This is a genomic window from Chelativorans salis (genome assembly GCF_025336525.1).
Taxonomy (GTDB): Bacteria; Pseudomonadota; Alphaproteobacteria; order Rhizobiales; family Rhizobiaceae; genus Chelativorans; species Chelativorans salis.
The window spans coordinates 1,019,068-1,076,738 of record NZ_JAOCZP010000001.1; the positions used below are offsets into that span (position 1 = coordinate 1,019,068).

General features: G+C 63.8%; 43 protein-coding genes (1 of these 43 running past the window's edge). 19 read left to right on the plus strand and 24 right to left on the minus strand.

Translation table 11 applies throughout. The features are described from left to right. Window positions 1-163: 163 nt before the first annotated feature. Genes N5A92_RS04845 through N5A92_RS04860 form a run of 4 tightly spaced genes read left to right on the plus strand, consistent with a single transcriptional unit; the run spans window position 164 to window position 3,690 of the window. Window positions 164-676 carry an A24 family peptidase gene (locus N5A92_RS04845; RefSeq protein ID WP_260900739.1) on the plus strand — a complete coding sequence of 171 codons (513 nt, stop codon included), beginning with the start codon at window positions 164-166 and terminating at the stop codon, window positions 674-676. A 32-nt stretch (window positions 677-708) separates the two neighbouring features. Next, on the plus strand, window positions 709-1,512 hold the full coding sequence (gene cpaB, locus N5A92_RS04850) for a Flp pilus assembly protein CpaB (RefSeq protein ID WP_260900740.1): 804 nt from the start codon (window positions 709-711) through the stop codon (window positions 1,510-1,512). Window positions 1,513-1,540: 28 nt separating this feature from the next. Beyond that, a complete protein-coding gene (locus N5A92_RS04855) occupies window positions 1,541-3,277 on the plus strand; it encodes a TadE/TadG family type IV pilus assembly protein (protein ID WP_260900742.1) in 1,737 nt (578 codons plus the stop codon). Continuing rightward, complete coding sequence (locus N5A92_RS04860) at window positions 3,274-3,690, plus strand: TadE/TadG family type IV pilus assembly protein (RefSeq protein ID WP_260900744.1); 417 nt, start codon at window positions 3,274-3,276, stop codon at window positions 3,688-3,690. Before N5A92_RS04855 ends, N5A92_RS04860 begins: the two co-directional genes overlap by 4 nt. A 15-nt stretch (window positions 3,691-3,705) precedes the next feature. Here the strand turns inward: N5A92_RS04860 and N5A92_RS04865 are convergent, their stop codons facing one another. Further along, a complete protein-coding gene (locus N5A92_RS04865) occupies window positions 3,706-4,224 on the minus strand; it encodes a pilus assembly protein N-terminal domain-containing protein (protein ID WP_260900746.1) in 519 nt (172 codons plus the stop codon). A 295-nt stretch (window positions 4,225-4,519) separates the two neighbouring features. Here N5A92_RS04865 and N5A92_RS04870 point away from each other — a divergent pair, with 295 nt between their 5' ends. The 4 genes from N5A92_RS04870 to N5A92_RS04885 all read left to right on the plus strand — a co-directional run bounded on the left by N5A92_RS04870 (window position 4,520) and on the right by N5A92_RS04885 (window position 8,255). After that, window positions 4,520-4,696 (plus strand): Flp family type IVb pilin, encoded by a 177-nt coding sequence (locus N5A92_RS04870; RefSeq protein ID WP_260900747.1) that lies wholly within the window; start codon window positions 4,520-4,522, stop codon window positions 4,694-4,696. A 104-nt stretch (window positions 4,697-4,800) separates the two neighbouring features. Then, entirely contained in the window at window positions 4,801-6,237 is a 1,437-nt protein-coding gene (locus tag N5A92_RS04875) for a TadA family conjugal transfer-associated ATPase (protein WP_260900748.1), read from the plus strand. Window positions 6,238-6,271: 34 nt separating this feature from the next. Beyond that, the gene (locus N5A92_RS04880) at window positions 6,272-7,273 is read left to right on the plus strand and encodes a type II secretion system F family protein (protein ID WP_260900749.1); all 1,002 of its coding nucleotides are present in this window, start codon (window positions 6,272-6,274) and stop codon (window positions 7,271-7,273) included. Between the two features lie 10 nt (window positions 7,274-7,283). Beyond that, window positions 7,284-8,255: a type II secretion system F family protein gene (locus tag N5A92_RS04885; RefSeq protein ID WP_260900751.1), complete on the plus strand. Its 972-nt coding sequence runs from the start codon at window positions 7,284-7,286 to the stop codon at window positions 8,253-8,255. Here the strand turns inward: N5A92_RS04885 and N5A92_RS04890 are convergent. From N5A92_RS04890 to N5A92_RS04930, 9 genes are all read right to left on the minus strand, one after another. Further along, window positions 8,249-9,310 carry a chemotaxis protein CheB gene (locus tag N5A92_RS04890; protein ID WP_260900752.1) on the minus strand — a complete coding sequence of 354 codons (1,062 nt, stop codon included), beginning with the start codon at window positions 9,308-9,310 and terminating at the stop codon, window positions 8,249-8,251. The genes N5A92_RS04885 and N5A92_RS04890 overlap by 7 nt on opposite strands. A gap of 3 nt (window positions 9,311-9,313) precedes the next feature. Next, window positions 9,314-11,425, minus strand: coding sequence for a hybrid sensor histidine kinase/response regulator (locus N5A92_RS04895; RefSeq protein ID WP_260900753.1), 2,112 nt, complete (start codon window positions 11,423-11,425; stop codon window positions 9,314-9,316). Next, window positions 11,422-13,050 (minus strand): methyl-accepting chemotaxis protein, encoded by a 1,629-nt coding sequence (locus N5A92_RS04900; protein ID WP_260900754.1) that lies wholly within the window; start codon window positions 13,048-13,050, stop codon window positions 11,422-11,424. The genes N5A92_RS04895 and N5A92_RS04900 overlap by 4 nt, the downstream gene beginning before the upstream one ends. Next, a complete protein-coding gene (locus tag N5A92_RS04905; RefSeq protein ID WP_260900756.1) occupies window positions 13,047-13,679 on the minus strand; it encodes a chemotaxis protein CheW in 633 nt (210 codons plus the stop codon). The genes N5A92_RS04900 and N5A92_RS04905 overlap by 4 nt, the downstream gene beginning before the upstream one ends. Then, on the minus strand, window positions 13,679-14,557 hold the full coding sequence (locus N5A92_RS04910) for a CheR family methyltransferase (protein WP_260900757.1): 879 nt from the start codon (window positions 14,555-14,557) through the stop codon (window positions 13,679-13,681). Before N5A92_RS04910 ends, N5A92_RS04905 begins: the two co-directional genes overlap by 1 nt. Before the next feature lie 244 nt (window positions 14,558-14,801). Then, entirely contained in the window at window positions 14,802-15,497 is a 696-nt protein-coding gene (locus N5A92_RS04915) for a response regulator (protein WP_260900758.1), read from the minus strand. Window positions 15,498-15,846: 349 nt separating this feature from the next. Further along, complete coding sequence (locus tag N5A92_RS04920) at window positions 15,847-18,039, minus strand: putative bifunctional diguanylate cyclase/phosphodiesterase (RefSeq protein ID WP_260900760.1); 2,193 nt, start codon at window positions 18,037-18,039, stop codon at window positions 15,847-15,849. Window positions 18,040-18,206: 167 nt separating this feature from the next. Continuing rightward, on the minus strand, window positions 18,207-19,751 hold the full coding sequence (locus N5A92_RS04925; protein ID WP_341850067.1) for a saccharopine dehydrogenase family protein: 1,545 nt from the start codon (window positions 19,749-19,751) through the stop codon (window positions 18,207-18,209). Window positions 19,752-19,834: 83 nt separating this feature from the next. After that, window positions 19,835-20,239 carry a thiol-disulfide oxidoreductase DCC family protein gene (locus N5A92_RS04930; protein ID WP_260900761.1) on the minus strand — a complete coding sequence of 135 codons (405 nt, stop codon included), beginning with the start codon at window positions 20,237-20,239 and terminating at the stop codon, window positions 19,835-19,837. Between the two features lie 246 nt (window positions 20,240-20,485). Here N5A92_RS04930 and N5A92_RS04935 point away from each other — a divergent pair, with 246 nt between their 5' ends. From N5A92_RS04935 to N5A92_RS04960, 6 genes are all read left to right on the plus strand, one after another. After that, window positions 20,486-21,568: a LacI family DNA-binding transcriptional regulator gene (locus N5A92_RS04935; protein WP_260900762.1), complete on the plus strand. Its 1,083-nt coding sequence runs from the start codon at window positions 20,486-20,488 to the stop codon at window positions 21,566-21,568. Beyond that, entirely contained in the window at window positions 21,565-22,824 is a 1,260-nt protein-coding gene (locus N5A92_RS04940) for an ABC transporter substrate-binding protein (RefSeq protein ID WP_260900763.1), read from the plus strand. Before N5A92_RS04935 ends, N5A92_RS04940 begins: the two co-directional genes overlap by 4 nt. Window positions 22,825-22,888: 64 nt before the next feature. Continuing rightward, entirely contained in the window at window positions 22,889-23,953 is a 1,065-nt protein-coding gene (locus tag N5A92_RS04945) for a carbohydrate ABC transporter permease (protein ID WP_260900764.1), read from the plus strand. A gap of 1 nt (window position 23,954) precedes the next feature. Beyond that, window positions 23,955-24,833 carry a carbohydrate ABC transporter permease gene (locus N5A92_RS04950; RefSeq protein ID WP_260900765.1) on the plus strand — a complete coding sequence of 293 codons (879 nt, stop codon included), beginning with the start codon at window positions 23,955-23,957 and terminating at the stop codon, window positions 24,831-24,833. A gap of 18 nt (window positions 24,834-24,851) precedes the next feature. Further along, on the plus strand, window positions 24,852-25,850 hold the full coding sequence (locus N5A92_RS04955) for a glycoside hydrolase family protein (protein WP_260900766.1): 999 nt from the start codon (window positions 24,852-24,854) through the stop codon (window positions 25,848-25,850). Then, a complete protein-coding gene (locus tag N5A92_RS04960; protein ID WP_260900768.1) occupies window positions 25,843-26,913 on the plus strand; it encodes an ABC transporter ATP-binding protein in 1,071 nt (356 codons plus the stop codon). The genes N5A92_RS04955 and N5A92_RS04960 overlap by 8 nt, the downstream gene beginning before the upstream one ends. Window positions 26,914-27,050: 137 nt before the next feature. On the opposite strand, the gene N5A92_RS04965 is transcribed toward N5A92_RS04960, so the two are convergent. From N5A92_RS04965 to N5A92_RS04980, 4 genes are all read right to left on the minus strand, one after another. Then, a complete protein-coding gene (locus tag N5A92_RS04965) occupies window positions 27,051-27,275 on the minus strand; it encodes an Lrp/AsnC ligand binding domain-containing protein (protein ID WP_260900770.1) in 225 nt (74 codons plus the stop codon). Between the two features lie 24 nt (window positions 27,276-27,299). After that, window positions 27,300-29,219 (minus strand): PhoX family protein, encoded by a 1,920-nt coding sequence (locus N5A92_RS04970; RefSeq protein ID WP_260900772.1) that lies wholly within the window; start codon window positions 29,217-29,219, stop codon window positions 27,300-27,302. A 198-nt stretch (window positions 29,220-29,417) separates the two neighbouring features. Continuing rightward, complete coding sequence (gene pbpC, locus N5A92_RS04975; RefSeq protein ID WP_260901008.1) at window positions 29,418-31,490, minus strand: penicillin-binding protein 1C; 2,073 nt, start codon at window positions 31,488-31,490, stop codon at window positions 29,418-29,420. Between the two features lie 32 nt (window positions 31,491-31,522). Further along, window positions 31,523-36,985: an MG2 domain-containing protein gene (locus N5A92_RS04980; protein ID WP_260900773.1), complete on the minus strand. Its 5,463-nt coding sequence runs from the start codon at window positions 36,983-36,985 to the stop codon at window positions 31,523-31,525. A gap of 189 nt (window positions 36,986-37,174) precedes the next feature. Here N5A92_RS04980 and N5A92_RS04985 point away from each other — a divergent pair, with 189 nt between their 5' ends. The 4 genes from N5A92_RS04985 (at window position 37,175) to N5A92_RS05000 (ending at window position 44,111) form a co-directional block, all read left to right on the plus strand. Further along, entirely contained in the window at window positions 37,175-39,598 is a 2,424-nt protein-coding gene (locus N5A92_RS04985) for a S8 family serine peptidase (protein WP_260900774.1), read from the plus strand. Window positions 39,599-39,737: 139 nt separating this feature from the next. Further along, window positions 39,738-42,086, plus strand: coding sequence for a S8 family peptidase (locus tag N5A92_RS04990; protein ID WP_260900775.1), 2,349 nt, complete (start codon window positions 39,738-39,740; stop codon window positions 42,084-42,086). A 109-nt stretch (window positions 42,087-42,195) separates the two neighbouring features. Further along, window positions 42,196-42,882 carry a LysE family translocator gene (locus N5A92_RS04995; protein ID WP_260900776.1) on the plus strand — a complete coding sequence of 229 codons (687 nt, stop codon included), beginning with the start codon at window positions 42,196-42,198 and terminating at the stop codon, window positions 42,880-42,882. Between the two features lie 77 nt (window positions 42,883-42,959). Continuing rightward, window positions 42,960-44,111, plus strand: coding sequence for an Mrp/NBP35 family ATP-binding protein (locus N5A92_RS05000; protein WP_260900777.1), 1,152 nt, complete (start codon window positions 42,960-42,962; stop codon window positions 44,109-44,111). A gap of 34 nt (window positions 44,112-44,145) precedes the next feature. Here N5A92_RS05000 and N5A92_RS05005 read toward each other — a convergent pair whose 3' ends face one another. Further along, window positions 44,146-44,619 (minus strand): SRPBCC family protein, encoded by a 474-nt coding sequence (locus N5A92_RS05005; RefSeq protein ID WP_260900779.1) that lies wholly within the window; start codon window positions 44,617-44,619, stop codon window positions 44,146-44,148. 127 nt (window positions 44,620-44,746) lie between these two features. On the opposite strand from N5A92_RS05005, the gene N5A92_RS05010 reads away from it, so the two are divergent. Further along, a complete protein-coding gene (locus tag N5A92_RS05010) occupies window positions 44,747-46,549 on the plus strand; it encodes an IlvD/Edd family dehydratase (protein WP_260900780.1) in 1,803 nt (600 codons plus the stop codon). Between the two features lie 27 nt (window positions 46,550-46,576). On the opposite strand, the gene N5A92_RS05015 is transcribed toward N5A92_RS05010, so the two are convergent. From N5A92_RS05015 to N5A92_RS05055, 9 genes are all read right to left on the minus strand, one after another. Continuing rightward, on the minus strand, window positions 46,577-47,302 hold the full coding sequence (locus N5A92_RS05015; protein WP_260900781.1) for a copper homeostasis protein CutC: 726 nt from the start codon (window positions 47,300-47,302) through the stop codon (window positions 46,577-46,579). Continuing rightward, window positions 47,283-48,209, minus strand: a complete 927-nt coding sequence (locus tag N5A92_RS05020; protein WP_260900783.1) for an ROK family protein — start codon at window positions 48,207-48,209, stop codon at window positions 47,283-47,285. Before N5A92_RS05020 ends, N5A92_RS05015 begins: the two co-directional genes overlap by 20 nt. A gap of 110 nt (window positions 48,210-48,319) precedes the next feature. Then, on the minus strand, window positions 48,320-49,234 hold the full coding sequence (locus N5A92_RS05025; RefSeq protein ID WP_260901009.1) for a 2-hydroxyacid dehydrogenase: 915 nt from the start codon (window positions 49,232-49,234) through the stop codon (window positions 48,320-48,322). Between the two features lie 52 nt (window positions 49,235-49,286). Next, a complete protein-coding gene (locus N5A92_RS05030; protein ID WP_260900784.1) occupies window positions 49,287-50,915 on the minus strand; it encodes an ABC transporter ATP-binding protein in 1,629 nt (542 codons plus the stop codon). Next, window positions 50,912-52,063, minus strand: a complete 1,152-nt coding sequence (locus N5A92_RS05035; protein ID WP_260900785.1) for an ABC transporter permease — start codon at window positions 52,061-52,063, stop codon at window positions 50,912-50,914. The genes N5A92_RS05030 and N5A92_RS05035 overlap by 4 nt, the downstream gene beginning before the upstream one ends. Continuing rightward, on the minus strand, window positions 52,064-53,170 hold the full coding sequence (locus tag N5A92_RS05040) for a microcin C ABC transporter permease YejB (protein ID WP_260900786.1): 1,107 nt from the start codon (window positions 53,168-53,170) through the stop codon (window positions 52,064-52,066). It lies immediately after the preceding gene. Window positions 53,171-53,224: 54 nt separating this feature from the next. After that, complete coding sequence (locus N5A92_RS05045; RefSeq protein ID WP_260900787.1) at window positions 53,225-55,099, minus strand: extracellular solute-binding protein; 1,875 nt, start codon at window positions 55,097-55,099, stop codon at window positions 53,225-53,227. A gap of 5 nt (window positions 55,100-55,104) precedes the next feature. Next, window positions 55,105-57,003 carry an extracellular solute-binding protein gene (locus N5A92_RS05050; protein WP_260900788.1) on the minus strand — a complete coding sequence of 633 codons (1,899 nt, stop codon included), beginning with the start codon at window positions 57,001-57,003 and terminating at the stop codon, window positions 55,105-55,107. A 140-nt stretch (window positions 57,004-57,143) separates the two neighbouring features. Beyond that, window positions 57,144-57,671, minus strand: partial view of a c-type cytochrome gene (locus N5A92_RS05055; protein WP_260900790.1) — the 3' portion only. It continues 240 nt past the right edge of the window; the window shows 528 of its 768 coding nt (coding positions 241-768); its start codon lies off the right edge, out of view; the stop codon is at window positions 57,144-57,146.

Below are 57,671 nucleotides of genomic sequence, written 5' to 3' on the forward strand. Positions count from 1 at the left end.
ACTTAGCCTAGTCCCGGCGGCGGTTCTCTTGGGCACAGCTAGACCATCAGGCTGAATGGCAGTTTTTCGCGCCAGGCATCACATTGCGTACCGATAGCAGCGGCCGGGGATGTCCCGGAGACGCGGACAGAGCCTTCGAGCTCAAGCCCTGCCGGGAGCCGATATGATCTCGACCTTCGCAGCCTGGATGGCACTCCTTCTGTTTGCCGGAAGCATGATCTTTGCCGGCCTGAAGGACGTGACGACGATGACGATCCGCAATCGCCTCGTGCTTGGCCTTGCCGGGGTCTACCTTCTCCTTGCACCGGCTGCCGGCTTCGGCGTGGAGGCGATGCTTTTCAGCGGGGCGGTCGCGGCAGCAGTATTTGCCTGCACATTCGTGCTCTTCGCTTTCGGATGGATTGGAGGCGGGGACGCCAAGCTGAGTGCGGTGGCGGTGCTCTGGCTCGGCCCAGAGCTGGCGATACCCTACGTCATCTATGCGTCCGTCTTCGGCGCATTCCTCACCCTGGCGCTTCTCCAGTACCGCAGACTGCCGCTGCCGGCCCTCCTGCAGCAAATGGGCTGGCCGGGCCGGCTGCATTCGACGAGTACGGGCGTTCCGTACGGCGTTGCGCTGGCTTTGGCCACCCTTCTCCTGCTGCCGGAAAGCGGCTGGATAGCCGGCATCGTGTGAGGCGGCCATATCCGCCAGAAATGGGGTAGACCATGTTTCGTATTCTCATCCTCGTATTCGCGCTCGCCTCGGGCGGGTTTGCCGCCTGGCTTGCGCTGGGGAGTGCCGAGCAGTCAGCGGCTGAACCGGTTGCGGTGACGGAGCCGAAGGAGCCTGCCCAGGAAGTGCTCGTCGCCAGCACCGATATCGGGCACGGCGCCGTGCTCGAAGAGAGCCAACTGCGCTGGCAGCCATGGACTGGCGGCGAAGTTCCGGCCGTCTTCATCAGCCGGAGTTCCCGTCCGCAGGCGCCCCAGACCCTGAAAGGCTCGCATGTGCGCGGCGGATTTGTTGCCGGTGAGCCGGTCAGAGAGGACAAGCTGGCGCAATCAGGCGCCGGCTTGTTGTCGGGACAGCTTCCTTCGGGCAAGCGGGCGATAGCCGTTCGTGTAACCGCCGAGAGCACGGCAGGCGGCTTTGTCATGCCGAATGACCGGGTGGACCTCGTCCACACCAAGGTGCGGCCCGGTCAGTCCGGCGATGAAGGGCAGGTGGTCAGCCGCACGATTGTCTCGAACGTGCGTGTGCTTGCCGTTGACCAGACCGCATCGGAAGACGCGAACGGGGCGCCCGTCGTCGGCAAGACCGCGACGCTTGAGGTAGACCCGGAACAGATTCCCGTCATCGCCGCGGCCGAGGCATCGGGCTCGGTCTCCCTTGCGCTGCGTGCGGCGGCCGATGCCAGAGGCGCATCAGCCGTCGTCGACGAAAAGACGCCTGCCGGCGTCGTCCGCTTCTTCGGCGGCAGCCGCTCCACGCTTCTCGAGGTTCCGTCTTCGCGCCTCGGAGACAGCTAGAACTCGATTCCTTGAAGGTTTGCTTCAGATGACACAGAGCACTGCCGAAAAAATGCCGGCAAGCATGCCGGGTATCATGCATGCGGTTCCAAAGGTGGATATCACCGCGTTCTGCACCTCGCCCGCCGTTGCCGAGGCCATCCGCATGGGCGCGCTCGACCGCCGCATGGGGCGTGCCAGCGTGACCGTCAGGGAAGGCGGGATGGCGGAAGCGGCAGCGTTTTACCGGGGGACGCCTTCTCCCAATCTCATCGTGGTTGAAGGCCATGAGGATCGTGCACGCCTCATGGACGATCTCGACGCACTTGCGCTCGAATGCATCACCGGCACGAAAATGATCGTGGTCGGCCATTCCAACGACGTGGATCTCTACCGAGACCTGCTGCAAGCGGGCGTGAGCGACTATCTTCTCGCCCCGCTTGAGCCGATGGCTTTCGTCGCGGCCGTCTCGCGCTGCTTCCAGGATTCGGTGGAAGCGAAGCTCGGACGCATCATAGCCTTCATCGGCGCCAAGGGCGGCACCGGCTCGTCAACGATCGCCCATAATGTGGCGGCGGCCATGGTGGATCGGTCGGACGCCGACGTCATCGTCGCGGATCTGGACCTGCAGTTCGGCACCCTCGGCCTTGATTTCGATGTCGAGCCTCCCCAAGGCATGGCTGATGTGCTGGAGGGGGCGGAGCGCGTGGATGAGGTTCTGCTGAAGCGGATCGCCGTCCAGCACTCCGAACGACTGCACCTCCTCCCGGCTGCCGCCGCGTTCGACCGCTCCTTCGATCTCAAGGAAAGCGAAGTCGACCGGCTGCTGGACGTCGCCCGTTCGAGCTCCTGGCATCTCGTTCTCGATGTTCCGCATCTTTGGACGCACTGGACCAAGAAGATGCTCCTGAGCGCGGACGAGATCGTCATTACGGCGACGCCGGATCTGGCGAGCATGCGCAACGCCAAGAACATGATCGAGATCCTGAAGAAGGCGCGGCCCAACGATCCGCCGCCGCGGCTTGTTCTCAACAAGGTGGGCACGCCCAAGCTCCCGGAGATCAGCCCCAAGGACTTCATTGCGGCCGTGGGGCTGGAGCAGAGCGTCACGGTGCCGTTCGACCCGCAGACTTTCGGCAAGGCGGCGAATGACGGCCGCATGGTCACGGAGCTGGCGCGCAACTCCAAAGCCGCGCGCGCCATGAGCGAGCTTGCCTGGCGCGTAAGCGGCCAGCGGGACAAGAGAAGCGGCAAGAAGGTCAGTTGGCAGTCGCTTCTCGGACCGTTCAGGCGTCGCCGGTGGAAGGACCGCACGCCTCTCCTGAAACCGAAGGCGCGAGAACTGGTGGAATGCGAAGCCGGCGTTTCGGCGGTGGAGTTCGCGCTCGTTGCGCCAATCTTGGCACTCGCCCTGGTCGCCATGGCGGACATGGGGCTGGCACTCTACGAGCGGATGACAATCGACCACGTGCTTCGTGCGGGTGCACAGGCCGCAATGTCCGATCCGGGCGAAACGCAGGTGCTGAAGGTGATGCAGTCGACGCTCGATCAAAGTGCGTCGCCATCGGGTGTCGCCTTCGACATAGTCAAGCGCTATTGCGCCTGTCCCGAGAATGCGGATGTGCCGCCCGAGACCGCGCCCGACTGCACCACCACCTGCCAGGATTCGGCACCGCCATACGTCTTCTACCGCATGGAGGCGTCGAAGATGTACGAAGCCATGTCCGTCCCGGAGGTGCTGCCCGATTTCAAATTGAGCTCATCGGTTCAGGTCCAGGTGCGATGATCCCGGCCTTTCGCCGGCTGCTGCGGTGTCGGTCGGGCGCTACGGCCGTCGAGTTCGCGATTATTTGCCTGCCGCTTCTTCTTCTTTCGCTTGGAATCGTTGAATTTGGGCGGGCCTTTTTCGTGCGAAGCGACCTCTCCTATGCGGCCGATGTCGCCGCAAGGAAGGTGCTGATCGGGCAGATCTCCCCCGATTCGTCCGATAGCGAGGTGCTTGCAAAGATGGAAAGCGCCGTGCGCGAAGCCTTCGATGGCGGCGACCCCGATCTGCTCGAGGTCTCGGTTGCGAAGGAGACGGTGGACGGCATGGAGTTCCGGGTGCTTTCGCTCCGCTACCCCTTTACCTTCCTTGTGCCTGGGTTGAGCGACAGTCCGATAGCGCTCGGCCTGACGCGCAGCATCCCAATCGGCTGACCTGCTATCAGGCTTTCATTGCCCGACAGCGCCGCTGTCGGCAAAGCCCTGGCGCGTACTGATCTGGCCCGCGGTGGTGCTGAAGGCCTCTGCATCGTCGCCGACGGAAAGAACCGGATCGCAACCCCGAGCGCAGCTATATGTCTGCCGCTGCATGCCCTGATGGACGGTGACGAGATGCGCGCCCCCGGCGACCACCTCCAGCACGAGGTTTGCGATCTCCTCGCCTTCGGCATCGAGCACGATCAGGTTGGTCGAACCTGCCATTCTGCCGGTCAGGATCAACGTCCTGTCGTCGCTCAGATTGGCAGTGGCGATGGCGGTGTTGCCAAGAATGACCGTACCTGCCGGCCGCCCCAACTCCACCAATCTTGCGAAATCGACCGTGAGCCTGACAGCATGGGCGGATTCCGCATGGGTGATGCCTTGTCTTGCCGGATCAGGCAGAAACGGATCGCTCTCCGCCCAGCCAGGTCCGGCAGTAGCGGTGGACATCGTCAGTGTGACGACGGCCAGTGTAATGGCGTTGTTCATGGTGAAAACTCCTGTTGCCGCCTGCCCCATTGAACGGGGACGAAAGCCGAGCGTTCCTGAAGGGGGTTAAATGCCATGCAGTCCTTCAAAATGCACGCAAGCAAGCGAACTAGGCCAGGTGGCCGAGGTTACAGCAAACCGGCATCGGCCATCAGGCTGAATGGAAGGCGGTGGTTAACATCCGCTATATGAGGGCCACACAGAACAAGGGCCCCGCGGCGGACGCCAAGCCCCTCCTGTGATGCCGACCTCCTGTCGAGGCGGCGTAACTGGTAGCCAAAAAAGGACCGAACCCGTGGAACTTATCAAGCGTTTTGCAAGGAACGAGTCCGGCGCGACCGCCATCGAGTATGGCCTGATCGCCGGTCTGATCGCCGTTGTCATCATCACCGCCGTTACGACGGTCGGAACCGACCTTACATCGATTTTCGAGACGATCTCGACCAAGCTGAACCCCGGCACCACCACCTAAGCACCCTCCCTCACAAGAGTGCACTGCAACCGACTGCGGAGGGGCTGTCCCCTCCGCTTCTTTTTTGTCCGGCCTGGTGCCGGCTGGTAGATGAGGTCAAGTCGATGTTCGGCAGGAAACCTGCATTTGAGAACACGCCGCGCGAGGATCCCATCCCGCAGCCGGTGACGAGCACACCTCAAGTTTCCGAGGACCTGCCCGGCCCGGCTCAAAACGCAACCACCGCCACACCCACGCCTTTGAAGGCGGGAAAGCCTCAGCGCTATTTCGACCTGAAGAAGGAAGTCTTCAACGCGCTGATCGCAACCATCGACGTGGCCGCCTTGTCGGCCATGGACGGCGAGCAGTCCCGCAAGGAGATCGGCGAGATCGTCGATGACATCGTCGCCGCCAAGAAGGCTGGAATATCCCGCTCCGAGCAGCAGGATCTGCTCGACGACATCTGCAATGACATCCTGGGGTATGGCCCGCTGGAGCCGCTGCTTGCGCGCGACGACATCGCCGACATCATGGTCAACGGCGCCAACCAGGTCTTTATAGAAGTGAGTGGACAGGTCCAGGAGACCGGAATCCGCTTCCGCGATAACGAGCAGTTGCTCAACATCTGCCAGCGCATCGTCAGCCAGGTCGGCCGCCGCGTAGACGAGTCGAGCCCCCTCTGCGATGCCCGTCTGCCAGACGGCTCGCGCGTCAACGTCATCGTCCCGCCGCTCGCCATTGACGGCCCAAGCCTGACGATCCGCAAGTTCAAAAAGGACAAGCTAACCCTCGACCAGCTGGTCAAGTTCGGTTCCATCACGCCGGAAGGCGCCGAGTTGCTGAAGATCATCGGCCGGATCCGCTGCAACGTGCTGATCTCGGGCGGCACCGGTTCGGGCAAGACAACGCTTTTGAACTGCCTTACCGGCTGCATCGACGACGGTGAACGCATCATCACCTGCGAGGACGCCGCGGAGCTTCAGCTACAGCAGCCGCACGTGGTCCGCCTGGAGACCCGCCCGCCCAACATCGAGGGGCAGGGTGAAATCACCATGCGCGGCCTCGTGAAAAACTGTCTGCGCATGCGCCCGGAGCGCATCATCGTCGGCGAGGTGCGTGGACCGGAGGCCTTCGACCTCCTGCAGGCAATGAACACCGGCCATGACGGCTCCATGGGAACGCTGCACGCAAACTCGCCGCGTGAAGCGATCTCGCGTATCGAGTCGATGATCACCATGGGCGGCTTTACGCTGCCCTCGAAGTCGATCCGCGAGATGCTGGTCTCTTCCGTCGACGTGATCGTGCAGGCGGCTCGTCTGCGCGACGGCTCGCGCCGGATCACGCACGTTACCGAAGTACTGGGAATGGAAGGCGACGTGGTCACCACGCAGGACCTGTTCGTCTACGACATCCTCGGCGAGGACGCGAACGGCAAGATCATCGGACGGCACCGCTCCACTGGCATCGGCCGCCCGGCCTTCTGGGACCGCGCCCGCTACTACGGTGAGGAAAACCGGCTTGCCGCCGCTCTGGACGCGGCAGAGCTGAAGACGGCGGCCTGAACCGCCTGCGCAACCGGCAAAGGAGCAAACCTGAATGCTGGCGCCGTCCTTATTCGTGATAATGGTCTTCGCACTTGCCTCGCTCAGCGTCGGCGGCGTGGCGATGGCTCTCTTCTACCCGCAAATCGCCAAGGCAAGCCCCTTCAGGCGGAGGTTCGACGGCATCGCGGCTTTCAGCGCCAGAGAACGGCAAGCCTCTTCCGATGAAGACGGCCGCGACCGCCGTCGGTCGGTGGAAAAGACGCTGCGCGAACTGGAAGAGAAGCAGAAGGCCAAAACGCGGAAGACCAGCAGACCGACGCTGGCCGGTCGGATCCGGCAAGCGGGCCTGACCTGGACGACCAAGTCCTACTATCTCGTCTGCGCGGGATCGGGTCTTGCTTCGTATTCAATCGCTTTTCTTCTCGGGCCCAGCACGATCGCGGCCGTGGGCTTCGGGATGGCCGGCGGGCTGCTGCTGCCGCATGTTTATGTCGGCGCCAAACGCAAGGCGCGCTTCAAGCGCTTCACTGCGGAATTTCCGAATGCGGTGGATGTCATCGTGCGCGGCCTGAAGGCCGGCCTGCCGATGGCCGATTGTCTTCGGATCATCGCCGCCGAAGCACAGGATCCAGTCAGGAGCGAGTTCGTCACGATCGTGCAGGACCAGACACTGGGCATCCCCATCGACGAGGCGGTGCAGCGTCTGTGGGAACGGGTGCCGCTCTCGGAAGCGAACTTCTTCGCCATCGTGATCGGCATCCAGAGCAAGACGGGCGGCAGCCTGGCGGAGGCGCTCGGCAACCTGTCCAAGGTGCTGCGCGAACGCAAGAAAATGCAAGGGAAGATCAAGGCGATGAGCTCGGAGGCGAAATCGTCGGCCGGCATCATCGGCGCGCTGCCCTTCCTCGTCGGCGGGGCCGTCTATCTGACCAGCCCCGACTATATGTCTCTCCTTTTTCATACGCTGACCGGCAAGCTCGTGCTTGTCGGCTGCGCCCTTTGGATGGGCATGGGAATCCTTGTCATGCGCAAGATGATCAATTTCGATTTCTGAGGAGGCGGCCATGAATATCGGATCACTGATCCTGGAACCGGAGAAGCTGTCGGCCCTCATGGCGGCCGTCGCGGCATTCTCGGCGGTTATCGTCGTTTCCTGGCCCTATCTCTTCCGCAACAGCCTTGCCGAACGCATGCGCAAGGTCGAGGACGAGCGGGAGCGCATCCGCAAGCGCGAGCGCGAACGGCTGAACGCGGAAAAGCGTCCGGTATCCCTTCGCAGCGAGCCGAAGAAGCTGTTCAAGGCAATCGTCGATCGCTTCGACCTCGCAAAGCAGGCAGAGGACGGCGAGATCGTCGGCATGCTGCGGATGGCCGGCTATCGCGGTCATGCGGCGGTGATCGCATTTCTTGCCGTGCGGCTCATCGCGCCGGTCGCTATCTTCCTCGTCAGCTTCCTCTACATTTTTCTTGTCCTCAAGCCGCCTGTGCCGGTCCTGGTCGTACTGTGCATCGCCGCCGGGATGGGCGCTTTCGGCTATCTCGCACCTGCGATTTACGTCAGGAACAGGATCACGAAGCGCCAGAAGGCGGTCCGCAGGGCGTGGCCGGAGGCGCTCGACCTGCTTCTGATCACGGTCGAATCCGGCATGAGCATCGAGAGCGCTTTCCGCAAGGTCGCCGAGGAGATCGGCGCGCAATCGGCGGAAGTCGCGGAGGAAATGGCTCTGACCACCGCCGAGCTCTCATACCTCCAGGACAGACGTCAGGCCTATGAGAATCTTGGACGCCGCACGGGTGTCGAAGGCGTCCGCGCCGTGGTGACCAGCCTCATACAGGCTGAAAAGTACGGCACGCCGCTTGGCCAGGCGCTCCGCGTGATGGCGCAGGAAAACCGGGATATGCGGATGAGCGAAGCGGAAAAGAAGGCCGCGGCCCTTCCGCCCAAGCTCACGGTGCCGATGATCCTGTTCTTCCTGCCCGTTCTCTTCGCCGTGATCGTTACGCCCGCGGCCATACAGATTGCGGGCATTCAGTAGCTTTGTTGCGAAGCGGGGGCGCCCGCTTCGCCGCCGGCCAATCTTCTGATTTCGGGGGCGATTTTCCCCAGCGGCAATACAAGGTCGACATGCCCGGAATCGATCGCCGCCTTCGGCATTCCAAAGACAACGGAGCTTGCCTCGTCCTGGGCGATTGCCATTCCACGTGCATTGCGGATGGTGCGCAGGCCCTCGATCCCGTCAGATCCCATTCCGGTAAGGATCACCGCAAGGGATTCGCTGCCGAATACGTGCGCGATTGAATCCAAGAGATAGGTACCGGAGGGTCGAAAGCCGTTTACCGGAGGGGCTTCTTTCACTCCCACCCTGGATCGGCTGGCGGGGCCCAGCTGACGGTTGTCGGGGGCGAAATAGACGGTCCCCGGCCTCAGCAGCTCGCCGTCCTCCGCCACCTTTACCTTCAGCGGAACAATGGCGTCGAGCGAAGCGGCAACCCCATCGATGAAACCTTCGGAAATATGCTGAACGACAAGGATCGGCGCCGGGAATCCGGTCGGTATGCTCTTGAGGATGGATTGCAGGGCAGCCGGTCCGCCCGTGGAGGCGATAATGCCGACGATCCGGGCGCTCGCTGGGTTGGGGATCGCAGGCACCTCGCGTCTTCGGTTTGACCTGTCGCGCCAGCGCCTGACGACCTTCACCTGCGACATCGCCTTGAGAGTGGCCAGGAACTTCCTGGTCGATGCCTCGTCCAGAGGGTCGTCCGTTTCCAGAGGTGCGGGAATGACAGCGAGCGCCCCCGCCGACAATGCGTCGACCGAGAGGCTTCCCAGCTCAGGCCCCGCGTCGTGGGCGACCATCACGATCGGCGCCGGAGCCTCGATCATGACCTCCTTGACGACTGTGGCAGCATGCGGGTTTTCCAGCCGAAGGCCCATGGCGATGACATCGGGCCGCAACTCCTTGGCCATCCTGACGGCCTCCGCCCCGCTCCTGGCAAAGCCTGCAAGCTGCGCCTCACCGTCGGACTGTATCGCCTTTTGCACGAGCGCCTGAAGGTTAGCGCTTCTTGCAGCGACGAGAATCCGGACCATCGCTCACACCACCTGGCGAATCGTTTCGATGAACTGCTGTTGGTCGAACCCGGCTTTTGCGACATAAGCGTTGGCACCCATGTCGAGACCTCGGGCCACGTCTTCGGGCGTCTCTCGTCCGGTGACCAGGATGACAGGCAGATCTTTGAAGCTTGCGGACTCCCGAATTGTCTGCGTCAGCCTGAACCCATCCATCGCCGGCATATCCACGTCCGCCACGACGATATCCACATCGTGTGTCTGCAGATAGTCCCATGCCTCGGTGCCGTCGGCAGCCATGACCACGTCATAGCCGGCGGCCTCCAGGATGAGCTTCTCCAGCGTGCGGATCGCGGGCGAGTCGTCGACCACGAGCACCTTGCGTCTCGGAGGCGTCGGGGTCCGGAGGACGGTTGCTATGCTCGCAGCCGTCTCCGTGGCGGCAGCTTCGGCCAGCGCGGCGGCATTTAAGAGCAGCGCAACTCGTCCATCCGGCAGCACCGTACCGCCGCTGTAGAAGCCGATATTCGAAAGCCGCGCACCAAGGGAACGGGCAAGCAGCTCCTGCTCGCCCGCAACCCCATCCACCAGCACGGCTACTTCGCCGCCGGCCGGGCCGATGACGACCACCGGGAGGATATCCGTCCCTGCATAGCTTCGCGAGGGAAGGCCGAGCCAGCCTGCGAGATCGATCACGCACATCGATTGGCCGTCGACCGGAAGGATGTTCGGCTCGCCCGCCGCTGGCAGATCCTTCGCCGAAACCCGTAAAACACGCCGGATGGATGCGGTGTCGACGGCGAAGACCTGCCCCCCTGCCGTAACTTCGAGCGCGTGCAGGGTGGCGAGGGTCAGCGGCAGCGTCAAGACGAAGGCCGCGCCCCCGCCCGGGGCATGCGAGACGTCAACCGTTCCGCGCATTCGCTCGACTGCGTTTTTGACAATGTCGAGGCCGATGCCGCGACCAGACAGCTCGGTAACCTGCGCTGACGTGGACACTCCGGGCTCGAAGGCCTGGCGCAGGCCCTGCCTTTCATCCTGCGGCTCGGGAAGTCCCGCCATGCCTGCTGCCTTTCGAATGGATTCGATATCGAAGCCCCGGCCATCGTCTTCGACCCTCACCTGCAGGCTTTCGCCGACAAGAACCGCCGAGACGGTGATCCGACCAATAGCCGGCTTACCGGCCGCACGCCGCTCCTCAGGTGTTTCGATGCCGTGGCCAATGGCATTGCGCACGAGATGCCGCAGCGAATCCTGCAAGCCGGCCAGGATGGACCTGTCTATCTCGATCTCCCCGCCGGATATGCGCAGTTCGGCCGCCTTTCCGGATGCCAGGACCATATCCCTGACCATGCGCGGAAGACCCTGGCAGGTTTCGGAGAACAGCTGCATACGCGCCCGCCGGACCTCGTGGTCGAGCGCAGCAACCGAGCCACGAAAGAGGTTGGCGTCTTCGGTGAGACCGGCTGCAAGGGCGCGTAAACCGGTTTCGATGTTGGCCGCCTCTTCGACGTTGATCTGTTTCATTGAGCGCAATCGCCTTGCCTGGTCCTTCAACATCAAGGCCTGTTCCGCGCGAAGACGGATTCTGGACCTTGAGGCGACGAGGTCTCCACTTTGGTAGAGCAAGGTGTCGAGCTGGTCGGCCGACATCCTCACTGATCCGTCCAAGTCGCTCGCACGGATTGGGGGAAGGGGCGGATGCCCTTTCACCGCAGCTGCTGGAGGCTCGACCTTGCGCGCTTTGCCTGCCTCAAGCCGCCGTAGCACATCCTGGAAAGACGCCTCGGCGAGGGGTTCTCCCCTATCAAGCGCTCGCGCGGCATCGGCGATAGCATCCGTCGCGGCGAGCAGGAGATCCAGCTCCGCGCGTGCAAGGGTGCGGCTTTCATGGGCCGCAGATGAAAGCAGGTCCTCCATTCTGTGGCAGACCGCTTCCACCGGTCGAACCTCCACGAGACCCGCGGCGCCCTTGAGGCTGTGTATAATCCGCAGTAGCCGCTCCTGGAGCTTATGCTTTTCCGGCGCTTCGGCTTTCTCGATGGTGAGAAGGTTGTTTTCGATCTCGGAGGAGCGCTCTTTGACCTCCTGCACGAACAGCTCCAAAAGCTGGCGGTCGAGTCCCGTTGCCTTCATTGTTTTGCGTTCCCGTCCAGCATTCTCTTGAGCCTCGTTCCGAGCTCATTGAGGTCTTTTGCGGCCTGCTCGGCCTGCCGCACCGCGGCGAGGTTCTGGCTGCTCGTATGCTCGATATGATGCATTGCATCGTGTATCTGCTTCATCCCCGCGCGCTGTTGCCCGGCCGATGCGGCGATCTGGGCGGCGGAGCGGGCGGAATCGGAGATTATCGTCTCCAACTTGCGGATCGTCTCCCCGGCCTCGTTTACTCTCTCGAGCGCACGGTTGACGCCCTTGGCACCCTCCTCCATGCCGACAACGGCTGTGTTGGTAGCCTTTTGGATGTCGACGAGAATGCGACGGACTTTCGCGGTGGCCGTCTTCGATTGGTCCGCAAGGGTCCTGATTTCAGCCGCCACGGCGCTGAAGCCGTGGCCATGCTCCCCCGCCCGGGAGGCCTCGATTGCGGCATTGAGAGCCAGGAGATTCGTCTGGTCCGCAATGTCGGTGACCGCCGCCGCGATCTCTCCTATCTCCTGGCTGCTTTCGGCAAGGGAGAGGATGTCGTTGGCGATCGCCTCCGTCCGCTCGCTGACGGCGTTCATGACGGAAACTGTCTCGTCCACAGCCGTCCTACCCGCGGTGCTGACCTCGACCGCCCTTTCGGAGGAAGCCGCCACCGCCTCGGCACGCTGGGCCGCCTGCTCGGCCGTGTGCAGCACTTCGTCGACGCTCGTGACCGTTTCAGCGACGGCCGAGGATTGCTCGCGCACGCCTTCCACCTGCTGCGAGGTGCCGGCCAGGATTTCCGCTGCCAATGATGAAAGGTGCTGCGCGGTCTCGGAGATCGTGACGAGGAGTTCCTCCAGCCGCGTCCGCCCGCTTCTCTCGCTTTCCAGCATCGCTGCCAGTTTCGCAGTCATGGTGTTGAAGGAAGTGCCGAGAGCCGCCAGCTCGTCGCTGCCATCGGCGGGTGCCCTCCGCTCCAGATCACCGGCGCTTATCTGTTCCGCTGTCTCAGCAAGCGTGCGTGTGCGACGGGCAATCTGGCGGACGATCCACAGCACCAGCAGAAAGATGAGCAACGCCGCCACCGAAAAACCCAGTTGCAGGAATTCGGACTGTGCCAGCCTGGCGGCCGCACTGTGCTCGATCAGATCGATCTGCCTGTCCAGGCGGACTGCGTAGGCGCGGATCAACCGGTCGAGATTGTCCATTTGGCTGCGCGTCAGCGGCGCCTGGTCAACGGCATTCTCAAGAGCGGGACGGATGGTCGTTGCCCAGTACTGTCGACTTTCCTCGAGCTGAGCCAGGATGTGGGGATCGTCCACCGCCGCCAAGTTCCGCCTGAAATCGCCTTCGATAAGCGTCTCCAGCATTCTCTCGTTGCGGTCGATCGCGCTGCGAAGACTGGAAGCAGCGGCTTCTGCGCCTGGCGCCCCCGGGGCGGGCAAACGCGCCGCCAGATAGAGCAGGTGATAGTAGGCTCGCTCCTTGCCGAGATAGGAGGTTGCGGCCACATCAGAGCGGACCCTCTCCAGGGTAGTGAAGCTCAGCCCGACGAGAAGCGCTGCCATGGCGGCAAACAGCAACACCGCAAGGCTGAGCCGCCCATAGAGGCTTTTGGTGTATGGAATATTCATGACCTCCCGCCCCTTCCCTCCGCCTGGGTATCCTGTCGGTCATCGATGAAGAACCGGCGGTCATTCAGAATGGCCGCGCCGTCGAGCAGTGTCGTTCCGTCGGCGGCGAGGCCGCGAACCCATGCCTCATCGCCCTCGGGATCCGCGAGAGCGCCAGCAGTCAGATCCGCGACCTCCGACACCGCGTCTGTCAGGAACAGGAACTCCGGCTGCGCCTCGCCGCAGGCGATCGCCATACCAACGGGGGATGCGGCATCCGTGGGCAGACCAAGCGGAATGCGCAGGTCGAACACGGGAAGCAACTGGCCTCGCAAGTCGTAAACACCCACGACATAGCTAGGTGTCCGCGGGAGCGGTGTGACGTTTTCCAGCGAAACGACGCCGCACACATAGCGCGTCTCGATCGCGTAGCGTTTGTCCGACAAAGTAAACGAGACGGTACCTGTCACCGGTCCCGCAGGGGCTTCCACATTCCGGGCAGCAAGGGCTGCGGCGTGCGCTTCAAGTATCTGCTGCCGTTTCTCCGGAGACGGATTGAGGAGCGCCTCCGTCGCTTCTCTTGCTGCCGCCAGTCGCTGTCGAGCGGCCGCCCAGTCGATCGGACTGTGGGAGGATTTCCGAGCTGCCATCAGAAGCCTCCTCCTGCGGCGCGGGCAAGCGCATTCTCCTGCCCGTCGCGTCGCGCTTCACGCTGACAGATCACGCCGGCGGGTGTGATGACGGTTTCAAACGGCGCGTACTTCCACAGCGGCGGATCGGACGGACCGAACAGCAGCCATCCGCCTTCGCTGAGGCAATCGTACAGTTGGCGGGCAACACGCCTTGCCGCACCCGTCTCCAGATAGATGAGCACGTTGCGACACAGGATCAGATCGAATGCGGCAATCCCTGTCTTGGGAGAGGGAACGTCGTCTACTCCGAGGCTGTGCCGGTGAAAGCTCACCCGTCGCGCCAGCCGCCTTTCCAGCCGGAAATCGTCGCCACGACGGGCGAAATACCGCTTCAGGAACGGCATGCCGCCATTGCGGAGCGACCATTCACCATACTCCGCCTCGCGTGCTTTTTTCAGCGCCCGCCTCGAAACGTCGGTCGCAATGATCGAGATGCGATCTGCCAGCCCTTCCTCCTCCGCGAGGATTGCCAGCGAGTAAGGTTCTTCCCCTGTCGAGCACCCAGCGCTCCAGACCCTGATCGGGGCGTTTTCAGGCCGTTCACACAGCAGCGAAGGAAGCACAAAGTTCCGGATCACTTCGAACTGGCTGGGATCGCGGAAGAAATAGGTCTCGCCGACTGTGGCCTCCGCGACGATCTCATCAGTCAGGTCCTGGTCCCGCCCAATCTGGTCCATGAAGCGGGTTCCGTCCTCGATCCCGCGCTTTTCCATCGCGCACCGAATGGCCGAGACGACGGCTTTTTCGCGCGATGCAGGCACGCTGAGCCCCACCTTCCGTCCGAACTGCGGGACGAGTGAGTAGATGCTGTGAAGATCGTAGCGGGCTGCCGTCATCGGTCATGCGTCCAGTCGCCGGCTCGACCAGAGGCGGGGCATGCGCGCCTGTCGCCGAGCACCCCTACCGGCGCGCCAAGACCGCCCATCTTGAAGGTGAGGAGGTCTGGGGCCCGCCTGTTCACCGTCGCTTTCCGCATCTCTTTTTCCGCACCAGTCGTTTGCTCCACCCTTCTGCTTGTTTTAGTAAATTTATGCTATTCGTCCGGATGGGCTAGGCGAGGCGCGAGGCGGACTAGAACCATCAATCCTCTTCTTTCTTGAGATCCGGCAACAGCCTTGCACCGGCTGCGGCGGCGGATTGCCGGTTCCTCACTCCGAGGCCGCGAAAGAGCGCGGCCATATGGATTTTCACCGTTCCCTCGCCGAGGCGGAGTTTGCGCGCAATCTCCTTGTTCGAGAGGCCCTCGACCAGGAGTATGAGCACCTCGCGCTGTCGAGGAGTGAGAAAGTCGATCGCCTTGCTGTCGGGTTCGCCCGGCGGCTCGTTTCCTGAGGACACCACCTTGATGTCCGTTGCGGACGGCGCCCGCCCCGCGATGGCCGGCGGCACGTAGATCGCCCCGCCCAGAACATGCCGAATGGCCGTGGCGAGCTCCGTCGCACCCAAACCTTTGGGAACGTAGCCGTGTACGCCCGCCGCGAGCGCGGTCAGTATATCCGTCCTGTTCGTCGAGGCAGAGACCACTGCAACCCGCATATCTTCATGAACGTCCCGCACCGCTTCAAGACTCGCTGCGCTTTCCATGCCGGGCATGGCAAGATCGAACAGGGCAAGCGCGACGTCATCGCGGTCGGAGAGCTGTTCGATCGCTTCATCGAGCGATCCCGTCTCGATCACTTCGGCAAAGTCCAACTCGTTTTTCAGAATGGTCTTGAGTGCAATTCTGAAGAACTCGTCGTCGTCCGCGATTAAGGCAATGGGGGGCGCCGCTTCCATTATCCCACTCTCCGCAAAGGATACTGGCTGTGGGCGTGCGCATGCCCGTTCCGCCTCCCGGCCGGACAAGGAAGACTGCCGCCTCTTGGTGGAAAACCGTGGTAGTTCCTGCTCACGACCGTGCCCTCGCCCTATGTCATGAATGTAATATAGGCCTACCGGTCAACTTCCTGACAGTCATACATGGGATACTATTAACATTACCCAAATGTTTATATGCGGATTCTTATCTTATCTATTGAAAGTGTGTAGCGGTCGCCCTGCTAGGCGAGCCGGCTCACGGCTGGGAACAGTGTCGGACTCTCTTGAGGTATACGGCCGGGCACCCTTGAGGTACCCGGCCGCCGGTTCAGGCCCGCAATGCGGTCTCTTCCTGCGAAAACTGCACGAACTGATGTGCTTTCAGGGGACGCGAGAAGAGGTAGCCCTGCATCGTCCCGCAGCCCATTGCGCTCAACATATCTCGCTGGTCGACGGTCTCCACGCCCTCGGCGACGACATTGAGCTTCAGCGCGCGGGCCATTTCCACCATGGCGCCGACGATTGCACGTCCTTCCTCGTTGTCTGAGAGCGCCTGAATGAAGGAGCGATCAATCTTTAGGCTGTCGACAGGATAGTTCTGCAGGTAGCTCATCGAGGAGTAGCCCGTGCCGAAATCGTCGATGGCGACGCGTACACCACTTGCGCGCAGCTTCTTGAACGTCGCGACGGCCAGATCGCGATTTTCGATAAGTACTGTCTCCGTGACCTCAATCTGGATGCGCTCCGGCGCAACCTGCATCTCGTTTATGATAGCGAGGCAGCGGTCGGCGAAATGCTCGTCGCGAAGCTGCATGGCCGAAACATTCACCGAGATCCACAGCAGGTTGAGATTGGCCGTCATACGACAGGCCTCTCGCAGGATCCAGTCGCCCAGCTGCATGATCATCCCCGCTTCTTCGGCAATCGCGATCAGGAACACCGGCGACATGCCGCCGTGAACCGGATGGTTCCAGCGCAGCAACGCCTCGGCCCCCGTCATCACGCCACTGTTGGTGTAGATCGGCTGATAGAACAGCTGCAGCTCGTCGCCTTTCTCCAACGCCTTGCGGAGGTCCGCTTCCACGACCCGGCGTTGCCTGAGGATGTCGCCCATGGCCTCGGAGAAAACTTCATAGCAGCCGCGGCCCTTCTTCTTGGCCTCGTAAAGGGCGATGTCGGCCTTTCGCAGCAACTCCTCGCGCTCAGCACCGGCTTCCGGCGCAATCGCGATGCCGATGCTGATGCCAACGTGAACGCTGTCCTCGTCTATACGGAACGGCCTCTCGATCTCGGCGAGCACGTCCTGCGACAATTGCAGCGCCGCCTCACGTGCTTCCGGTGACGAAACGACGATGGCGAACTCGTCGCCTCCGATCCGCGCTACCATGCCTTGCGTTCCAACAACCGCCCTCAATCTCTTGGCCGTCTGGCGCACCAGCTCGTCGCCGGCCCTGTGGCCCAGCGTATCGTTGACATATTTGAAGCGGTCGAGATCGAGAAAGAGAAGCGCAGTCTCGCTGGCGTCGCCCCGCGCCGGTTGAAGCGCAGCCTCAAAGCTCGTCTCGAACAATGCCCGGTTCGGCAGCCGGGTGAGCGTGTCGTGCGTGGCAAGATGCCTGGCATGGCGCTCGCTGGCGGAAAGCCTCTGCGAAGCCTGGCGCAACCGGCGACCGAGATAGATGCCGATGCCGCCCGCGACAGCGACGGCAAACAGCGCAGCCGGCAGGATCCCTTTGATCAGCGCTATGCCGGGCCTGTCGGCTTTCCAACTGAGGTGGCCGATCGTTTTCCCATCGGAATCGGTCACCTGCACTGCTGCACCACGGGAAGCGGCCGGATATGCACGCTCAAACCGCACGCCTTCGAGAAGAAAATGCTCGGATATTTCCTCGATTGCCTCGGTGTCGAGATATTTCAGGGAGACGTAGATATATTCCTCGCCCGCGGGGACGGAGAGGCGGGTCGTGAAAGGAACGATCGGCCTTGCGCTGATGACAACCGGTCGCCCTGACAAGGCAATGATCTTGACGGCAGCCACCTCCGAAAGCTCCGTTGCCTCGCCGGCATTTCCAGCGCCTCGCGCGACCAACATTTTGCGGAGATCCGCGGCGAGCTTCGCATAGATCGCATGATCGTCCATAAAACCGGCAGGTTCTATGGTCTTGCCATCGCGCATGACGTAGATGGGGCGATTGCCCTCGTCGAGCACATATGCGCGCTCATGGCCGAAGTAGGAATGCATCCATTCGCCGACGTTTTCGGCCAACCATTGCTGGTCGCGTGCGCGAGCGAAGGTGACGTGGTCATCCCAGATCGTGATGCTTTCCTGCTCACGCGGCAACGCGTCGATAATTTCCTGGATTCCATGCTCCACATATTGTGCCTGCCTGGCGACCGCCGCCTGGTCTATGCGATTGGCAGCGAGCATTGCGATACAGGTGACCACGGCTATGGTCAGCAAGGCAATGAGGATCAGAGTGATCCGGATTTGTGATGTGAAGCTTTCTTCGGTGCGGTTCATGGCAGCTTGCCTTTGGCCAACGGTCGCATTGAACCGGCAAATTCTGCCAGCCCGCTGCGCTGCGCCTTATGATCCTTTTGAAAGCAACGCGCTATTCGACCTGATGGACTAGACCATGAACTCGACGGTCAGCGTGCCGCGACCCCACTTAGAGTTCCGGTACGTTCCTAAATTTCAGGTGCCAGCCAGCCGGTATAGTGCACAATCACGCCGACGAGCGGCAACGTGATCGGAACGTCAAACCAAAAGCGCCCGTCCTCCTGCCATTCACGCGCGCGGCTTTGCGGGGCGAGCGTAAGCGGCAGCGGAACGCTCAGGCAGCTCCATCCGCGCATCTGCATCTCCAGACCCTCGTGATCCGAGACAAGGTCGAAACGGAACCGGAGCGGGCCGAACCGTTCCACGATCTGGCCCTTGTGCTCGCTCAGGCAGCTTGTGAAGCGGTGGCACCCGAATTCACGCGTCCAGGTTTCCACGCCGCCACTCTCGGTGAAGGCGACGTGAAGCGGGCGCTTTCCGGCGGGCGGAAAGCGCATGGTCCAGGCGATGAAGCGGGCGGCGATGTTTCTTCCCCGCTTGACGATTGCCTCGCCGGAAGCCCCGCCGTCCGCGCAGATGCGGTGGAGATCGCTGACCGCGGGAGGAAGAGACGCATAGCGCGATGCCAGGACGCGCTCGTATAGCGGTGGCGGAAGGGCGATTTCCACCGTCTGATGCCGAACCGACAATGAAGCGAACAGGGGTTCGAACTGCTGGAGGTCAAGCAACCGGCCGGCGTCGCGGGCACCGGGTGGCAACTTACCGTCGAGGATGGCCTCGGCGAGTAGTGCGGTGGCGAGTGTCGGGATCTCCGGTCCGTCGCCGTCTTCGGCCAGCAAAGTCCATCGCCGCTCGAGGCCGCGTCCATGTTTCAAACCTCTCAGCGTCACACGCATCGCTGAGCGGTCGCTGCCGAGGGGACGGGTCAACCGCTGCAATGGCGGGATCAGAAAAGCTAGTCGCCCGAGCGGTGGTATCTTCAGCCAACGCACCGGCCAGCTGAGCAACCACAGGCCGAGCGTCTGCAACGCGATGTCGGTGCCGGCACGGAACGTGACGGCTGGGCGACCGGCGAGCATGTCGGGCATCAGGTCGTGGTCGGGCACGTCGGCCAACGCTAGCCATCGGCCATCGAGCACGGGCTTCCCGTCCACTGCAAACGTCCCGCGCCTCAGCTCCTGCCAGCCCCAACCTTTTGTCCAGCGCCGGCCGCGCCAGAGCGACAACGGCCGGCCTACATAGCTCAGGATCGCCGCGGCGACCGACGCCCCGCTCGTGGCGCGGTTCGATGCGCTGATCGAAATCTCCACCGCGCGCACCGCGTCCAGCCCGTCCGCGAGATGGCGCGCCACCGCGCCTGAAAGTGCTGGCACGCTCGACGCGCCGGCAATGACCGCCACTCCGCCTTCGCGGGCGGCATCATCGATGGACGCGATTCCGGCCACGAAGGCACGCGCATCGGCAAGATCGAGATAGGGCACGGAGGCGCGTGCGCAGGCGAGCGGTACGTGATAGCCGCTGCCCTGAAACGGGCCGGCAGCGTCGATCAGCAGGTCGGGGTGATATTCGGCAAGCACGCGGCCGATATCGTCGTTGCGATCGGCGACAACCGGCGTGGTGCCGGCAAGGCCTGCGCAGAATGCCGCCGCCTTTTCCGCGCTGCGGCCAGCCACGAGGACGGGATGACCGCTTCCGACGAGGCGACGCGTCAGCCGCGCGCCGAATCCGCCATAACCACCAAGGACGAGAACGAGGCTCAGAGGATCCGCTCCGCCTGGTCAGCGCGGGGGACCCAGCAGCTCTCGTGGCGCCCGAACAGACGGTAGCGGTTGCGTGCCACAAGGCGATAGACGGCATCGCGCACGGGGCGAGGCACCAGCCGGAACACGCCCATGGCACGCCAGGGCCAGCCAAGCCTGGAATAGGTGGCGAGCACCGCGTCGCTGTTTCGCAGGACGCTGTCGCCCTCGACCAGCAGCAAGGTCTCGGGATCGCCCGGATCGATGCCGACGTTACGATACAATGCCGACCCGACTTCTCCTTGCATCGAGGCCAAGCGGAAATGTCCGCGCGTATCGTGCCTCAGCACGAATTGCGCGTTCGCCGAACACAGAACGCATTGTGCGTCGAAAACGATGATCGGATGCTTGGCTGACGTCATTCGATCGTCTCTGGCGATGCCTCGGTTAGCTTATTCGCTCAGGAACTGGCTTCCGGAGCAGGCAAGCTTGTACTCTCCTTGCTACAGATAGGCACGTCAAAGAATTCTTATTCCAATCGGAGAGATTCATTTCACACTCCGGCAAGTGCTAGCGGACGCCAGCGGACGGAGCTTGACGAGAGGTAGCCTTTATGACATCGATGTCATGACATCGATGTCTTCGCACATTCGATGGCAGGGAGGAGCATGGCAACGATCTATGATGTGGCGAAAACCGCCGGGGTTTCACCCAAAACCGTCTCCCGCGTACTGAACGGGGATGCGCCGGTCGGCCAGGGCACGCGCAAAGCGGTCGAGGCAGCGATCCGGGAGCTCGGCTATGTCCCCTCCAAGGCGGCGCGGATGATGCGGTCGAACAAGTCCGGGCTCATCGGACTGATCACCGGTGCCATCTCCAACAGCCCTGAACCCGCCGAACCCAGAGGCTTGCCGGACCTGCTCATTGTTCAGGGAATCCAGAAGGTCATCGCCGACAGCGGCAAGACGCTGATGATCGCTGATACCGGTGGGCTGCCGGACCGCGTCTCGCACCTGGTGCAGACCTTTCTCGAGCACAGGGCGGAGGGCCTCATCTATGTCGCCGATTACCACCAGCAGGTCACGCTACCGCCGCTTCCCGGCGGTTGCCCGCTCGTGCTGGCCAACTGTTTCGACAGTACAGGCCACCCGGCAATCGTGCCCGATGATCGCGCCGGCCAGCGCGATATTGTCCGCAAGCTGATCGAAAGCGGCCATAGGCGCATTGGTTTTCTCACCCTCGATCGCACCATGGTGGCGACTGGCTTGCGCTATCAGGGCTATCGCGACGCTCTGGCGGAATGTGGCATCCTCTACGACGACCAGTTGGTCGCTATGGCCGTGGAGATCGGCAGTGAGTCGGACAACACTCTCCTCAATGCTTCTCTGAACCGCCTGCTCGACCTTGCTGACCGCCCGACCGTCATTTGCTGCGGCAACGACGAAATGGCCATGCGCGTCTATGGGCTGTTGAGCTCGCGTGGAATCCGCGTGCCCGAGGACATTTCGGTAGCCGGCTACGACAACTACCGCATCATCGCAGAGACCCTGTCTCCCGCACTGACAACGGTCGAGCTTCCCTATTTCGCCATGGGACAGGCGGCCGCGCAGACACTGCTGAACCTCATCAAGGGTCGCAGCGACCGTGCCGAAACCAAGACGCTGATTTCCGGCCCGGTGTCCTGGCGGTCCTCCGTGACCGCCAGGAACTCAGTCAGCGTCCTTAAGCAAAAAGGGAGGAACAACGCATGAAACTGATGAAACATCTCGCCGGCGTGATGATCGCGTCAACCTGCCTGTGTGCGCCGGCGCTGGCGCAGACGGAGCTGACCATGTGGTACCACGGCGCTGGCAACGAGGTGGAGTCGCGGATCATCAACCAGATCATCTCCGACTTCAACGCCAGCCAGTCCGACTGGCAGGTAAGCCTCGAGAGCTTCCCGCAGGGTAGCTACAACGATTCAATTGTCGCCGCGGCGCTTGCAGGCAACCTGCCCGATATCGTGGATGTGGACGGACCCATCATGCCGAATTGGGCCTGGGCCGGCTATCTGCAGCCGCTGCCGATCGACGAGAGCGAGTTCGCCGACTTCCTGCCCGGCACCAAGGGCGTGTGGGAGGGCAAGCTCTATTCGATCGGCTTATGGGACGCGGCGGTGGCGCTCTATGCGCGCCAGTCGACGCTAGACGATCTGGGCCTGCGTACTCCGACCCTCGACAATCCCTGGTCGGGTGAGGAGTTCATAGCCGCGCTCGACGCCGCCAAGGCCTCCGGCAAATTTGAATATGCGCTCGACCTCGGCATGAACGATCAGGGCGAATGGTATCCCTATGCCTTCTCGCCGTTCCTGCAGAGCTTCGGGGGGGACATTGTCGACCGGTCGACCTACCAGACCGCGGAAGGCGCGTTGAACGGCGACGCGGCGTTGGCCTTTGGTGAGTGGTGGCAATCGCTGTTCACCGGAGGCTACGCGCCGGGCACCAGCGAGGATCCCGCCGATCAGGAGACCGGCTTCATCGACGGCAGGTTCGCCTTCCAGTGGAACGGCAACTGGCGCGCAGTGGCGACCATGGAAGCCGTGGATGACGTCGTCTTTCTGCCGGCACCCGATTTCGGCGCGGGCAACAAGATCGGCGCGGGCTCCTGGCAATTCGGTGTCTCAGCATCGTCCGATCATCCCGAAGGCGCTGCCGAATTCATCAAGTTCGCCACGCAGGATAAATACCTGGCCGCCTTCTCCGACGCCATCGGCCTGATCCCGTCCACGCCTTCGGCGGCAGAGATGACGGAGAACTACAAGGACGGTGGCCCGCTCGCGGTGTTCTACGATCTCTCCGAAGCACAAGCGCTGGTGCGTCCGGTCACCCCGGGCTACGTGGTCCAATCCAAGATCTTCACCAAGGCCATGGCCGACATCGCCAACGGTGCCGACGTGGCCGACACGCTTGATGCAGCGGTCGACGAGATCGATGCCGACATTCAGAGCAATGACGGCTACGGCCACTAGCCGGGCGGATCAGGGTCCGCGCCAGCCGCGGACCCTACGTTTCCTGATCTGATAGGCGGACACCATGGCTTCGAAACTGACCCTGTCGAACCGGACGGGCTGGGCATTCGCATTGCCGGGCTTCGCGCTGATCCTCGGCTTCATCGTCCTGCCGTTCTTCTTCGCGATCGGGCTGTCGCTGACCAACCAGCGGCTGATCTCGCCGAATCCCACTCAGTTCGTCGGCTTTCAAAACTATCAGCAGCTCCTGGGCCTTGCGGTGGTGACCCTCGAGCCCGAGCGTGACGATGCCGGCGAGGCGATCCGCAACGAGGCCGGCGATATCCAGTATCCGCGCTTGCGCGAGATCACCCGCAGCGACCCCCAGTACCGGGGCATGCGGGAATGGTTCCGCTGGACCTCCGGCGAAAATGCCAGGATCGTCATTGCCAGCGACGTGGTGTTCATGAAGGCGCTGGTGAACACTTTTCTGTTTGTCCTGGTGGTGGCGCCCGTACAGGGCGGCCTGGCACTAGTACTGGCGCTCCTCATCAATCAGAAGCTCAGGGGCATCAACGTATTCCGGACCATCTACTTCATGCCGGTGGTCGTCTCCATTGTCGTGGTCTCGCTCCTCTGGCGCTTCATCTACGACGGCCAGAACGGCCTTTTGAACAGCATCCTCCAGGGCCTTACCTTTGGTCTTTTCCAGCCGGTGGACTGGTTGGGCAATCCGTCGACGGCGCTGCCGGCGATCATGGCCATGTCCATCTGGCAGGCTGTCGGCTTCTTTATGGTCATCTGGCTGGCCGGGTTGCAGACGATCAGCCCCACCCTCTACGAGGCCGCCGCCATCGAGGGCGCCTCGAAGTCGCAGACCTTCCGCTATGTCACCTGGCCGGGCCTGCGCAACACGGCGGTGCTGGTCCTAATCGTGATCACCATGCAGGCCTTCGCGCTTTTTGCCCAGATCGATGTGATGACCAATGGCGGCCCGCTCGACAGCACGCAGACGCTCGTCTTCCAATCCGTCGAGCGCGGCTATGGAAAGCAGGATATTTCCGGGGGCTCGACCATCTCGGTCATCCTGTTCGTGATCGTGCTCACGATCTCGCTCATCCAGCGCTGGCTCACGCGGGAGCGCTACTAAGATGGCTGCGATCACCCCGGACAATCACGGCCTGAGGCTATTCGTACGCTATCTCGTGCTGAGCCTGATTGCGCTGATTTTTGTCTTTCCGCTCGTCTTCATGGCGGTGTCGAGCTTCAAGCCCACAGCACAGCTGCTATCGGACACCTCCAGCCTGCGCGCCTTCCTGCCTGTCGGCGACCTCAGCTTCAACAACTATGCCGATGCCTTTCGACGTGCGCCGGTGGGTCTTTTCGTCTTCAATTCGGTGCTGATCACCGGGACGACAGTCCTGCTCTCTCTGCTGATCTGCTCGCTGGCGGGTTTCTCCTTCGCCTTCCTGCGTTGGAAGGGGCGGGATGTGGTTCTCTCCATCATCATCGCCACATTGATCATCCCCTTCGAGACCATCGCGATCCCGCTTCTTCTCCAGGTCTCGAAACTCCCCTGGATCGGACTTCAAGGGCTGGAATGGGGCTGGCTCAACACCTACCGGGTGCAGATCATCCCCTGGATTGCCGACGGGCTGACGATCTTTCTCTTCGTCCAGTATTTCAAAGGGCTACCGGGCGAGCTGATCGAAGCCAGCCGGGTGGAGGGCGCGAGTTGGTGGCAGATCTACTATCGAGTCGTCATGCCGCTTTCGGGGCCGGTCGTGGCGACCGCGGCCATCCTGAAGTTCCTCATCATGTACAACCAGTATCTCTGGCCGCTGATCGTGGTCCAGCAGGAGAGCTACCGCCCGGTCATGGTCGGGCTCGGCTACTTCTTTCAGCTCAACGTCGTCTGGGGCGAGGTCATGGCCTATCTCACGCTGATCACCGTGCCCGTGCTCGCCTTCTACCTCTTCCTGCAGCGCGCCTTCATCGCATCGATCGCCTCGACCGGTGTGAAGGGCTGACACACTAGAAAGACAAGAATGGTTCTCGCACTCAAAGACCAGTGGATCTGGGACAGTTGGTACGCCCATGACGGCGAGCGGTGGCACGGCTATTTCCTCAAGGCCGATAAGGCAATCGGCGACCCGGATCTGCGGCACATGAATGTCTCGCAGGGCCATGCCGTCAGCGACGACCTGATCAATTGGCAGCATCTGGGTACCTGCCTTGCGCCGTCGGCAGGTCCGGCTTGGGACGATAAGACGACCTGGACGGGATCGGTCGTGGAGGGGTCGGACGGGCTTTGGCATCTATTCTACACCGGCGGCAGCACGGCCGAAGGTGCACTCTACCAGCGGATCGGCCACGCCACCTCGACCAATATGCACAATTGGCAGCGGGCCGGGGATGGGCTGTGCCTGGATCTCATCGGGCCGAATGCACGCTTCTACGAGGCCGAGCACGCGGTGGGGCACTGGCATGACCGAGCCATGCGCGACCCCTGGGTCATGCGCGACCCGGAGGGAGACGGCTGGCTGATGTACTTCACCGCGCGCGCGCCGGGAATTGCCGAACCCAATGCCGGCGGCGCCATCGGCTTCGCCACCTCGCCCGACCTCTTCAATTGGACACTACAGCCGCCGGTGTTCGTCGGCGACTATGGCCAGCTCGAGGTTCCACAGGTCTTCTCGCTGAACGGTCGATGGTACTGCCTGTTCTGCACATCCGCCCAACACTGGTCGAAAGCCCGCAAGGCCAAGGCGGGCGTCCCGCCTGTCACGGGGAACCACTACCTAATCGCCGACAATCCCCGCGGTCCTTGGGCGGTCGCGCCGGGTTTCTTCGACGGCGGCCTTCCCTGCCGCCGCTATGCCGGACGCATCCTCAAGACAGAGAACGGTCTCGTCATTCTGGGTTTCGACGACAACGGCCGTGACAGCTTCGTGGGCCACATTCGCGACCCCGAGCCGGTCACAGTGGACGGGCAAGGCTTTCTGCATATCGAGAACCAGGAAACGGGAGCCGTCGCTTATGGCTGAGGTCTCGCTTAAAGGTGTCAAGAAATCCTATGGTCGCGTCGACGTCATCAAAGGAGTCGACATCCACATCAACGACGGCGAGTTCGTCGTCTTCGTTGGGCCGTCGGGCTGCGGCAAGTCCACGCTTCTCAGGATGATCGCCGGGCTCGAGGACATCACCGACGGCACGCTCGAGATCGGCGGGCGGGTGGTCAACGAACTCCAGCCGAAGGAACGCGGCGTGGCCATGGTATTCCAGAGCTATGCCATCTTTCCGCACATGACCGTGCGCGAGAACATGGCGTTCGGTCTCACGATCGCGGGCGCTTCCAAGCAGGAAAAGGAGGAGAAGGTGGCGGAGGCCGCGCGCATCCTGCAGATGGAGCATCTGCTCGACCGCCGCCCGAGCCAGCTTTCCGGCGGCCAGCGGCAGCGCGTCGCCATCGGGCGCGCAATCACGCGCAAACCGGCCGTGTTCCTGTTCGATGAGCCGCTCTCCAACCTTGATGCCGCGCTGCGCATGGACATGCGCATGGAAATCGGCCGACTGCACAAGCAACTGGGCACAACGATGATCTATGTCACCCATGACCAGGTCGAGGCGATGACGCTGGCCGATAAGATCGTCGTCCTGAAGGACGGTGAAGTCATGCAGACCGGAGCGCCGATGGAACTCTATCACGAGCCGGCCAACAGGTTCGTGGCCGGCTTTCTGGGAGCTCCGTCCATGAATTTCCTGGGCGTCGACGTCCTCGACCTCGATGGCGAAGCGGCAACGGTGGGCAATCCGTCCTTGGAGCCGATCAGGATCGCGACCAGAGGACGCCAGTTCCGGAAGGACGGTAAGGCCATCCTGGGCGTCCGTCCGCAGCACCTCCGGGCGGCGCAGCCCGCAAAAGGTATGCTGCACGGCACTGTGGTGCTCGCCGAGCGGTTGGGCAGCGAGACAGTCGTGGACCTGGTACTACGCGACGATCGCAAGCTCATTGCGACCTTCGATGAGGACAAGATCTTTGAACCAGGGGACGCTCTGGAACTCTCGTTCGACACGGCCTTGGCTCATCTCTTCCCCGACGAGGGTTGAAGTTCTCCGATAGCACCTTGTCCGGGAGTGATCTGAGGCCAGGAAATTGATAGCCGGGTTTCGTTTCAGAAGCTCCGGAAAGTATCAAAGCGGCAGGCTGCGCTGATCGCCGATGGCCTCCATCATGATGTAGGAGGTCACGGTGTCGAGCTCGACCTTTTCAATGATCGTCCGATAGATGCGGTCGAAAGCGTCATGTCTTCGGTCATCACCCTGAGCATGTAATCGTAATCGCCCGCGGTCTGGTAAAAGTCGATCACGTTGAGAATGGCCGTGACGGTGCGGCGGAACATCTCCAGCGCGATCGCCCTGCCGGAGCATTCGGCAAAGCCAGCGAGTGATGGGCGTGCCGTATCCAGCACGCCCGATTAGAGCCTTAGCCGTCCTCAGCCCAGAAGGGCGTTTTCGTCACGCTTGATCGCGATAATCGATGAGCGTGGTAGTTTGCCTTCACCATCCGGGAAGGGCGCGTCCGGATGCTGGATCCCGACGAACATCGTGCGGCGGTCAGCCGACCAGCAGAGCCCCGTCACCTCGCTGCCATAGGGGCCAGTGAGGAAACGCTGGATTTCGCCGGTTACCGGGTCGCCCACGAGCATCTGGTTGTTGCCCTGGCCGGCAAAATCGCCCTCGTTGCTGTCGTCACCGTCCGTCTGGATCCAGAGCAAGCCGGTCGAGTCCATGACCATGCCGTCCGGCGAATTGAACATGTTGCCGGTATTGACATTGGCACTTCCGGCATTGAGCCCCTCGGTGTGGACGGAGGGATTACCCGCCATGACGTAGAGGTCCCACTCGAAGATCGACGAAGCATGGTTTTCGCCGGCCGGGCGCCAGCGAACGATCTGTCCATATCTGTTGGTCTCGCGCGGGTTCACCGCGTTGACCGTCATTGCGTCTCCACCCGCATTGGTGCGGATCGAGCCATCATCGTTCATCGTTCCACGGCGGCTGTTGTTGGTGAGGCAGCAATAGGCTTCGATCGCCGTGGGGTTCACGGCCACCCATTCAGGACGGTCCATCGTGGTCGCGCCCACTTTCGATGCCGCCGTTCGGGTGAAAATTGCGATCTCGGCCGCCGACATGCCGGTCGCCTCGGGCGTGAGGGCAAGCCAGGTGCCGGTCTGGTCCTCGTTGAACTTCGCAACGTAGAGTGTGCCTTCGTCAAGCAGCGTCGAGGTGTCGCCGCCCGGCACATAAACGTCACGCGATACCCATTTGTAGAGGAATTCTCCCCGCTCGTCGTCGCCCATGTAGACGACTGCGCGACCGTCGGGTGCGAGCACGCAGGCGGCATTCTCGTGCTTGAAACGGCCGAGTGCGGTGCGCTTTACCGGCGTCGAGGAGGCATCGGACGGATCGGTCTCGACAATCCAGCCGGCGCGGTGCGGTTCGTTCGGGCTTTGGCTGACATCGAAGCGTGCATCGAACTTTTCATAGCCGTAGCGCCCCTCGGCGCCGATGCCGTAGCGCTGGTAGCCGGCGGCGACCTTTTCATCGGCCGGCATGTCACCCGTGGCGCCGAAGTAGCCATTGAAGTTCTCCTCGCAAGTCAAATAGGTGCCCCACGGCGTCTTGCCCGCGCCGCAGTTGTTGAAGGTGCCAAGGCTTTCGGTCCCCGTCGGGTCAGCCACAGTTTTCATCAGATCATGCCCGGCCGCCGGGCCGGCAATGCGCATTGGCGTGTTATGGGTGATGCGGCGGTTGAAGGGGCCGTCCTTGACCACTTCCCAGCCGTTCTCAGTCTCGCGGACCTCCATCACGGCCACGCCTTGGAGGTTCTGAAGCTTGCGAACATCGTCAGCGCTGGCCGGCATGCCATCCGCCGTCTGTGGCAGGTTGATCTTGTTGTTGGTGTATTCGTGGTTGACGGCGATTACCTGGCGGCCACCAATCACGAACAGTTCCATCCCGTCGGTGTTCTCGCCGAAAACCTTGTCCGACATGGCGACGCTGCCGCCGGTCTCATGCGTGAAATCACCCTCCGCCTCGGCGAAGAGAGGATCGCCCCAGCGTATGAGGACGTCCCAGGAATAGCCCTCGGGCACGTGTACGGTATTGTCGGTGGCAATCGGAATGGGTTTGAAGGCAAAGCGGTTTGCCTGTTGAGCCCGCGCGGACGTGGAATTCAGCAAGCCTGTTCCCATCACTGCCGCACCGGACCCGAACGCGAGCATGCCGCCCAGGAAGCCGCGGCGCGAGATTGCGCGCTCGACGACACGGTCGAACTCTTGTTCCGTGGGTCGCGGGAAGTTCAATTCATCCCACTCGTCGGCGGATACCGTGGTCGGGTCGATGTCTTTCATCGTCTTCTCCTGGCTGGGTCGCTGGGTTTCGTCTGGCACATATCGAGCCGCTTTCCCTTGCTAGCCGCATGCTTTGAAGGTTTGGTGACAGCGGTTCGCTGACGCCGTGGAGAAGTGGGATTTGGAGTAGGAATCCTGCAATCGTGACCAGGCTGCCTCGCTCAATAGACGTTCCGGCAACTCACGCAGAGATAGCGCTTACTCCAAGATGACGCGTACGCTGGCGCTGCGGCCGGCGGCGTCGATCACCGTGAGGGTGGAGGAGCCGCGCCCGTCGGGCGTCCACGAGGCGGTGCGGCGGCGGTGGGTTTCGGGCAACGGCTTACCGTTGGCGAGCCATCGGAAGGGTGCCCGCCCGCCATTGATCTTGAGCGCCAGCGGCATCGGGCGAGTGCCTCGCGAAAGGCCGAGATCGACACGTGCGCCCTCTGGCGGAAAGACGATTTCCGGTGCCGGCTCGGTCGGTGCACCTGCAACCGCCGGCCGCCCGGAGGAGGCAAAACGGCGCAGCGAGAAGGGCAGGTCTTGGACTGCGAGACGCACCGCGCCCGCCGGCGCACGCGGCAGCGGCGTCAGCCCGACGCCGGAGCGGAAGAAGCCTTCGAACAGGATGGGCGCGGCGGCGAGATAGCCGGTCAGGCCGGGCACCGAACCGCCGTCGGGCCGCCCTACCCACACGCCGAGCACATGGCGGCCGTCATAGCCGATGGCCCAGGCATCGCGGTAGCCGTAGGAGGTGCCGGTCTTGTAGGCGATGCCGAGGCGCGGCGCGCCCTCCGGCGGGATGACGCCGGCAAGCATGTCGGCGACCTGCCAGGCCGCTTGCGGCGTCAGCACCGTTGCCGGGTCGGAAAGAATCTCGGAGCCAGCGACATAGCGCAGCGGCCGCACCTTGCCGCGGTTGGCGAGCCCGGCATAAAGCTGCACCAGCCCTTCAAGCGTCAGCCCGGCACCGCCGAGGCCGATCGCCAGCCCCGGCGCCTCGCCCGGCGGCAGAACAGGGCTGACGCCGGCGCGCCTCATCCGCGCCACGAGCCGGGCCGGGCCGACGGCGTCGAGCAGGCGGATCGCCGGCACGTTGAGCGACATCTGCAACGCCTCGCGCACCGTGACGTCGCCCTGATACTCCATGTCGAAATTCTTCGGCCGATAGCCGGAAAAATTGCCCGGGCGGTCCTCGATCATCGTCTCCTGCATGACCAGCCCTTCCTCGAAGGCGAGGCCGTAGATGAAGGGCTTCAGCGTCGAGCCGGGCGAGCGCTGGACGACGCTCATGTCGATCCAGCCGGCGCGGGCGGCGTTGAAGTAGCCGGCCGATCCGACCCGCGCCAGAACCTCGCCAGTCCGGGCATCGGCCAGGATCATGGCGACGGAGACGCGGGCGCCCTGGCGCCGCGCCGCTTGGCGCGCCACCGCTTCCAGCCTGGCTTGAACGCCGCGATCAAGCACGAGCTGATGTCGGTGTTTTTCGGGGCCGGCCCGCCTGACAGCATCGGCCACGTGCGCGGCATAAGCTGGCATCGGCAGGCGTTTGGCCGTGATTGCCGCCTGCGCGGCGCGCGCCACCTCGCCTTCGGCGATCACGCCAGCTTTGGCCACGCGGGCAAGCACCCGGTCGCGCGCGGCTTTCGCGGCTTCGGGATGGCGGTCGGGGCGCCGTGCCTCCGGCGATTGCGGCAGGGCGACGAGCAGGGCTGCCTGGGAGAGGCTGAGTTTGTGCGGTTCCCTGCCGAACCAGGCAAGGCTTGCTGCACGCACGCCTTCTAGATTGCCGCCATAGGGCGCAAGCGTCAGATAGCGCTCGAGGATCTCGCGTTTGGAAAGGCGACGCTCGATCTGCAGGGCACGGGCGATCTGGCGGAATTTGGCGGCGAAACTGCGCTCCGTCCGCGGCTCAACCAGGCGGGCAAGCTGCATTGAAATGGTCGAGCCGCCGGAGACGATGCGGCCGTTGGCGGCAAGCTGCCAGGCGGCGCGCAGAAGCGCCAGGGGGTCGACGCCGGAGTGCGACCAGAAGCGTCGGTCCTCATAGGCAACCAGCATTTCGAGGAACTGCGGATCGAGCATGTCGATGTCGGCTTCAAGGCGCCAGTATCCGTCCGCCGCCGCATAGACGCGCAGAAGCGCACCGTCGCGGTCGACCACCTCCGGCGAAAGCGCTACCTCTTCGGCGAGTGGCGGCGGATAGGCCTCGTCGAGACGATCGAGAGCGAGGGTCCCGATTGCGGCGAGCACCGCCCCGGCGACGACGCCCACGGCGGCCCGCTTCATCCAGGCAAGCCATTTGTGCTTCCGGTCCACGGTCAGTTGCCCGCGATCTCCATGAGGCCGGTCGCCGTGCGCGCGGAAAGCTGCGGCCGGTACATGTCTTCGACGCTGGCCGCAGGATGGGTGTAGGTGCCCGGCGTCACCGCACGCACGACATAGGCGAGCCTGAAGTCGCGGTCGTCGCCGGCGGTGCGGTCGAAAGCGGCGATGAAGCGGTCGCCGCGGAACTCGGTGTGCACGGCGGTGGTCTCGCCCAGCCACTCGAAATTGTCGAGCTGGGCACTGTCGACGAGCCGCGGATTGTCGATCTCGAAGCCGGCCGGCAACAGGTCCGACACCAGCACGCGCGAGGGCCAGGCATTGGCCTCGGTGACCTCCAGCACGACGACGTAGCGCTCGTTATGGCGGGTTTGCGAGACGTTCACCGCCGTGCCGTTAAGGCGATAATAGGTGCGCTCGATGGTGAAGCCTTCGCCGCCCGCCGGCAGGGGCTGCCGGGGTGCGGCCACTGTGGTCAGCACCGCTTCGACCGGCTCGGAGCCCGTGTTGGCGATGGTGAAGGGTTCCTTGGCCACCTCATCACCGGAAAGCTGGCGTGCGAAGGCGCCCGCGTGCGGCGTGCCGTCGACGGTCAGCGCGATGTCCTCGCTCGTCTTGCTCAAGGCCCGGGCGGCCATCAGCATCCACGCCTCGTCCTGGGTGCTCATATAGCGGGTGCGGCCGCGCATGTCGGAGACGAGGCTGACCATCTGCGGCACCAGCGTCGGCTCGGGGCGGCTTTCGGCGGCGAGCGCCAGCATCCCCGCGCGGTCACGCAGGCGCGAGCCGTAGTCGGAGCGCGCCATGTTGCCGTCCGTCGTCGACTGCGCCAGGCTGAAGGCGGAGTGGAAGGCGCTCTCGGCGCGCTGCGCATCGCCATAGAGTGCCAGTGCCGCGGCGATCTGGGCGCGCGCCAAGGGGCTGGCGAACTCGTCCAGGCGCGTGTCGGCGTAGTAGCGCAAATCGCCGGCAGAGGCTTGGCGGTTGCGCGCCAGCACGTAGAGCGCGTAGGCGATCTTGTCGCCGTTGGACTTGACGTCCGTGTCATAGGCGAGCGCGTTCTGCAGGTTCTGCAGCGCCTGCGTCATCGCCTGCTCCGGCACGGCAAAGCCCTGCTCGCCAGCCCGCGTCAGGAAATCGGTGACGTAGGAGTCGAGCCACAGGTCGCCGGAGCCGGGGCTCCACAGGCCGAAGCTGCCTGCGGAGGACTGATAGGAGAGCACGCGTGCGATGGCTTTCTCGATGCGATCCTTGACCGCCGGATCGTCATCGAGACCGGCCGCCTTCGACAGTTCGCCCACATAAAGCAGCGGCAGCGCCCGGCTGGTGATCTGCTCGGCGCAGCCATAGGGGTAGCGGTCGAGCGACATCAGAAGCGCGGGGATGTCGAAGGCCTCGGCGCGCGAGACGTTGACGGTGACGGAGGCGCCGTCGGCAAAGCTGTCGGCGAGAAGCCCGCCGTCGATCTTCAAACTGCCGCCATTGGCGGCGAGCGTCACCGTGCGCCGCGTGGCCACCGGCATGACACCGGGCCTGACCGGCAGGCTGACGGATTTTTCCACCGCCAGGCCGGAATCGTGGACAAGCGAGACGGCGATGCTGCCTGTGCCCGCCTCCTGTGCGGAAAGCGGCAGCGAAAGGCTCGTCTTGCCGCCGGCTGCAAGGTTCAGGCTTGCCGGCGCCGAGGCCGTGTCGACGGCGACCGCGCCGTCGGCTGTGACCGAAAGCGTATAATCGCCCGCAGGCCCATCCGTGTTGGCGATCTCGACGAGCATTCGCGCCTCGTCACCGGGTGCGAGGAAGCGCGGCTGGCTCGTCGTCACGACGACGGGATTGCGGATGACGACGTCCTTCGACGCGCCGCCGACTGCACTCTTCGACCAGGCGACGGCCATGACGCGCACCGTGCCGTTGAACTGCGGAATGTCGAAACCGATCTCGGCCTTGCCGTCGTCATCCAGCCGGACGATGCCGGAGAAGAAGGCGACCAGTTCCTCCGTCGGCGGGCTGCCGGTCGACGTCATGCCGCCGGCGTCGCCGCCGGTGCGCAGCCGGCCGGTCGCACCCAGCGAGCCGTCGATCAGCCGGCCGAAGATGTCCCGCATCTCGAGCCCTAGCATGCGCTGGCCGAAATACCAGCCGGCAGGATCCGGTGCCTCGTAGCGCGTAAGATTAAGGATGCCGACGTCGACCGCGGCGACGGTGACATACGCCTCCTCGCCCGCAGCAAGCCCACCGAGGGAAACGGGAATGGAGAGCCTGCTGTCGGGCTGCATCTTGTCGGGAACGTCGAGATCGACGGCGAGCGAGCGGGCGTCCGGGTCGACCTTCAGCCAGCGGACGCCGATGGCGCGCATGGGCAGGCGGTTTTCCGTGGTCTCGCCAGGCCGGAACAGGGTCGCCGTGACATAGGTGCCGGCGCCGAGATCGTCGGTCACCGGGATATCGACGGTCGTGCCTTCCTCGGGAACGCTGACGGTGAAGGTGCGCTGCAGGCTCTCCGCGCCCAGCGTGATTAAAGCCTCACCGGCAAAGCGCGGCGAGATTTTTAGCCGTGCTGTATCGCCGGGCGCATAGCTCTCGCGGTCAAGCGCGATCTCCAGGCCGTCGGGCGTTTCCGTCGAGCTTGCCGCGACATACCAGCCGGCATCGAACTCCACGCTGGAGATGGGACCGCCGGGCTCCGCGCTCTCGACCTCGAGCCGATAGCGGCCCCAGTCGGTGGAAACGCTGATCTGCGGTTCGGAGTCGGGCGCGGCGTCGACGGTGCCTTCCTGCACGAGGCTCGTGGTGTCGATCGGCTCGTAGCTCCAGGAGCCGCCGTTGCGGTACCACTGGTAGTGCCGTTCGACCCGCAGCAGCGACCATTTCAGCCCCGGCATGACGATGCGCTGGCCTGACGGATCGGCGGCGATGACGCGGACATTCGCCGTGCCGCCTTCCGGCACCCGGCCGCCGGGGAACTCCGGCTTCAGGCCGATGACATCGGTTTCCGGCTCGATGCCGATGTCGAGCGAACGCTCGATGGCGCGGCCGCCGGCCTCGCGCATCCGCATGGTGACCTTGGCCGTCAGAAGCTGCGTGGTGGAAGGCGCGCTGTCGATGGAAATATCGAAGACGGCCTTGCCGTCGGCGTCTGTGTCCGGGAGCCCGGCGAGCGGTAGGCGCGTGGCCTCCACGTTCTCCTCGTCCTCAAGACCGAAGACATAGCCGGGGAAGCGCTGCCATTCGCGCGTCGGGCCGACCGTCAACTGGCCTTCGAGCGTCAGACCCGCGGCAGGGGCGCCGTAGAGATAGCGGCCTTCGAGGGTGACCTCGGTTGAGGAGCCGATGGCAATCGTGTCGGCGGCGCTCGAAAGTTCGAACTCCGTCCGGTCCGGCACGAAGTCTTCCACCAGGAACATCTTTTCGGCGATCGGCGCCTGCTTAGGATCAGCGTGAACGCGCAGGGACCACGTGCCGCGCATGGCATTTTCGGGCAGCGCCAGGTCTACGGCGTGGCCGCCAAGCTCGGCGCCCTGCGAGACGATGCGGCGGTCCTCAACGCCGTCGGGGCGCTGGAAGATGAAGATCAGTGGGAGGTTGTCGACCGCCTCGGCGGAAGGGTCTCGCGCAAGGGCCGCCGCGTGCACCGTCTCGCCGGCACGATAGATGCCACGCTCGGTCCAGGCGAAGACGTCGAGCGGGCCGGGCGCCGGGCGCCCCTCAACGCCGCGGTCCGACAGGTCGAAGCCGGCGCGCGTCATGTCGACGAAGACGAAATCCTCTTCGCCGCCCTCGGCGAGGAGGGCGGCTGGCGCAAGCCCGGCGTCACCGCGCACCGTGCCCGGCGCGAAGCGGGCGTGGCCGTCGCCGTCCGTTGTCGCCTCGCCGAGCACCTCGTTGTTGCGCGCAAGCAGCGTCAACTTAATGCCGGCAATCGGCTTGGCCGTAGCGAGCGAGCGGGCGAAGACGGACAGCCCGTCCTCGCCGGCGAAGGTGGACAGACCGATGTCCGATATCAGGAACCACTGGGTAGCACGGCTGTCCCAGCGCTCACTCAGGTCGCCTTCGGGGACGGCGGTGAGCATGTAGATGCCGGGCTTGCGTTCCGGCATCGCCTCGTCGATGGGGATGCTGGTGACAACGTCCTTGTTCAATCCGGAGGCGATGTCGATCGTGCCATGCCAGACTGGCTCGCCCATGTCTCCGGCGACCTCGTCTATCTCGTAATCACTGAGCTGCTGGAGGAACTTCGATTCCGTCATCAGCCGTGCCAGGGCGCGGTCGCCTACACGGTAGAGCGAAAGCTCGGCGCTCGAGGCATTGACCGAGACCAGGGGGATGCCGCGCCGGGCGCTCGACGGCAGCACGAAATTGTCGCCGGTGAAGCGCAGGGCGGGAGCGCGGTCGCGAATATAGATTTCCAGCGGCACCGGCTCGGAGATCACCTCGCCGATCGCCGCCGGCAGGCCCTGGCGGATGACGACGCGGTGTTGCTCGCCATGCTTTAGGCCGGTGACGCAGAGTTCCTTGTCGCTCTGGTTGATGGCTGCGGCGGGTGTGTTGTCGACGGTCACGTATTGCGCGTAGTCAACGCCGCTCTTGACCAGGTCCTCGGAGAACTGGACGCAGACGCGCGGTGTGGCGCTGTCGGCATCGACCGAGTGATCGACGACGCGGAAGCCCTTGCGGCGCTTGAGATCGGCATAGAGCGCCTGCACGCTTGCCGAGGAGTGAAGGGCGAGGCTCGCCTCGTAGGCGCTGATGGCCGGCCGGAAGAGGCTGCGCAACTCCAGCGCCCCGGCGAGCGCGGCCAGCGCATCGGCGCGTGCCATCGCGGTACGTGACAGGCGATAGGCGGTCACGGCCGCACCCGTGGCGGCACGCTGCAGCCTATAGGGGGTCTGCTGGTCGGCGGGCGTGGCCTGCGTCGCGGCGCGGGCAAGGCCGGTCCATAAGGAGGCATTCTCCGGCTCAACGGCAATGGCGGCGGTGTAGTCGCGTATCGCGGTGTGTGCATCACCACCGGAAAGCGCCTGGTCGGCGGCGGAGGTGAGGGCGACGAAACCGGCGTCGCCCGCGCTGGCGTTGCGCAGCACCTCGCTTCGATATTGCTCGGCTTCCTGCAGGACATGGCCCGGCACGAAACGCAGCTCGGGCGGCGCGCCGATGTCCGGCTCGGCGCGGGCAGTCACCACCTTACCGGCGACCGCGCCGCTAAAAGGGTTCAGGACGTTGAAGTCCGACTTCAGGAAGCACCAGCGGGCGCGCGTATTGTAGGTGAAGGCCCGGCATTGCCGGTTGCCGAGACAGGCGCTTTCGCACTGATCCAACGAGGCGTCCTGCTCGGTACGCAGATCGAAGCCGAAATAGTCGCTGTCCTCGGTGGTGACGATGCGCCTGGCATCCTGCGCGGCGGCGGGAACCGTCAGCGCAAGGACAAACATGAGTAAAAGGAGCCCACGCAACGTGCACATCGCATTCCTCCAGGCGCTGCCGCTATCGTCCCCATGATATTCGCCCAGTTTCGTGAAGGCCTGTCAACAGCGGGCGCGGAAGGTCGGTCAGGACAACCTTACTCCTCTATAACTTTCAGTTGCGCCAAGTTCGGACTTTCCGGCTGCGCAGCCGGCGAAGAGACAAATGCGGCATAGAAAGAGAAGCACATGGGAGACACGATCCGCCGGCTGCTGGCCGGTGCAGCATGCGCGGTCATTGCCGGCTGCGGAGGGGGTGGCGGCAGCAGCGACCCGGGGCTGGGGACACCGCCACCCCAGGAACCCGGTCCCTCTCCGAGCCCAGATCCGGAGCCGGATCAGCTGACGCTGGATGCGGCGGCCGCCGCTAAATACGCTATGGGAAGAGAGTTCGGCAACCTCGATCCCAGCCACAATGGGGAGGATAATCATCGCAAGAGATACGGCTACCCGAATGGCTGCACGGCGGAGGCCCTGCGCGGTGCCAATTGTGCCAGCGCCGGCAACTACCTCCTGCAGAACATTCATTTCGCGCATACCGCGAAACTACCCGACGGAACCAAGCTGCGCGGACAGGGCACGCGCATTGCGGTGCTGGATTCCGGTTTCGACGTCGACCATCAGGAGCTGGAGGATAAGGACATCGTCGCCTATGGGGACCTACCGGTTCACAGACATGGAACCGCGGCGGCTGCGGTAGCCGCAGGCAAGAAAGACGGCAAAGGGATCATGGGCGTGGCGCCGGAGGCGGGCCTGCATCTGGCCGCGCTTCCGAAGGATAACTGGGTGCGGCCGGTGATGGAGGCTACGAAAGACGCAGCGGAGCATGGCGCCGTCGTACAGAATAATTCCTGGGGCCTAGCGGAAGAATACGACACCGCTGCCAACGACCAGTTGGCGGACTTCAACGCCGCCGGCGCCAATTTCGCAGACTACGCCGATTTCCTTTCCTTGCGCCTCGGAGCCCCGGCGGGAGACCTGCGGGATCTTTTCGAATCCTACAGAGACTTTCAGAAGACGGGCGTTATCGTTTTCGCGAACTCCAACGATAACGAACTCGGCGCAGCGGTTTATCCGGATAAGAACAAGGCCGATGTCGAGGCATGGGCCGCGCTGCCGGTATTCCCCGGCTATGAGGATCTTCGCGAGGCTTGGCTCGTCGTCAGCAACGCTTTCTTCACGGTCGATGAGAAAGACGGCAGCATTCTCGACGCCGAGCTCCTATCGGCGCCCTGCGGCTCGGCCGCCCGGTTCTGCCTGACAAGCGACGGAACGGCGCACGCTCCGAACCCGGATTGGGGCGACGACGGATATGGCGTGTCAAGCGGCTCCTCCCTTGCCGCGCCGCAAGTGTCCGGCATGATCGCCCTTCTGGCCCAGGCTTTCCCGGACCTGTCGCCTGCTGAATGGACGGCCCGTCTCCTGGCAACGGCGCGGACGGACTGGAAGAGCTTTCAGCAGTCGATAATCGGTGAGCAGACCTTTGCATCCGGCATCACCCATGCCTATTCCAGCCTATACGGTCATGGACTGCCGGATATGAAGGCGGCGCTTGCGCCTGTAGGGAAACTGTCCGTCGCCAGCGGCGACAACGTCTTCTCCGGAAAGCGCACCAGCCTTGCCGCCGGCATCGCCACGGCCGCTCCGGTGATCGGCAACGGTGTCGCCAAGGCGATCGCCGGGCGCGAGGTCATGGTGATCGACGCGTTGGGAACGGATTTCTATGTGCCCGGCAAGGCGCTCGGCGGCAAAGCCGCCGCCACCCAGCCGGCCGGCACCGCCGATGCGCGCGACATGGTCGGCAATGTCGAACAGGTGGCAGGCACCTTCGCCTTCATGGAGCGAGGAGGCGGCGCGCCCGTTCCTCTGCACGACGTCACCGTGCCGAAGCTCTTCTTCTCCCAGTCTCTCGGCCATCTCGGGGGCAAGACAGCCTTCTCGCGCCTCTTCCCCCTCAACGGGAAAGGCAGGTTTCTGCAACTTGCCGGCCATATCGGCCAGGAGGGCGATGGCAGCGACGCTGCTTTCTCCCTATCGCGCCTGGCGGCCAGCGACAAATTCGCCACGGAACTTTCCTTCTCCTTCGGTCATAGCGCCGGCGGCTTCTTCGGAGCGGAGACGCGTGGTCCCTTCGTTGCTGCGAACAACACAGGAAGCGCGGCCGCCGGTCTAAGCTTCAGCGCCGCGTTGCCCGACGGCTGGTCCGTCGGCGTCTATGCGGAGCTCGGCAGCAGTTTCGTCAGGGCCGACCCGACGGCGCTGGTGGATTACGGTGCGTCCGCCTATGCCAGCGGCGGCCTGACCGCCCGCCGTCGCGGCGTCATCACCGGCCGGGACACCGTCGACCTCTATGCCGGCGTGCAACCGCGCCCTGTCGCCGGCAAGGCCGACGTCCACCTACCGGTGGGGCGCAAGGACGACGGCACCATTCTATATGACAAGCTGACCGTGGATTTGGCTGAAGCGGACATGCCGCTGCGCCTTGGCCTCGTCTATCGCAACCGTACGAATAACGACTTCGACATGCTTTTCGGCCTCAACACCGACTTCACGGCCAGTAGGGAACCCGACCCTGCGCTATCACTCTCGCTCGGGTTGAAGAAGACGTTCTGAATGTGCGTGACTGGCGCTTGGCAAACCGCGGACCCTCCAATAGCTTCTCCCTATATTAATAGTTATGATTCGTCTGGTATGGGCGAGTGTAGAGTAGGGGTCTATGGGCTGCTTCGTGAAAGCAGCGAGCCGGGGAGCCATGAGGGATTTTACACTGCGGCTGATCGCCGGTGCGACGTTTCTGCTCGTTGCAGGCTGCGGGGGCGGCGGCAGTAACAGCGACAGCAATGGCGGCAGTTCACCACCGGACGATGAGCCGCCAGCCAGCTCTTCCGACTATCCGGTGATGAACGAGACGGCTGCTGCCAGCTATGCCGCGACTTCCGAGTTCAAAGGGGTCGATCCCTCCTGCAGCGGCAGTAGGAATCCCGGCTGCAGCGGCACCACCAACTACGCCCTGCAGAACATCCACTACGCACATACGGCCACGCTCGACGATGGAACCAGGCTGCGCGGCAAAGGCACGCTGATTGCTGTCGTCGACGATGGTTTCCGCCGTAGCCATCGAGAATTCTCCGGCAAAACGATCCACACTTTCTTCGGCGGTCAATCGTTTGCGACGGAAGATCACGGCACGGGTGTCGCCGGCGTCGCTGCCGGCAACGCGGACGGCAATGAGATGATGGGTGTGGCGCCGGAGGCGGACCTGCATCTGACGTCCTGGGAGTCCGTAAGCAATACCAGCGGGCTTCTGGACCATCTGGCCGCAGCCACCGACGACGCGGCATCGCGGGGCGCCGTGGTGCAGAATAACTCGTGGGGATTTGCCGAGCAGACCGCCGCTGACGAGGAGATGGCAGCCTTCGAGGCTTCCGACGCGGAGAGCTATGCGGAATATCTCGCCGGAGGGAACACCAGCCTGGCGGCGGACTGGCAGAACCTGTTCGAGGCTTACGACAATTTCCAGGAGACGGGAGTCGTCGTCTTCGCCAACTCCAATAACCAAAATCTCGGCGCGGCGGACGACGGAGAGAGCGATGCCTCCTCCTGGGCAGCACTCCCCCTGTTCGTGCCGGAGCTTTCCGAGGCCTGGCTCGCCGTCAGCAATGCGCGTTTCACGGTCGATGAAAGCGATGGCAGCATCCTTGATGCCGAGCTTCAGTCGGCACCCTGCGGCTCCGCCGCCAGGTTCTGCCTGACCAGCGAAGGCTACACCTACGCGCCGACCGCATCGAGCAATACGTCCTACGGCGTCGCAACCGGCACGTCCTTCGCCGCGCCGCAAGTCTCGGGGCAGATCGCCCTCCTCGCCCAGGCTTTTCCAAATCTGTCGCCGGCAGAGTGGACCGTGCGTCTGTTGGCGACGGCGCGGACGGGATGGGATGGCTTCCAGAACTCGAAGGCCGGCGAGCAGACGTTTGCACCCGGCGTCAAACACGCCTATTCCAGCCTCTACGGCCACGGCGTGCCGGACATCAAGGCAGCGCTTTCGCCGGTCGGCGGACTGGCCATCGCCAGCGGCGACAATGTCTTTTCCGGGCCGCGCACAAGCCTCGACGAAGGCATCGCCACCGCCGGCCCGGTTGTCGGCAATGCTATCGCCAAGACGCTGGCCAAACGCGACATCATGGCGGTCGATGCGCTGGGAACGGATTTTTACCTGCCGGGCAGGGCGCTCGGCGCCGAGGGCGCCAATGGCGGCTTTTCCTCGGGTCAGGCGAATGCGGGCCAGCTTGCCCGCAATGTCGAAGGGGTGGCAACGAGCTTCTCGTTCCTGGAGGCCGGCTCCATCGCCGTTCCTGCCCTGGAAGACGCGGCGGTGCCGAAGCTGTTCTTCTCCCAGACGCTCGCCAATCTTGGCGGCGATACCGCCTTCTCGCACGTCTTCCCGCTTGGAGAGGGGCGGTTTTTGCAGTTCGCCGGGCACATGGAACAAGTGAAGGAAGGTAGCAGCGCGGCCTTCTCCCTGTCGCGTCTGACGGCACGCGAGAACTTCGCCACGGAGCTTTCCTTCTCTTTCGGTCACAGCGCCAATCGCTTTTTCGGCAATGCCGCGAACGGCCCTTTCCTACCGGCGGAAGACACGGGCAACGTAGCCGCGGGCTTCAGCATCAGCACCGCGCTCTCGTCCGCCTGGTCTGTCGGCGCCTATGCCGAGTTCGGCAGCGGTTTCGTGGGGGACGATCCCTCGGCGCTCGTCGACTACGGCGCCTTCGCCTATGCCAGCGGCGGCCTCTCGGCCCGCCGCCGCGGCGTTATCACCGGGCGCGACACGCTCGACCTTTATGCCGGCTTGCGGCCCAAGACGGTCGCAGGCAAAGCCGACCTCAGCTTGCCGGTCGGCCGCGATACGGATGGCACCATCCATTATGAAGAGATCGGCATCGACCTAGCCAAGGCCGACTTGCCGCTGCGCCTCGGCTTTGTCTACCGCAACCGCACAGCGAGTGATTTCGACGTGCTGTTCGGCCTCAACACGGACTTCGTGGCGGGCAGCGATCCCGATCCGGTGCTTTCGGTCTCGCTGGGATTGAAGAAGAAGTTCTAGCCCGCCGGTTACCGGCAGGACCTCGCGCGCCACATAGCCGAACCCCGCAATTCCAGCTTGCCGGTCATGGCTCGACTTCTGCCGTTTTCGCACCGGTGCGTGTTGTTGCATGTCGTCCGCCACCATGCTTTTCTCGATCACACGCGCGGTCGCGCCGAAGGGAAACGTTGCAGTGCTTGTCCTCATAAGTGTCTTCGCCATCTTCATCCCGGCGCTCGTGCTGCCGGGGCCGGATTTCGTGGCCGTGGTCCGCTCGTCGATGACCGGCGGCACACTGGCGGGGTTGAAGACGACGGTCGGTGTTTCTGTCTGCCTCGGCCTCTATGCGACGCTGAGCCTGCTGGGGCTTTCGGCAATCCTGATGGAGTTTCAGTGGCTCGCCTGGGCGATCCGCGTTCTCGGCGGCTGCTATCTCATCTATCTCGGCATCCGGCTGGTGTTCGCAAAGCCGCAGGAACTGGCGGTGGACCAGGCGCAGAGCGGCGCCGGCCGCAGTCCGCTCATCTTCGGGTTCCTCGTCACGCTGACGAACCCCAAGGCGATCGTTCTGTTCGCCAGCGTTTTCGCGACCTCGATCACCGCCCAGACGCCGGTGTGGGTACTTATCGCCATGGTGGTTCTCGTCGTCTTGAGCGCGCTTGCCTGGTACTCGCTCGTCAGCCTCTTCATGTCGTCGCGGCTCATCCTCAGTCGATTTTCCGATGCGCGGCATTGGGTGGAGCGGGCGGCAGGCGTGTGCTTCGTGGGGATCGGCGGCCGCATCCTCGCCGACAGCCGCAACCCTGTGACCGTTTGACCCTTCCGCCGCCAGCGCTTGGTATTTCCGCGAAACATGACTATCTGGCAGGCGAACACGAAGGAAAGCGAGCCGCAATGAGCGCCGTCACCCGTCAAGCCGTCATCGATAAGCTCAGCACCATCAAGGGACCGGACCGTGAAGGCGATATCGTTTCGCGCGGCCTGGTGTCGGAGATTTTTATCGCCGACGGCAAGGTCTTTTTCTCCATCACTGTTCCCGCCGACCGTGCGCAGGAGCTGGAGCCCATGCGCCAGGCTGCCGAGGATGCAGTGAAATCTATTCCCGGTGTCGCAGGTGCCATGGTGGCGCTGACGGCGGAAAAGCAGGGCGGCGGCATGGGTGCGACACCGCAGCCTCAAGCCGCGCCGCGGCCGCAGCAAAGGAGCCCGGCGGCTTCCCAAGGGCAGCAGCCGGCGAAGGCCGGTGTGCCGGGGATAGAGGCAATCATCGCCGTGGCAAGCGGCAAGGGCGGCGTCGGCAAGTCCACCACCGCCGTCAATCTGGCGCTGGGTCTCAGTGCCCTCGGGCTGAAGGTGGGCATTCTGGATGCCGACATCTACGGCCCCTCCATGCCGCGCCTCCTGGGGCTCAAGGGCAAGCCGGAGATGGTGGACAGCAAGACGCTCAAGCCGATGCAGGCGTACGGGCTCGAGGTCATGTCCATCGGCTTCCTCGTCGAAGAGGAAACGCCGATGATCTGGCGCGGGCCGATGGTCATGTCAGCGCTGCGCCAGATGCTGCGCGACGTTGCATGGGGGCCGCTCGACGTGCTGGTGGTCGACATGCCGCCCGGCACGGGTGATGCCCAGCTCACCATGGCCCAGCAGGTGCCGCTGGCCGGTGCCGTCATCGTATCGACGCCGCAGGACCTTGCTCTCATCGACGCTCGCAAAGGGCTCAACATGTTCCGCCGCGTCGACGTGCCGGTGCTCGGCATCGTCGAAAACATGAGTTATTTCATCGCCCCCGACACCGGCAAGCGCTACGACATCTTCGGCCATGGCGGCGCGAGGAACGAGGCCGAGCGGCTGGGTGTGCCCTTCCTGGGCGAGGTGCCGCTGACCATGGATGTGCGCGAGACATCGGACGCCGGCACGCCGGTGGTCGTCTCGAACCCCGAAGGGGCGCAGGCGAAGGTTTACCGCGCTGTGGCGGAAAAGGTGCTGGAACGGATGAGAGCCGAGAGCGAGGCGGCCGGAGAGGCCCCGGCGATCGTTTTCGAGTAACGAGGCCCGATCTGCTGGCGCCAAGCGCCACCCCTCACGCGCTCTGCGCTTGCTCCTCTGCGCCACTCACGCGGGCGTTGAAGTCGGAGAAGAACTGGCCGGCCAGTTTCTTCGAGGTCGACTGGATCAGCCGGCTGCCGAGCTGCGCCATCTTGCCGCCGACATCAGCCTTGGCCTCGTAGGTGAGGATGGTGGCGCCCGGTCCGTCCTCCTTGAGCGATACGTCAGCGGCGCCCTTGGCGAAACCGGCCACGCCACCCTTGCCCTCACCAGAGATGGTATAGGAATGGGGCGGGTTGAGGTTTGTGAGTTCCACCGCACCGTTGAAGCGCGCCTTGATCGGGCCGATCTTGAGCGAGACAGTGGCGGCGAACTCGGTGTCCGACTTCTTCTCCAGCTCCTGGCAGCCGGGGATGCAGTCCTTCAGAACGTCAGGATCGTTCAGCGCCCGCCATACGGTCTCCACCGGCGCCTCGATCCGCTCTTCGCCTTCGATGATCATGGCCATGGCTGCTCCCTCCGGTTGGGTGTCATCCTTGGCTAACGCAGCCGAGGTCCCTTGTCCATCCGCCACCCTTGCCGCCCGACGTGGGATGCAATATCCGTGAGCCCGGCAACCCGCAGAGGCTTCGATCATGACCCAAGGCAGCCGCAAGACTCGGCTTCGTTCACAACAATGGTTCGACAATCCGGACAATCCGGGCATGACCGCGCTCTACATCGAGCGCTACCTGAATTATGGCCTGACGCGCGAAGAGCTGCAGTCGGGCAAACCGCTGATCGGCATCGCCCAGACCGGCTCCGACCTTTCGCCCTGCAACCGGCACCATATCGAGCTTGCCAAGCGCCTGCGGGCCGGCATCGAGGCGGCCGGCGGCATCCCCTTCGAGTTTCCCTGTCACCCCATCCAGGAGACGGGCAAGCGGCCGACCGCCTCGCTCGACCGCAACCTCGCCTATCTGTCGCTGGTGGAGGCGCTTTACGGCTATCCGCTCGACGGCGTCGTTCTGACCATCGGCTGTGACAAGACCACGCCAGCGCTGCTCATGGCGGCGGCCACCGTGAACATCCCGGCCGTCGCCTTCTCCGTCGGCCCAATGCTCAACGGCTGGCACCGAGGCAAACGCACCGGCTCCGGCACCATCGTGTGGGAGGCGCGGGAAAAGCTGGCTGCAGGCGAGATCAACTACGACGAGTTCATGGATCTGGCGGCATCTTCCGCCCCGTCGGTCGGCTTCTGCAACACCATGGGCACGGCCTCCACCATGAATTCGCTGGCAGAGGCGCTCGGTATGCAGCTTCCCGGCTCCGCTGCGATCCCCGCGCCCTACCGCGAGCGCGGCCAGATGGCCTACGCAACCGGGCGGCGCATCGTCGAGATGGTGCACGAGGACTTGAAGCCTTCAGACATCATGACGCGTGAGGCCTTCGAGAATGCCATCGTCGTCAACTCGGCGCTCGGCGGCTCCACCAATGCGCCGATCCATCTCAACGCCGTCGCCCGGCATTTGGGCGTGCCGCTCGACAACGACGCCTGGCAGAGGATCGGCCATCACATTCCGCTTCTCGTCAACATGCAGCCGGCGGGCGAATATCTGGGTGAGGATTTTCATCACGCCGGCGGCGTGCCGGCTGTCGTGGCGGAGCTGATGAAGGCGGGGCTGCTGCCGCATCCGGACGCCAAGACGGTGAACGGCCGCACATTTGGCGAGAACTGCCGTAATGCGGAAAATCTCGACGGCAACGTCATTCGCCCGGTGTCGGACCCGCTCAAGTCCGATGCAGGTTTCATCAACCTGAAGGGCAATCTCTTCGACAGTGCCATCATGAAGACCAGCGTGATCTCGGAAGAATTCCACTCGCGGTATCTGGCGAACCCGGACGATCCTCTTGCCTTCGAGGGCAAGGCCGTCGTCTTTGATGGACCGGAGGACTACCACGACCGCATCGATGATCCTGCGCTCGCCATCGACCAGCATTCGATCCTCGTCATGCGCGGCGCCGGGCCTGTCGGCTATCCGGGCGCGGCGGAAGTGGTCAACATGCGCCCGCCGGATTACCTCATCAAGAAGGACATCCACGCGCTCCCCTGCATCGGCGACGGACGCCAGTCCGGCACCTCGGCCTCCCCCTCCATCCTCAACGCCTCTCCGGAGGCGGCGGTCGGCGGCGGGCTGGCACTGTTGAAGACGGGCGACCGCATCCGCATCGACCTCAACAAGGGCAGCGCCGACATGCTGGTGAGCGAGAAGGAGCTGGATGCCCGGCGTTCCGCTCTGGCAGTGGCCGGCGGCTATGCCTTCCCGGACCACCAGACGCCCTGGCAGGAGATCCAGCGGGCCATGGTGGGCCAGTTGGCCGAAGGCATGGTGCTCAAGCCGGCGACTGCTTATCGCCGCATCGCACAGGAAAAGGGCATCCCGCGCGACAATCACTAGCGCGCCCGCGGTTCTCCCCTGCGGTGTTTACCCCACCGCCGAAATCCGCTCCTTCAGCGCCCGGACGAGCGCCGCATCCGTGCGACGGCGCTTTGCCGGCGAAAAGCCGAGCGACACGAGCCTGGCGTCCGATACCGGTTCGGCCGTCGAACATGAGGCATGGACTTCACTGACCGGCAGTCTCGGCAACAGCAGGCCGACGGTCTCGACGTTGATCCCCGCGCCGGGCATGATTGATATTCGCCCGGCCGCCACGGCGATCGCCTCTTCCAGAGCCTCCACGCCTTCCGCCGCCGTCGATGCCCCGCCGGACGTCAAAATACGCTCGAAACCAAGCTCGACCGCCATCTCGACAGCCTCCGCCCGGTCCGGAACCAGATCGAAGGCCCGGTGCAGCGTGACGCCCAGCCCGTCTGCGCGTTCAGCCAGCCTTTTCAACGCATGGTAGTCGAGGCTTCCGTCCCTCTTAACGGCACCGAAGACGACTCCGGCAAACCCAGCCTGCCGCGCCGCCTCGATATCCCGCGCCATGACATCCAGCTCCGCCTCCGCATAGACGAAATCCCCTGCCCGCGGCCTGATCATCGCATAGACGGGAACTTGCGAGGCGGCGGCCGCCATCAAACCTGCCGGCGGCGTCAGGCCGCCGAGGTCCAGCGCGCTGCACAACTCGACGCGATCCGCCCCGCCGTCAATGGCCGCTGCCAGACCGGCGGGATCGTCGACGCAGACTTCAAGCAGAATGCCGCTCACGCTCCACCTTCTTGAATCCCAAGAGCGCCGCGCCCATCAGGCCCGGCTCGACACGGCAGGCGCCGCGGACCACCAGTGGACGGTCGAAGCGGCGCAGGATGCGTTTGCGCACCGCTTGGTCGATCTCGGCAAGCAGCACTTGCGCATTGGAAAGCCCGCCGCCGACGGGCACGATGGTGGCGCCGGTGACATTGACCACCATGGCGAGAGGCCCGCTGAGGAGATCAACGAAGACGTCGACTGTCCGCGCCGCCTGCGCGTCGCCCTGCTCCCATGCCGCGACGATATTCTCCGAGGCCAAGTCCTGGTCGTGCAGCAGCTTGTGCAGGCGCTCCATGCCGCGCGCGCCGCCCACCGTGTCGATGCAGCCTTCCAGCCCGCAGCCGCACTTGAAGGCCGGAATGGCGATTGGCGGATTGCCGGCAAAGGCGGCGGCCACCGGCCCGTGCCCCCACTCGCCGGCAAACCCGCCTTCGGTGTTGACGAGTTGGCCGCCCGCCACGAGCCCGCCGCCGACGCCGGTGCCCAGAATGGCGCCGAAGACGATGTTGTGCCCCTGCCCCGCGCCGACGGCCGCCTCGGCCATGGCGAAGCAATCGGCATCGTTGGCGACGATCACGGGCAGGCCCAACTCCCGCCGCAGATCGGCCTCCAGCCGGCGCCCGTGGATGCAGGGGATGTTGGCGCAGATGGCGGCGTGGGTTTCCGGGTCGATGACACCAGCGATGGAGATCGCCACGCAATCGGGCCTCCCATCGGCTGCCGCGATCACGCTCTTCAGGCTGGCGACGAAAGCCTCGAAATCCCGTGTTGGCGTCGGCATCCGCCGCACCGGCTCGACGGTTTCGAGGGAATGCACCACCGCCCCCTTGATTGTCGTCCCGCCGATATCGAAGGCGATGAGCATTTCAGATCTTCCGTATTGCTTTTCGACGATGCACGGCGAATCGCGCCGCCAGCGGTGTTTCAATAGCGGCTGCGGGACGCCGCCGAAACATAATACCGGGCCGGCGCTGCTCAGTACCCCGCTTTGCGATCCACCAGGTTTTCAAGTTTCTCCCCCCGCTCGAAGGCGGCCATCTGGGCGAGCATCGGCTGCACCAGATGTGCCGGATCGGAGGTGGCGGCGGCGTGCGGCGTCACAAAGACGCGAGGATGCACCCAGAGCGGGCTCGTTCGCGCCAGCGGCTCGCGCTCGAATACGTCCAGGCTCGCCTCCTTCAGCGTTCCGTCGTCGAGCGCGCGCAAGATATCCGTCTCTCGCTGCAGCTGGCCGCGACCGGCATTGACGAGGCACGGCCCACCGAGCGGCCCGTCGCTTCTCAGCCGCTCAAGCACCGAATAGTCGATGATGCCCTCGGTCGCCGGCGTCAACGGCAACAGCACCACGAGAATATCCGTGGCGTTCAGAAACGGCGTCAGGCCCGTCTCGCCGGAAAAGCTCCTCACCCCCTCCATCCGGTGCTCCCGCCGGCTCCAGCCGTTGATGGAAAAGCCGATTGCCTTGAGTGTCTTCGCCGCCGCCTGCCCGAGCGCGCCCAGCCCCATGATCCCTACCGATACAGATTCGGCCGCCGGCTGCAGCGGCTCGTACCAGATCTTATCCCGCTGCTGCGCACGATAGAGCATGCCCTGACGGTGATGGTCGAGCACGCGCCAGGCAACATATTCGACCATGTGCTGCGTGAGGTTTTGCGCCACCACGCGCACGATGGGCACGTCCGGCAGTTCCGGATCGGCCAGTATATGATCGACGCCGGCACCGATGGAGAAGATGACCTTCAGGTTCGGCAGCCGCTTCAAGAGCCCGGGCGGCTGCTTCCAAACGACCGCATAGTCTATTCCCGGATCGTCCGGCCCCTCCGGCTCCAGCACAACATCGCGCTCCTTCGACAGAAGCTCGTACCAGCGCTGCGGGTGCATGCCCGTCATGGAAAGGAGAACGCGTCTCCCGGCCTTCTTACTGCTCACGACATCCTCTCGGCTATTCGCTCACCACACCACCGGGCACGGCCGCAATTTCGAAGGCTGCCGCAATCAGCGCCTTCGTATAGTCCGTCTTCGGTGCGTGGAATATCTGGTCGGCCGTGCCCGCCTCCACCACCTTGCCGGCGCGCATCACGATCACCTCGTTGGCGAGCGCCCGCACCACTTTGAGGTCGTGGCTGATGAACAGATAGGCCAGGCCATGCCGCTTCTGCAGGTCGCGCAAGAGGTCGACCACCTGCGCCTGCACGCTCATGTCGAGCGCCGAGGTCGGCTCGTCCAGCATCACGAAACTCGGTCTAAGCACCATCGCCCGGGCAATCGCGATCCTCTGCCGCTGTCCGCCGGAGAATTCGTGCGGGTAGCGGAACCGCGCCGTGGGGTCGAGCCCCACCTCCTGGAGCACCTCCACCACCATCCGGTCGCGCTCCTCCGCCGAAAGTTGCCGCTCGTGGATCCGCAGACCCTCCTGAATGATCTCGGCAACCGACATACGCGGGCTCAGGGAACCGAACGGATCCTGAAAGACAATCTGCATCTTGTGCCTGAGGGGCCGCATCTGGCGAAAAGATCTTTCGTCGATGCGCGCGCCTGAGAAGCGGATTTCTCCATCCGAGGCAATCATGCGCGAGAGCGCCAGTCCCAGCGTGGTCTTGCCCGACCCGGACTCCCCAACAACGCCCAGCGTCTGCCCGGCCCGCACGGTCACGTCGACCCCGTCGACGCCCTTCACATAGTCGACCGTCCGCCTGAGGAGACCCTTCTTGATCGGGAACCAGACCTTGATGCCGTCGCCCTGGATCACCTTTTCCGCCCCAAGATCTGCTTGGGGAGGCTCCCCCTTTGGCTCGGCAGCCAGAAGATGGCGCGTATAGGCGTGCTGCGGGTTGGAGAATATCTCCTCCGTCGGCCCGCTCTCGACGATCTTGCCGCCGGTCATGACGCACACGCGGTCCGCCACCTTGCGCACGATGCCGAGGTCGTGGGTGATGAACAGCATCGACATGTCGTTGTCGCGCCGGAGCCTCGCCAGGAGCTCCAGAATCTGCGCCTGGACAGTGACGTCGAGCGCTGTCGTCGGCTCGTCGGCGATCAGGAGGTCCGGCTCGTTGGCGAGCGCCATGGCGATCATCACGCGCTGGCGCTGTCCGCCGGAAAGCTGGTGCGGGAAGGCATCGAGCCGCTTCTCCGGCTCCTGGATGCCGACCTGGTGAAGCAGCTCCAACGTACGCTCCGCCGCCTGCTTGTCGCCCATGCCGCGATGCAGCTTGAGGATCTCTCCGATCTGCTTCTCGATCGTGTGCAGCGGGTTGAGCGAGGTCATCGGCTCCTGAAAGATCATGGTGATCTCGTTGCCGCGCACGCGGCGCAGCTCCGCCTCGTCACCCGCCAGAAGGTCGCGCCCGCCATAGAGGATCTGCCCCGAGGGGTGGCTGGCCGCCGGATAGGGCAGGAGCTTCAGCACCGAAAGGGCGGTGACCGATTTCCCTGATCCCGATTCCCCGACCAGCGCCACCGTCTCGCCGCGCCCGATGTCGAAGGACACCCGGTCGACGGCGAGCATCTCTTCTTCGCCTTGGGCGAAGGCGACGGAGAGATCGCGGATGGAGAGAAGGGGGTCACTCATTTGAACGTCTTCCGCGGGTCGAAGGCGTCGCGCACGGCTTCGCCTATGAAGATCAGAAGCGACAGCATGATGGAGAGGCTGAAGAAGCCGGTAATGCCCAGCCAGGGCGAATCGAGGTTGCGCTGCCCCTGGCGCAGGAGTTCTCCGAGCGACGGCGAGCCGGGCGGCAGGCCGAAGCCGAGGAAATCGAGCGAGGTGAGCGTGGTGATCGAGCCGTTGAGGATGAAGGGCAGGAAGGTGAGCGTGGCCACCATGGCGTTGGGGAGCAGGTGGCGGAACATGATCGTGCGGTTGGGCACGCCGAGTGCGCGGGCGGCACTCACATACTCGAAATTGCGCGCGCGCAGGAACTCGGCCCGCACCACGCCGACGAAAGCCACCCAGGAGAACAAGAGCATGATGCCGAGCAGGATCCAGAAACCGGGCGGCAGCACGGCGGCGATGATGAGGATGAGGTAGAGAACGGGAATGGACGACCAGATCTCGATGAAGCGCTGGAAGAGAAGGTCGATCCAGCCACCGAAATAGCCCTGCATGGCGCCGGAAGATACGCCGATCACGGCGGAAGCGGCGGTCAGGATCAGGCCGAAGAGGACGGAGATGCGAAAGCCGTAGATGACGCGCGCGAGCACGTCCCGCGCCTGGTCGTCGGTGCCCAGCCAGTTCCAGTTGCCGATGGTGCAGCGCGGATCGTCGACACCGAGATCGTAGCGCTGGCAGCGCACTTCCTCGGTATAGAGCCAGGATGGCTTCGCCGGAGCGGCTTCGGGGATTTCGCTGTTCACCGTGCGGTAGGAATAGCGGACGGGGGGCCACAGCATCCAGCCGTTGGCCTTGATCTCCTCCTGGATGAAGGGGTCGCGGTAGTCGGTGACGGCAAGGAAGCCGCCGAACATCTCCTCCGGATAGTCGACCAGCACCGGAACCAGGATCTCGCCCTTATAGGAGGCGAGGATCGGCTTGTCGTTGGCGATGAACTCCGCAAACAGCGACAGGACGAAGAGCACGAGGAATATCCATAGCGACCAGTAGCCGCGCCTGTTGGCCTTGAAGTTCTGCCAGCGCCGCTGGTTGATGGGCGAGAGCCACGGACGCGCGACGCGCCGGCGCACGCGCTCCACCTGTGTCTTCGACTGCACGTCCGACATCTACACGTCCCTCCGCTCGAAATCGATGCGCGGATCGATGAGCGTGTAGGTGATGTCGGAAATCAGGCTGATGACGAGGCCCATGAGCGAGAAGATGTAGAGCGTGGCGAATACCACCGGATAGTCCCGGTCGATGACCGAGCGGAAGCCCAGAAGCCCCAGCCCGTCGAGAGAGAAGATGCTCTCGATCAAGAGCGCTCCGGTGAAGAAGGAGGAAATGAAGGCGCCGGGAAAGCCGGCGACGATGATGAGCATGGCATTGCGGAAGACGTGGCCGTAGAGCACCTGCCGCTCGCCGAGCCCCTTTGCCCGCGCGGTGATCACGTACTGCTTGCGGATCTCATCGAGGAAGGAGTTCTTGGTGAGAAGCGTGGTGGTGGCGAAGGCCGACAGCACGAGCGCCGTCAGCGGCAGGGTAAGGTGCCAGAAATAGTCGAGGATCCGCGCCGGCCAGGAAAGCTGCTCCCAGTTGTCCGATGTCAGTCCGCGCAGCGGGAACCAGTCGAAGAACGAGCCGCCGGCGAACAGCACCATCAGCATGATGGCGAAGAGGAAGCTGGGGATGGCGTAGGCGACGATCACGACGCCGCTGGTCCACATGTCGAAGGTGGAGCCGTCCTTCACCGCCTTGCGGATGCCGAGCGGGATTGAGATGCCGTAGGAAATGAGGGTGATCCAGATGCCGAGCGAGATGGAGACCGGCATCTTTTCGATGATGAGGTCGACCACCGATATGTCGCGGAAATAGCTCTCGCCGAAATCGAAGCGGATATAGTTCCACAGCATGAGGAAGAAGCGCTCGTGCGCCGGCTTATCGAAGCCGAACTGCCGCTCCAGTTGGGCGATGAACTCCGGATCAAGCCCTTGGGCGCCGCGATAGCGGGAGGTCGTCTCACCGCCGGAGGCCTCGAAGTCCCGCCCACCGAGATCGGAGCCGCCGCCCGCGCCCAGTCGCGCGTCGGCGCCGCCGCCCTGGCCGGTGACCTGGGCGATAATCTGCTCGATCGGCCCGCCCGGCGCGAATTGCACGACGATAAAGGAGATGGCCATGATGCCGAACAGCGTCGGGATCATGAGCAGCAGGCGGCGAATGATATAGGCGCCCATCAGGCGATTGCCCCGCGTGAAATGGATTTAGAGATGGTCGTCGTCACGCTTCGGTCATGCCTTACCAATCGCCTTCGCCTTTTCCTCGTCGTACCACCACAGGGCCTCCACCGGGAAGAAGTAATCGGGCTTCGGTTCCTTGAAGCCGAACATGTCCCAGTAGGCGGTTCTGTGAGATGGCGAATACCAATTGGGGATCCAGTCGCGCCTGGCGCGAAGAACCCGGTCGAGCGCCCGTACGGCAGTGATCAACTCGTCGCGACTTGCCGCACGCCCTGCAAGCTCCACAAGGCGGTCGACGGCGGGATCGGCGGTTCCCGGTAGATTGCGGGAGCCCTCGACCTTCGCCGTTTTTGAGTGGAAGACAAGCTCCAGCCCGTCTCTAGTGGGGGTAGCCCCGAGCGTCATACGAAAGCCCACCAAATCGAAGTCGAACGTGGCCAGCCGCGCCTGATACTGGGCGGCATCGAGCATACGAATCGAGGCATCGATCCCGATGGCGCGCAGATTTTCGATGAACGGCGTCGTCACCTGCACGAACACCTGGTCCCTGACCATGTACTCGACCGTGAGCCGCTCACCGTCCTCGTTTTGCAGGAACTGCCCCCGCGGGCGCCAGCCCGCTTCCGTGAGAAGGCGGCGCGCCTCGGACAACAGCTTGCGGTCCCGGCCCGAACCGTCGGAAACAGGCGGTATCACAGCTTCGCCGAGCGCGGCTTCGGGAATCTGGCCGCGAAACTGTTCGAGCAGAGCGAGCTCTTCGGGCGACGATGCGCCAGTGGCCTTGAAATCCGTGTTCTCGAAGGGCGATACGCTGCGCTCATAGAGGCCGTAAAAGAAGTTGCGGTTCGTCCATTCGAAATCGAAACACAGGCCGATGGCCTCTCGCACGCGCGCATCGTGAAAGCGCGCGCGCCGCTGGTTGAGTGCCCAGGCCTGCATATCGGCGACACGCTCTTCCGGAAACTCCTGCTTAACCACCTTTCCGCTGCGCAGGGCGGGAAAGTCGTAGCCGGTGGCCCAGAGGCGTGAGGTGAACTCCTCACGCCAGAACACTTCGCCTTTCTTGAAGGCCTCGAAAGCCGCGTTGCGGTCGCGGAAGAAGTCGATGCGGATGCGATCGAAAAGATAGAGGCCGCGGCGCACCGGCAGGTCCCGCGCCCAATAGTCCTCGACGCGATCGTATTCGATGTAGCGGTCGGCGGAGAAGCGGCCCATCTGGTAGGGGCCGGAGCCGAGCAGCGGCTCAATCCTGCTGCTGTCGAAAGCCTTGCCTTCAAGGGAAGCCTTGGAAAAGACGGGGTATTCCACAACGTCGAGGATCGTCCGTTCGGACTGCTCGCCCGAGAAGACGAGACGGAACACGTGCTCGCCCGACGCTTCCGCCGACACCATCTCGGCAAGCGGCAGAGCGAGCTGCGGGTGTCCCTTCTCCTTCAGCAGGTTATAGCTGAAGGCCACATCCTCCGCCGTCAGCGGCGAACCATCGTGGAAGCGCGCCTCGGGCCTGAGCTTGAAGGTGAAGCTGTTGCGGTCTTCCGAGATCGTGACGCTTTCGGCAAGGAGTCCATAGAGGGCGTCCGGCTCGTCCCAGGCGTCCTCCATCAGCGTATCAAAGCACATCTCCATGCGCGGCGGGGCGTCGCCGGTACGCACGAAGCTGTTCAGCGTGTTGAAGGTGAGAACGTTCTGATTGTAATACCAATAGCTCGGCTGGAAGTTGAAGGTGCCGCCCGTAGGAGCCTCGGGGCTCGCATAGTCGAAATGCGTGAAGTCCGGCGGATATTTCAGATCACCGAACGCCGACAAGCCGTGGAGCGGTGTCTCCGTAGGCGTCTCCGCAAATACCGGGCGGCCAAGGAGCGGCACGGCGACCGCCGCACCGGTAAGCTTCAGGAATTGGCGACGCGAAGGCCAAGGAAGTTGCATATGCGTCAGTTCTGGCTCCTGTATTTGGCCGCCAATGCGGCCTCGCGCTCAGGGTCGATCCACCAGGAATCGATATCCACGCCCGTATATTCCGGCTGCTCCTCCGGAATGCCGAACTTGTTCCACATGGCGATCCAGGTCACCGGCCGGTGCCATTGCGGCACCATGTAGTAGTTCCACAGGAGCACCCTGTCGAGCGCCCGCGTGGCGGCGACGAGATCCTCGCGATCCTTGGCGAAGATCACCTTGTTCACCAATGCGTCGACGACCGGGTTCTCGATGCCGGCCAGGTTGCGGGATCCGGGCGCATCCGCTGCAGCGGAACTCCAAAAATCACGCTGCTCGTTGCCAGGCGAGAGTGTCTGGGCGAACGTTCCCGTCACCGCGTCGAACTCGAACTCGTTGATGCGGCTGATATACTGGGACGTGTCGACGATGCGCAGCGATGCGTCGATGCCGATCTTGCGCAGCGAGGGAATGAAGCCTCCCATGATCACTTCGTCCGTCTGTCCACGGCCGAGGAATTCGATGCGGAACTGCTCCCCCGTCTCCTCGTTCACCATGCGGCCATCGCGGATGACCCAGCCTGCTTCGCGGAACAGCCGCACGGTCTCGCGCAGATATTCGCGCTCCGCCTGGGGATCGTCGTAGACGGGCAGTGTGAACTCCTCGTTGAAGACCTCGGGGGGAAGATCGTCGCGGAACTCCTCCAGGATTTCCAGCTCCCGCCCCTCCGGCAGCCCCGTAGCGGCGAGCTCGGTTCCCTCGAAATAGCTCGACGTGCGCTTGTTCTGGCCGAAGAACTGGGTGCGGTTCATGGTTTGGAAGTCGAAGGCCAACGTCAGCGCTCGGCGCACTCGCCGATCCTGGAAGCGCGGCAGACGCATGTTGAATACGTAGGCCTGCATCGGCTGCGCGCCGCCGTCCGGAAACTCCCGCTTGATCACGTCGCCTTCCTCGACGGCGGGGAAGTTATAGGCCGTCATCCAGCGCCGCGAACTGTTTTCGGCGCGTATGTCGGCCAGCCCCCCCTTGGTGAAGGCAAGCCAGGCGGCATTCTCGTCCTGGATATAGGTGAAGCGCCGGCGGTCGAAATTGTTGCGGCCGATATTGACCGGCAGATCCGCGCCCCAATAGTCCTCGACCCGCTCCCACACAATTTCCGAACCCGGATTGAAGCGGGCGATGCGGTAAGGACCGCTTCCCAGCGGCGGCTCCAGTGTCGGCTGTGTCACGTCGCGCTGGCGACCGTCGGGACTGGTGCCCTCCCACCAGTGCTTGGGCAGCACCGGCAGGTCGCCCATGATGTGCGGAAGCTCGCGATTGCCTGTCTCGTTGAAGCGGAACTCCACCTCGCGCTCCGACAGCGCCACCGCCTCCTCGACGTTGGCGAAGTAGCGGTTGTGCAGGGGGCTAATCTCCTTCAGCACATCGAGCGACCACACCACGTCTTCGGCGGTGATCGGCGTGCCGTCGTGCCAGCGCGCGTCGGGATCGAGGCGGTAGGTCGCAGAGGAGTAGTCGTCGGGATATTTGAAGGCTTCGGCGATGAGCGGATGGCTGGTGCTGGGCTCGTCGGGCGACTGCTGCATCAGCGTCTCCCACAGGAAGCCGCCGAAATTGGTAAGGCCCGCGGCCGACGTGCCGCGTACGATGAAGGGGTTGAAGCTGTCGAACGTGCCGGTGGTGACGGAATTCAGCGTCCCGCCCTTCGGTGCGTCAGGGTTCACGTAGTCGTAGCGCTCGAAAGGCTCCCTCTCGACGTCGGAGTCGATAAGCGAGCTGGTCGTGCGCCACTCCTGCGCGCCGGCGGAAACGCTTGCGATCAGAAGCGCGGCCGCCACGCCGGCCAGCAGACCGGCCGCTTTCCCGACGCCCCCTGTCGATCCATGCAACGCCTGCATCCTCGCTCGCCTCCTGGCTGCCTTTTTTCTCGAAACTAGTTCATCCGGCGCCGAAGGCAAATGGGACCGGGCCGAATGGGCGCGGAAACAAAAAGCCGGCACGAAGCCGGCTTTTTCATGGTTGGGAACCGCAGCGACGCTCACTGCTCGGTTGCGGCCGGCTGTTCCTCTTCGGCGGGTGCCGCGGCCTCGCCGCCATCGGCGCCTTCTTCCGTCTCGGCCTCCTGCTGCTCCGCTGGAGCCTCTTCGGCGCTATCCTCCATGGGGGCCGCCTGCGCGCCACCCTCGGCGGGGGCCGCCTCCTGCCCGTCGCCGGTCGCCTGGCTGTCGTCTTCGGCCTCTCCTTCGCCTTCGGCCGGCGCTTCCGGCAGGGGCGCCGGATCGTTGGAAAGCGTGCGCAAATAGGCGATGACGTTGGCGCGGTCCTCCACGTTCTTCAGACCAGCGAAGGCCATCGCCGTCCCCGACACCTCGGCCTTTGGGCTGGCCAGGAAGTGGTCCAGATTCTCATAGTCCCAGACAACCTCGCCGCCCTGCGCGTACTCCTGCATTCCTGCGGAATAGCTGAAGCCCTCGTGGCTTGCGACCGGACGATTGACGACGCCCCAAAGGTTCGGCCCCACCTTGTTGGGTCCGCCCTCTTCCACAGTATGGCAGGCCTGGCAACG

What these genes read in the sequence shown, in the direction of transcription:
- N5A92_RS04845 (WP_260900739.1), top strand. Translation starts at nt 164, where the DNA reads ATGATCTCGACCTTCGCAGCCTGGATGGCACTCCTTCTGTTTGCCGGA.
- cpaB (WP_260900740.1), top strand. Translation starts at nt 709, where the DNA reads ATGTTTCGTATTCTCATCCTCGTATTCGCGCTCGCCTCGGGCGGGTTT.
- N5A92_RS04855 (WP_260900742.1), top strand. Translation starts at nt 1,541, where the DNA reads ATGACACAGAGCACTGCCGAAAAAATGCCGGCAAGCATGCCGGGTATC.
- N5A92_RS04860 (WP_260900744.1), top strand. Translation starts at nt 3,274, where the DNA reads ATGATCCCGGCCTTTCGCCGGCTGCTGCGGTGTCGGTCGGGCGCTACG.
- N5A92_RS04865 (WP_260900746.1), bottom strand. Translation starts at nt 4,224, where the DNA reads ATGAACAACGCCATTACACTGGCCGTCGTCACACTGACGATGTCCACC.
- N5A92_RS04875 (WP_260900748.1), top strand. Translation starts at nt 4,801, where the DNA reads ATGTTCGGCAGGAAACCTGCATTTGAGAACACGCCGCGCGAGGATCCC.
- N5A92_RS04880 (WP_260900749.1), top strand. Translation starts at nt 6,272, where the DNA reads ATGCTGGCGCCGTCCTTATTCGTGATAATGGTCTTCGCACTTGCCTCG.
- N5A92_RS04885 (WP_260900751.1), top strand. Translation starts at nt 7,284, where the DNA reads ATGAATATCGGATCACTGATCCTGGAACCGGAGAAGCTGTCGGCCCTC.
- N5A92_RS04890 (WP_260900752.1), bottom strand. Translation starts at nt 9,310, where the DNA reads ATGGTCCGGATTCTCGTCGCTGCAAGAAGCGCTAACCTTCAGGCGCTC.
- N5A92_RS04895 (WP_260900753.1), bottom strand. Translation starts at nt 11,425, where the DNA reads ATGAAGGCAACGGGACTCGACCGCCAGCTTTTGGAGCTGTTCGTGCAG.
- N5A92_RS04900 (WP_260900754.1), bottom strand. Translation starts at nt 13,050, where the DNA reads ATGAATATTCCATACACCAAAAGCCTCTATGGGCGGCTCAGCCTTGCG.
- N5A92_RS04905 (WP_260900756.1), bottom strand. Translation starts at nt 13,679, where the DNA reads ATGGCAGCTCGGAAATCCTCCCACAGTCCGATCGACTGGGCGGCCGCT.
- N5A92_RS04910 (WP_260900757.1), bottom strand. Translation starts at nt 14,557, where the DNA reads ATGACGGCAGCCCGCTACGATCTTCACAGCATCTACTCACTCGTCCCG.
- N5A92_RS04915 (WP_260900758.1), bottom strand. Translation starts at nt 15,497, where the DNA reads ATGGAAGCGGCGCCCCCCATTGCCTTAATCGCGGACGACGACGAGTTC.
- N5A92_RS04920 (WP_260900760.1), bottom strand. Translation starts at nt 18,039, where the DNA reads ATGAACCGCACCGAAGAAAGCTTCACATCACAAATCCGGATCACTCTG.
- N5A92_RS04930 (WP_260900761.1), bottom strand. Translation starts at nt 20,239, where the DNA reads ATGACGTCAGCCAAGCATCCGATCATCGTTTTCGACGCACAATGCGTT.
- N5A92_RS04935 (WP_260900762.1), top strand. Translation starts at nt 20,486, where the DNA reads ATGGCAACGATCTATGATGTGGCGAAAACCGCCGGGGTTTCACCCAAA.
- N5A92_RS04940 (WP_260900763.1), top strand. Translation starts at nt 21,565, where the DNA reads ATGAAACTGATGAAACATCTCGCCGGCGTGATGATCGCGTCAACCTGC.
- N5A92_RS04945 (WP_260900764.1), top strand. Translation starts at nt 22,889, where the DNA reads ATGGCTTCGAAACTGACCCTGTCGAACCGGACGGGCTGGGCATTCGCA.
- N5A92_RS04950 (WP_260900765.1), top strand. Translation starts at nt 23,955, where the DNA reads ATGGCTGCGATCACCCCGGACAATCACGGCCTGAGGCTATTCGTACGC.
- N5A92_RS04955 (WP_260900766.1), top strand. Translation starts at nt 24,852, where the DNA reads ATGGTTCTCGCACTCAAAGACCAGTGGATCTGGGACAGTTGGTACGCC.
- N5A92_RS04960 (WP_260900768.1), top strand. Translation starts at nt 25,843, where the DNA reads ATGGCTGAGGTCTCGCTTAAAGGTGTCAAGAAATCCTATGGTCGCGTC.
- N5A92_RS04970 (WP_260900772.1), bottom strand. Translation starts at nt 29,219, where the DNA reads ATGAAAGACATCGACCCGACCACGGTATCCGCCGACGAGTGGGATGAA.
- pbpC (WP_260901008.1), bottom strand. Translation starts at nt 31,490, where the DNA reads ATGAAGCGGGCCGCCGTGGGCGTCGTCGCCGGGGCGGTGCTCGCCGCA.
- N5A92_RS04980 (WP_260900773.1), bottom strand. Translation starts at nt 36,985, where the DNA reads ATGTGCACGTTGCGTGGGCTCCTTTTACTCATGTTTGTCCTTGCGCTG.
- N5A92_RS04985 (WP_260900774.1), top strand. Translation starts at nt 37,175, where the DNA reads ATGGGAGACACGATCCGCCGGCTGCTGGCCGGTGCAGCATGCGCGGTC.
- N5A92_RS04990 (WP_260900775.1), top strand. Translation starts at nt 39,738, where the DNA reads ATGAGGGATTTTACACTGCGGCTGATCGCCGGTGCGACGTTTCTGCTC.
- N5A92_RS04995 (WP_260900776.1), top strand. Translation starts at nt 42,196, where the DNA reads ATGTCGTCCGCCACCATGCTTTTCTCGATCACACGCGCGGTCGCGCCG.
- N5A92_RS05000 (WP_260900777.1), top strand. Translation starts at nt 42,960, where the DNA reads ATGAGCGCCGTCACCCGTCAAGCCGTCATCGATAAGCTCAGCACCATC.
- N5A92_RS05005 (WP_260900779.1), bottom strand. Translation starts at nt 44,619, where the DNA reads ATGGCCATGATCATCGAAGGCGAAGAGCGGATCGAGGCGCCGGTGGAG.
- N5A92_RS05010 (WP_260900780.1), top strand. Translation starts at nt 44,747, where the DNA reads ATGACCCAAGGCAGCCGCAAGACTCGGCTTCGTTCACAACAATGGTTC.
- N5A92_RS05020 (WP_260900783.1), bottom strand. Translation starts at nt 48,209, where the DNA reads ATGCTCATCGCCTTCGATATCGGCGGGACGACAATCAAGGGGGCGGTG.
- N5A92_RS05025 (WP_260901009.1), bottom strand. Translation starts at nt 49,234, where the DNA reads ATGACGGGCATGCACCCGCAGCGCTGGTACGAGCTTCTGTCGAAGGAG.
- N5A92_RS05030 (WP_260900784.1), bottom strand. Translation starts at nt 50,915, where the DNA reads ATGAGTGACCCCCTTCTCTCCATCCGCGATCTCTCCGTCGCCTTCGCC.
- N5A92_RS05035 (WP_260900785.1), bottom strand. Translation starts at nt 52,063, where the DNA reads ATGTCGGACGTGCAGTCGAAGACACAGGTGGAGCGCGTGCGCCGGCGC.
- N5A92_RS05040 (WP_260900786.1), bottom strand. Translation starts at nt 53,170, where the DNA reads ATGGGCGCCTATATCATTCGCCGCCTGCTGCTCATGATCCCGACGCTG.
- N5A92_RS05045 (WP_260900787.1), bottom strand. Translation starts at nt 55,099, where the DNA reads ATGCAACTTCCTTGGCCTTCGCGTCGCCAATTCCTGAAGCTTACCGGT.
- N5A92_RS05050 (WP_260900788.1), bottom strand. Translation starts at nt 57,003, where the DNA reads ATGCAGGCGTTGCATGGATCGACAGGGGGCGTCGGGAAAGCGGCCGGT.